The 55503-nt window shown below is 61.7% G+C and carries 55 protein-coding genes (1 of these 55 cut by a window edge); 31 read left to right on the forward strand and 24 right to left on the reverse strand.

The annotated features are described in order from the left end of the window. Nucleotides 1-105 precede the first annotated feature (105 nt). The 4 genes from AB4048_RS06970 to AB4048_RS06985 all read left to right on the forward strand — a co-directional run bounded on the left by AB4048_RS06970 (nt 106) and on the right by AB4048_RS06985 (nt 4465). Nucleotides 106-693 carry a PE-PGRS family protein gene (locus tag AB4048_RS06970; RefSeq protein ID WP_442201198.1) on the forward strand — a complete coding sequence of 196 codons (588 nt, stop codon included), beginning with the start codon at nt 106-108 and terminating at the stop codon, nt 691-693. Between the two features lie 113 nt (nt 694-806). Beyond that, on the forward strand, nt 807-2522 hold the full coding sequence (locus AB4048_RS06975) for a type I secretion system permease/ATPase (RefSeq protein WP_442201199.1): 1716 nt from the start codon (nt 807-809) through the stop codon (nt 2520-2522). 15 nt (nt 2523-2537) lie between these two features. Beyond that, nucleotides 2538-3971: an HlyD family type I secretion periplasmic adaptor subunit gene (locus AB4048_RS06980; protein WP_442201200.1), complete on the forward strand. Its 1434-nt coding sequence runs from the start codon at nt 2538-2540 to the stop codon at nt 3969-3971. Between the two features lie 212 nt (nt 3972-4183). Next, a complete protein-coding gene (locus AB4048_RS06985) occupies nt 4184-4465 on the forward strand; it encodes a transposase (RefSeq protein WP_442201201.1) in 282 nt (93 codons plus the stop codon). Nucleotide 4466: 1 nt separating this feature from the next. Here the strand turns inward: AB4048_RS06985 and AB4048_RS06990 are convergent, their stop codons facing one another. Next, nucleotides 4467-5186 (reverse strand): response regulator transcription factor, encoded by a 720-nt coding sequence (locus AB4048_RS06990; protein ID WP_442201292.1) that lies wholly within the window; start codon nt 5184-5186, stop codon nt 4467-4469. A 532-nt stretch (nt 5187-5718) separates the two neighbouring features. On the opposite strand from AB4048_RS06990, the gene AB4048_RS06995 reads away from it, so the two are divergent. The 5 genes from AB4048_RS06995 to AB4048_RS07015 all read left to right on the forward strand — a co-directional run bounded on the left by AB4048_RS06995 (nt 5719) and on the right by AB4048_RS07015 (nt 11829). Further along, a complete protein-coding gene (locus AB4048_RS06995) occupies nt 5719-6567 on the forward strand; it encodes an outer membrane protein (protein WP_442201202.1) in 849 nt (282 codons plus the stop codon). A gap of 254 nt (nt 6568-6821) precedes the next feature. Beyond that, entirely contained in the window at nt 6822-7646 is an 825-nt protein-coding gene (locus AB4048_RS07000) for an outer membrane protein (RefSeq protein WP_442201203.1), read from the forward strand. Nucleotides 7647-7798: 152 nt separating this feature from the next. Then, nucleotides 7799-8977, forward strand: coding sequence for a phosphoserine transaminase (locus AB4048_RS07005; RefSeq protein ID WP_442201204.1), 1179 nt, complete (start codon nt 7799-7801; stop codon nt 8975-8977). 86 nt (nt 8978-9063) lie between these two features. Beyond that, entirely contained in the window at nt 9064-10659 is a 1596-nt protein-coding gene (gene serA, locus AB4048_RS07010; RefSeq protein ID WP_442201205.1) for a phosphoglycerate dehydrogenase, read from the forward strand. A 177-nt stretch (nt 10660-10836) separates the two neighbouring features. Beyond that, the gene (locus AB4048_RS07015) at nt 10837-11829 is read left to right on the forward strand and encodes an IS481 family transposase (protein ID WP_442201206.1); all 993 of its coding nucleotides are present in this window, start codon (nt 10837-10839) and stop codon (nt 11827-11829) included. Between the two features lie 78 nt (nt 11830-11907). Here AB4048_RS07015 and prfB read toward each other — a convergent pair. From prfB to AB4048_RS07030, 3 genes are all read right to left on the reverse strand, one after another. Beyond that, a protein-coding gene (prfB, locus tag AB4048_RS07020; protein ID WP_442201207.1) for a peptide chain release factor 2 occupies nt 11908-13039 on the reverse strand; the annotation gives its coding sequence in 2 pieces (ribosomal slippage) (nt 11908-12969 and nt 12971-13039; 1131 coding nt in all). A 105-nt stretch (nt 13040-13144) separates the two neighbouring features. Next, nucleotides 13145-15601 carry a penicillin-binding protein 1A gene (locus AB4048_RS07025; protein ID WP_442201208.1) on the reverse strand — a complete coding sequence of 819 codons (2457 nt, stop codon included), beginning with the start codon at nt 15599-15601 and terminating at the stop codon, nt 13145-13147. Between the two features lie 244 nt (nt 15602-15845). Then, the gene (locus tag AB4048_RS07030; protein WP_442201209.1) at nt 15846-17096 is read right to left on the reverse strand and encodes an N-acetylmuramoyl-L-alanine amidase; all 1251 of its coding nucleotides are present in this window, start codon (nt 17094-17096) and stop codon (nt 15846-15848) included. 622 nt (nt 17097-17718) lie between these two features. On the opposite strand from AB4048_RS07030, the gene AB4048_RS07035 reads away from it, so the two are divergent. Further along, nucleotides 17719-20550 (forward strand): Rne/Rng family ribonuclease, encoded by a 2832-nt coding sequence (locus AB4048_RS07035; protein ID WP_442201210.1) that lies wholly within the window; start codon nt 17719-17721, stop codon nt 20548-20550. Between the two features lie 66 nt (nt 20551-20616). On the opposite strand, the gene AB4048_RS07040 is transcribed toward AB4048_RS07035, so the two are convergent. After that, nucleotides 20617-21174, reverse strand: a complete 558-nt coding sequence (locus tag AB4048_RS07040) for a dihydrofolate reductase family protein (RefSeq protein ID WP_442201211.1) — start codon at nt 21172-21174, stop codon at nt 20617-20619. A 307-nt stretch (nt 21175-21481) separates the two neighbouring features. Between AB4048_RS07040 and AB4048_RS07045 the strand changes: the two genes are divergently transcribed. Then, on the forward strand, nt 21482-22999 hold the full coding sequence (locus tag AB4048_RS07045) for a DUF2778 domain-containing protein (protein WP_442201212.1): 1518 nt from the start codon (nt 21482-21484) through the stop codon (nt 22997-22999). Nucleotides 23000-23233: 234 nt separating this feature from the next. On the opposite strand, the gene AB4048_RS07050 is transcribed toward AB4048_RS07045, so the two are convergent. Then, entirely contained in the window at nt 23234-24391 is a 1158-nt protein-coding gene (locus AB4048_RS07050; RefSeq protein WP_442201293.1) for a pyridoxal phosphate-dependent aminotransferase, read from the reverse strand. Between the two features lie 222 nt (nt 24392-24613). Here AB4048_RS07050 and AB4048_RS07055 point away from each other — a divergent pair, with 222 nt between their 5' ends. The 5 genes from AB4048_RS07055 to aat all read left to right on the forward strand — a co-directional run bounded on the left by AB4048_RS07055 (nt 24614) and on the right by aat (nt 28425). Further along, the gene (locus AB4048_RS07055; protein WP_442201213.1) at nt 24614-25381 is read left to right on the forward strand and encodes a DsbA family protein; all 768 of its coding nucleotides are present in this window, start codon (nt 24614-24616) and stop codon (nt 25379-25381) included. Between the two features lie 138 nt (nt 25382-25519). Beyond that, nucleotides 25520-25960 carry a type II 3-dehydroquinate dehydratase gene (gene aroQ, locus AB4048_RS07060; RefSeq protein WP_442201214.1) on the forward strand — a complete coding sequence of 147 codons (441 nt, stop codon included), beginning with the start codon at nt 25520-25522 and terminating at the stop codon, nt 25958-25960. Between the two features lie 25 nt (nt 25961-25985). Further along, nucleotides 25986-26450, forward strand: coding sequence for an acetyl-CoA carboxylase biotin carboxyl carrier protein (accB, locus tag AB4048_RS07065; protein ID WP_442201215.1), 465 nt, complete (start codon nt 25986-25988; stop codon nt 26448-26450). Between the two features lie 11 nt (nt 26451-26461). Next, a complete protein-coding gene (accC, locus tag AB4048_RS07070; RefSeq protein WP_442201216.1) occupies nt 26462-27802 on the forward strand; it encodes an acetyl-CoA carboxylase biotin carboxylase subunit in 1341 nt (446 codons plus the stop codon). An 8-nt stretch (nt 27803-27810) separates the two neighbouring features. Beyond that, on the forward strand, nt 27811-28425 hold the full coding sequence (aat, locus tag AB4048_RS07075) for a leucyl/phenylalanyl-tRNA--protein transferase (protein ID WP_442201217.1): 615 nt from the start codon (nt 27811-27813) through the stop codon (nt 28423-28425). 21 nt (nt 28426-28446) lie between these two features. Here the strand turns inward: aat and AB4048_RS07080 are convergent, their stop codons facing one another. From AB4048_RS07080 to AB4048_RS07105, 6 genes are all read right to left on the reverse strand, one after another. Further along, nucleotides 28447-28884, reverse strand: a complete 438-nt coding sequence (locus AB4048_RS07080; RefSeq protein WP_442201218.1) for a DUF2155 domain-containing protein — start codon at nt 28882-28884, stop codon at nt 28447-28449. 106 nt (nt 28885-28990) lie between these two features. After that, nucleotides 28991-29389, reverse strand: a complete 399-nt coding sequence (locus AB4048_RS07085; RefSeq protein ID WP_442201219.1) for an NADH:ubiquinone oxidoreductase subunit NDUFA12 — start codon at nt 29387-29389, stop codon at nt 28991-28993. 105 nt (nt 29390-29494) lie between these two features. Further along, nucleotides 29495-29962: a GNAT family N-acetyltransferase gene (locus tag AB4048_RS07090; RefSeq protein ID WP_442201220.1), complete on the reverse strand. Its 468-nt coding sequence runs from the start codon at nt 29960-29962 to the stop codon at nt 29495-29497. 12 nt (nt 29963-29974) lie between these two features. Continuing rightward, nucleotides 29975-30484, reverse strand: a complete 510-nt coding sequence (locus AB4048_RS07095) for a GNAT family N-acetyltransferase (protein ID WP_442201221.1) — start codon at nt 30482-30484, stop codon at nt 29975-29977. A 5-nt stretch (nt 30485-30489) separates the two neighbouring features. Next, the gene (gene gatB / locus AB4048_RS07100; RefSeq protein WP_442201222.1) at nt 30490-31995 is read right to left on the reverse strand and encodes an Asp-tRNA(Asn)/Glu-tRNA(Gln) amidotransferase subunit GatB; all 1506 of its coding nucleotides are present in this window, start codon (nt 31993-31995) and stop codon (nt 30490-30492) included. A 122-nt stretch (nt 31996-32117) separates the two neighbouring features. Further along, complete coding sequence (locus AB4048_RS07105; protein WP_442201223.1) at nt 32118-32522, reverse strand: hypothetical protein; 405 nt, start codon at nt 32520-32522, stop codon at nt 32118-32120. A 175-nt stretch (nt 32523-32697) separates the two neighbouring features. Here AB4048_RS07105 and AB4048_RS07110 point away from each other — a divergent pair, with 175 nt between their 5' ends. After that, nucleotides 32698-33150 carry a DUF1810 domain-containing protein gene (locus AB4048_RS07110; protein ID WP_442201224.1) on the forward strand — a complete coding sequence of 151 codons (453 nt, stop codon included), beginning with the start codon at nt 32698-32700 and terminating at the stop codon, nt 33148-33150. On the opposite strand, the gene AB4048_RS07115 is transcribed toward AB4048_RS07110, so the two are convergent. After that, complete coding sequence (locus tag AB4048_RS07115) at nt 33147-33656, reverse strand: GNAT family N-acetyltransferase (RefSeq protein ID WP_442201225.1); 510 nt, start codon at nt 33654-33656, stop codon at nt 33147-33149. The genes AB4048_RS07110 and AB4048_RS07115 overlap by 4 nt on opposite strands. Nucleotides 33657-33802: 146 nt before the next feature. On the opposite strand from AB4048_RS07115, the gene AB4048_RS07120 reads away from it, so the two are divergent. Further along, on the forward strand, nt 33803-33988 hold the full coding sequence (locus tag AB4048_RS07120; protein ID WP_442201226.1) for a hypothetical protein: 186 nt from the start codon (nt 33803-33805) through the stop codon (nt 33986-33988). 65 nt (nt 33989-34053) lie between these two features. Here AB4048_RS07120 and AB4048_RS07125 read toward each other — a convergent pair whose 3' ends face one another. The 4 genes from AB4048_RS07125 to AB4048_RS07140 form a co-directional block, all read right to left on the reverse strand. Next, a complete protein-coding gene (locus tag AB4048_RS07125; RefSeq protein WP_442201227.1) occupies nt 34054-34329 on the reverse strand; it encodes a hypothetical protein in 276 nt (91 codons plus the stop codon). 126 nt (nt 34330-34455) lie between these two features. Then, nucleotides 34456-35937, reverse strand: a complete 1482-nt coding sequence (gatA, locus tag AB4048_RS07130) for an Asp-tRNA(Asn)/Glu-tRNA(Gln) amidotransferase subunit GatA (protein WP_442201228.1) — start codon at nt 35935-35937, stop codon at nt 34456-34458. 56 nt (nt 35938-35993) lie between these two features. Continuing rightward, nucleotides 35994-36281, reverse strand: a complete 288-nt coding sequence (gene gatC / locus AB4048_RS07135; protein WP_442201229.1) for an Asp-tRNA(Asn)/Glu-tRNA(Gln) amidotransferase subunit GatC — start codon at nt 36279-36281, stop codon at nt 35994-35996. Between the two features lie 99 nt (nt 36282-36380). Then, a complete protein-coding gene (locus tag AB4048_RS07140; protein WP_442201230.1) occupies nt 36381-37085 on the reverse strand; it encodes a metal-dependent hydrolase in 705 nt (234 codons plus the stop codon). 113 nt (nt 37086-37198) lie between these two features. Between AB4048_RS07140 and ruvX the strand changes: the two genes are divergently transcribed. Then, nucleotides 37199-37693, forward strand: coding sequence for a Holliday junction resolvase RuvX (ruvX, locus tag AB4048_RS07145; protein ID WP_442201231.1), 495 nt, complete (start codon nt 37199-37201; stop codon nt 37691-37693). Here ruvX and AB4048_RS07150 read toward each other — a convergent pair. The 3 genes from AB4048_RS07150 to AB4048_RS07160 form a co-directional block, all read right to left on the reverse strand. Next, entirely contained in the window at nt 37630-37962 is a 333-nt protein-coding gene (locus tag AB4048_RS07150) for a DUF6105 family protein (RefSeq protein WP_442201232.1), read from the reverse strand. The two genes, ruvX and AB4048_RS07150, sit on opposite strands and share 64 nt — an antisense overlap. Then, on the reverse strand, nt 37959-38123 hold the full coding sequence (locus tag AB4048_RS07155) for a hypothetical protein (protein WP_442201233.1): 165 nt from the start codon (nt 38121-38123) through the stop codon (nt 37959-37961). Before AB4048_RS07155 ends, AB4048_RS07150 begins: the two co-directional genes overlap by 4 nt. A gap of 116 nt (nt 38124-38239) precedes the next feature. Further along, nucleotides 38240-38899 carry a TetR/AcrR family transcriptional regulator gene (locus AB4048_RS07160; protein ID WP_442201234.1) on the reverse strand — a complete coding sequence of 220 codons (660 nt, stop codon included), beginning with the start codon at nt 38897-38899 and terminating at the stop codon, nt 38240-38242. A 150-nt stretch (nt 38900-39049) separates the two neighbouring features. Between AB4048_RS07160 and AB4048_RS07165 the strand changes: the two genes are divergently transcribed. Both AB4048_RS07165 and vapC read left to right on the forward strand, forming a co-directional pair. Then, nucleotides 39050-39262: a type II toxin-antitoxin system VapB family antitoxin gene (locus AB4048_RS07165; protein ID WP_442201235.1), complete on the forward strand. Its 213-nt coding sequence runs from the start codon at nt 39050-39052 to the stop codon at nt 39260-39262. Further along, the gene (gene vapC / locus AB4048_RS07170) at nt 39259-39648 is read left to right on the forward strand and encodes a type II toxin-antitoxin system VapC family toxin (RefSeq protein WP_442201236.1); all 390 of its coding nucleotides are present in this window, start codon (nt 39259-39261) and stop codon (nt 39646-39648) included. Before AB4048_RS07165 ends, vapC begins: the two co-directional genes overlap by 4 nt. A 23-nt stretch (nt 39649-39671) precedes the next feature. Here the strand turns inward: vapC and AB4048_RS07175 are convergent, their stop codons facing one another. Together AB4048_RS07175 and AB4048_RS07180 are read right to left on the reverse strand one after the other, a co-directional pair. Then, entirely contained in the window at nt 39672-40289 is a 618-nt protein-coding gene (locus AB4048_RS07175; RefSeq protein WP_442201237.1) for a GNAT family N-acetyltransferase, read from the reverse strand. Between the two features lie 61 nt (nt 40290-40350). Continuing rightward, nucleotides 40351-42009, reverse strand: coding sequence for an acyl-CoA dehydrogenase family protein (locus AB4048_RS07180; protein ID WP_442201238.1), 1659 nt, complete (start codon nt 42007-42009; stop codon nt 40351-40353). A 182-nt stretch (nt 42010-42191) separates the two neighbouring features. Here AB4048_RS07180 and AB4048_RS07185 point away from each other — a divergent pair, with 182 nt between their 5' ends. From AB4048_RS07185 to dprA, 4 genes are read left to right on the forward strand one after another with little or no spacing between them, the layout of a single operon-like run. Then, a complete protein-coding gene (locus AB4048_RS07185; protein WP_442201239.1) occupies nt 42192-43148 on the forward strand; it encodes an aspartate carbamoyltransferase catalytic subunit in 957 nt (318 codons plus the stop codon). After that, on the forward strand, nt 43145-44437 hold the full coding sequence (locus AB4048_RS07190) for a dihydroorotase (protein WP_442201240.1): 1293 nt from the start codon (nt 43145-43147) through the stop codon (nt 44435-44437). Before AB4048_RS07185 ends, AB4048_RS07190 begins: the two co-directional genes overlap by 4 nt. Before the next feature lie 25 nt (nt 44438-44462). Continuing rightward, nucleotides 44463-45083 carry a glycerol-3-phosphate 1-O-acyltransferase PlsY gene (gene plsY / locus AB4048_RS07195; protein WP_442201241.1) on the forward strand — a complete coding sequence of 207 codons (621 nt, stop codon included), beginning with the start codon at nt 44463-44465 and terminating at the stop codon, nt 45081-45083. Continuing rightward, nucleotides 45083-46231, forward strand: a complete 1149-nt coding sequence (gene dprA / locus AB4048_RS07200) for a DNA-processing protein DprA (RefSeq protein WP_442201242.1) — start codon at nt 45083-45085, stop codon at nt 46229-46231. The genes plsY and dprA overlap by 1 nt, the downstream gene beginning before the upstream one ends. On the opposite strand, the gene AB4048_RS07205 is transcribed toward dprA, so the two are convergent. Continuing rightward, nucleotides 46208-46420 carry a hypothetical protein gene (locus AB4048_RS07205; protein WP_442201243.1) on the reverse strand — a complete coding sequence of 71 codons (213 nt, stop codon included), beginning with the start codon at nt 46418-46420 and terminating at the stop codon, nt 46208-46210. The two genes, dprA and AB4048_RS07205, sit on opposite strands and share 24 nt — an antisense overlap. Nucleotides 46421-46664: 244 nt before the next feature. Here AB4048_RS07205 and topA point away from each other — a divergent pair, with 244 nt between their 5' ends. From topA to rpmG, 6 genes are all read left to right on the forward strand, one after another. Beyond that, nucleotides 46665-49325: a type I DNA topoisomerase gene (gene topA, locus AB4048_RS07210; protein WP_442201294.1), complete on the forward strand. Its 2661-nt coding sequence runs from the start codon at nt 46665-46667 to the stop codon at nt 49323-49325. Further along, on the forward strand, nt 49322-51697 hold the full coding sequence (rnr, locus tag AB4048_RS07215) for a ribonuclease R (RefSeq protein ID WP_442201244.1): 2376 nt from the start codon (nt 49322-49324) through the stop codon (nt 51695-51697). Before topA ends, rnr begins: the two co-directional genes overlap by 4 nt. 32 nt (nt 51698-51729) lie before the next feature. Then, complete coding sequence (locus AB4048_RS07220; RefSeq protein ID WP_442201245.1) at nt 51730-52182, forward strand: DUF983 domain-containing protein; 453 nt, start codon at nt 51730-51732, stop codon at nt 52180-52182. Further along, nucleotides 52179-52847: an NUDIX hydrolase gene (locus tag AB4048_RS07225; protein ID WP_442201246.1), complete on the forward strand. Its 669-nt coding sequence runs from the start codon at nt 52179-52181 to the stop codon at nt 52845-52847. Before AB4048_RS07220 ends, AB4048_RS07225 begins: the two co-directional genes overlap by 4 nt. A 10-nt stretch (nt 52848-52857) precedes the next feature. Continuing rightward, nucleotides 52858-54042 carry an MFS transporter gene (locus tag AB4048_RS07230; RefSeq protein WP_442201247.1) on the forward strand — a complete coding sequence of 395 codons (1185 nt, stop codon included), beginning with the start codon at nt 52858-52860 and terminating at the stop codon, nt 54040-54042. 93 nt (nt 54043-54135) lie between these two features. Continuing rightward, nucleotides 54136-54303 (forward strand): 50S ribosomal protein L33, encoded by a 168-nt coding sequence (gene rpmG, locus AB4048_RS07235; RefSeq protein ID WP_003547442.1) that lies wholly within the window; start codon nt 54136-54138, stop codon nt 54301-54303. Between the two features lie 784 nt (nt 54304-55087). On the opposite strand, the gene AB4048_RS07240 is transcribed toward rpmG, so the two are convergent. Further along, nucleotides 55088-55503 carry the 3' portion of a PleD family two-component system response regulator gene (locus tag AB4048_RS07240; protein WP_442201248.1) on the reverse strand. It continues 949 nt past the right edge of the window, so 416 of the gene's 1365 nt are visible here — the last part of the coding sequence; its start codon lies beyond the right edge, outside the window; the stop codon is at nt 55088-55090.

Raw genomic sequence — 55503 nt, forward strand, 5'->3', positions numbered from 1 at the left:
GGGTGCAATCGCGCGCAGTGTTTCAGGGTAGTTATCTTGCCTGGCGATGGATGCTGGGTGCCGGCCGTGAAGGAACACGGACGAAATGTAAGAGGAGCTGACATTATGCCTATCCCGCAAGCATCTGACCTAATCAATCTCGACCATGTCAACGGTGGCGACGCCAGTGCCGGTAACGGCGGCAACGGCTACAACCACGGGGATATTAGCTACAATCCGGTTGTTACGGCCGCCAATGCGCAGTCGGTCAGCGGTGCTGAAACCCATCTGCACAATGGTGACCACGTCTGGCAAGGCGCCGACTGGGATGCAGGCGGTGGCGGCAACGGCGGCTTCGCTCAGGCGAAGGAAGGCTTCCTGGCCTACATCTCCAACACTGGTTCGGGCGGCCCCGGCGGCGCGGCGACCTCCAATGGTAGCCAGAACAACGCAAGCGGCGGCGACACCGCCAACGTGCACGCCGATACGACCGGCTACCAGGTCAATGATGTATTGGCCAACCAGAGTGGCACGATCCTCGCTGGCATGGGCGGCAATGGCGGCAACGGCAACTACGCAGTCGGTGGTGCCGTTACTCCCACCACGATCCACATACCAACCGACACTCATAACGATCTGACGTCGGTAACGAACACGCTCTCGAATTTCGACCTCGACCACGGTCATATCGATCTCAGCCATATCGGATCTTGATATCGAAGACGCACGGATCTGGGCCAAAGGGATCGCCATTTTGGCGATCCTTCAGTTTCGGGCGGGTGCATCGAGCCTATCAGTCAGTATCGAATGAGCCGTGAGACCTGATAATGACGACCACTTTGACGCACGCTCAACGCTCCCCGACGCATCTGGTGGTGGCCCTTCGGGCCTGCGCCGGGGCATTCGGCTTGGTCTTTCTCTATAGCTGCGGCTACAACCTTTTCCTTCTCGCTCCCTCCATTTATCTTCTGCAGATCTACGACCGTGTGCTGTCGAGCCGGAGCGCCGACACGCTGCTGATGCTGACGCTGGTCATCGCAGTCGCGGTGGTTGTAGGATCTCTCCTCGACATCGTCAGGCGAGCCGCGCTTTCTCGTATTGGCAGCTGGCTGGACCATCGCCTGCGGCCGTGCGTTCTCACCGCCTCGTTCGAGTATGCGGCGCGCGCCGACCCGGTTGCGGCGAGCGAATGCTACAGGGACCTGGCGACCTTGCGCCAGTTTCTCGATTCCCCTGCAAGCGCACTGATCTTCGACATTCCCTGGGCGCCACTATTCCTGCTCCTGCTGTTCATGGTGCATCCACTGCTGGGCGCGGTCGGCGTCTTGAGCGCCTTGGCGCTGCTGCTGCTTGCGCTTGCAACCGAGATTGCGACCCGCAGGCCGCTTGCGACGGCGAACGCCGCCCTATCCCGCAGTTACTTCCGTTTCGGAACGGCGCTGAAATACCTTTCGGTCATCCGCGCCATGGGCATGCAGGACGGCGCAGCACAGGTCGTTTATCGCGACGCCGAGGTGGCGCGCAAGGCGCAGGACAGCGCCATGCATCGCACCGAGATCATTCTCGGCTTTTCTAAGTCCATCCGGACGCTGACGCAGATCCTCGTCATGGGCGCCGCCACCTGGCTGGTGCTGGAATATGGCAGCAGCCCCGGCATCATCTTCGTTGCAAGCCTGCTGCTTGGCCGCGGCCTCGCGCCGGTCGAAGGCGCCATCGGCGCGTGGCGGGCATTCGCCTACGCTCGCAAGGCTTTCCATCGGCTGAACGGCATGCTGGCTGCCGTCGCATCGGATGCGGATGATCGGATGGTGCCGGTTCCGGAACCGAGCGGCATCGTGCTCGACAATATCGGCTACACGCTGCCCTTCGCCGCCCGCCCCATATTGAGAGGCGTGAGCATGCGGCTACTGCCGGGCGACTGCGTCGCCGTCATCGGGCCCTCGGGGGCCGGAAAGTCGACGCTCGGGCGGATCATGGCTGGGGTATTGGAGGCGTCGAATGGCTGCGCGCTTCTCGGAGGGGTCGATATATCGGCGCTGCGTCTTTGCGGCGGGGCGCGCCATGTCGGCTATCTGCCGCAGGATATCGAACTCTTCGGCGGCGCGATCAAGGACGTCATCGGGCGCTTGGACGGCGAAGATCCGGGCAAGGCAATCGAAGCGGCGAAGCTCGTCGGGCTGCACGACGCGATCATGCGGCTGCCGCAAGGCTACGAGACCGACATAGGCGAGGGCGGCGCATTGCTATTGCGCGCGCAGCGCCAGCAGTTGGGACTTGCAAGAGCCGCCTATGGAAGTCCTGCACTCGTCGTGCTCGACGACCCGAATTCGAGCCTGGACTACGAGGGCGAACGCATGCTCTTCCAAGCGATCGAGCGGATGCGGGCGCGTGGGATGATCGTCGTCATCATTACACATCGTATGGGCATCCTCCCCGTCACCAACAAGATCGCCATCCTTCGCAATGGCACGGTCGAAGCATTCGGGGAAAGCGAGCAAATCTACGACAACTTTCTTCGTCCGCCGCAGCGAAGCGTGAGCTGAGAGGATGGAGATCCAATGACCCTCGTGAACCTCGAAACAGCTACCGCCCGTTTGCAGAGCGTATCGGCTCCGCCGCCCGTTGCTGCCGGAATGGTCAGGAAGCTCCTATCCATTTCGCCGATCGGCCTGCCCGACCAGCGAGGTGTCGCGCCGGCCTCGCCGATGCCGCGGCTGCGCGGGGTTGTCTGGTTCGGCAATCTCTTGATCTGCGTCTTCGTTTTCGGCTTTGGATCCTGGTCGCTGTTGGCGCCGCTGAAAAGCGCTGCGATCGCCTCAGGCATCGTGGAGCCCGAAACAAGTCGCAAGACGATCCAGCATCTGGAAGGCGGGATCGTCAGCCAGATCCTCGTCAAGAACGGCGATGCCGTGACCTCGGGTCAGGTACTCATCAAGCTCGACGATACGAAACCGCGCTCGGAGCGCGACAGCATTCAAGGCCAGCTCTGGGATGCCGAGAGCAGCCGCGCGCGAATGTTAGCCGAACAGGACGGGCGCGATCAGATCGCCTTCCCGGCGGATCTTCAGAGTGCCGCGGAGCATGATACCTCGGTGCGGGGTATTATGATCGGGCAACAGAAGATCTTTGAGACGCGCCGCCAGGTCATGCAGGCCGAAATCGCGATCACCCACGAGAAGATGGGGCAGATCCAGAAGGAGATCATCGGTCTGTCCGCGCAGAAGGCGGCGGTTGTGGCGAGGCTGGAAATCTCCAGGCAGGAACTGGAGAACGCCATGAGCCTCGTCGCCAAGGGCGCGGAACGAAAGAGCAGACAATACAATCTCGGACGCGAGAAGGCGGAACTCGACGGGCAATTCGGCGAGCTCGAGGCGCAGATATCACGCGCTTCCCAGGAGATAGCCGAGTCCCAGGCCTATCTGGTCAAGCTTGAAAGCGATCGCATGAACGAAGTCGCGCAAGGACTGCGCGAGACGGAAAACCAGATCCTGCAATTGAGCGAGCGACTGCGCGCGCTTACCGACCAGGTTGTCAGAACCTCGATCCGGGCGCCCGAAGACGGCACGATCATCGACCTGCGCATCCATACCGCCGGCGGTATCGTCGGCGCGGGCGAACCGCTCGTTGATCTGGTGCCGCGCCGCGATCGGCTCATCGTGTCCGCGCATGTACGGCCGGAGGATATCAATCTCGTGCATTCCGGCCTCAATGCGCAGGTCCATCTCATTCCCTATAACCAGCGCCGGGTGCCGCTGCTGATGGGCATCGTGGAATATGTTTCAGCGGATCGTCTCGTCGATAAACAGACCGGGCAGCCTTATTATGCGGCGACCATCCGCGTTATCGATGAGCGCCTACCAAAATTGAAAAATGTCGAATTGGTTCCGGGCATGCCAGCCCAGACATTGATCGAAACAGGCAAGAGCAGTGTAGCGTTTTACGCGATCAGACCTCTTCTCGACAGTTTCAACCGGGCGTTCCGTGAGGACTAAGCGCATACCCCTTAAATCGGAATCGATTTAACAAACGGATTGTGCGCAAATTCATAGTGTTACTGCGACTCTTTGCGCGTCCATGTGGGTGCGGCGCAGTACAGCAGGTCGGGGCCCGCTGCTCGGAACGCGCGATAAAAAAAGGTCTTTGCGCGCGCATTCCTTCGCAACAAATCGGATCGCCGGCTTGCTTCCGTCGAAGGAACGCAGTGATGGGCAAAAGAAAATTCAACGACGAAGAAATCGTGGATATCCTGAAGGAACACCAGGGCGGCGTGACCGTGGCGGATGTCTGTCACAGGCACGGCATTAGCGAACCGACATTTTACCGCTGGCAATCTCTGCAGTTCAAGAACGTTGGCTTCGACTCCAGGCGTCTGAAGGCGCTGGAGCAGGAGAATCAGAAACTCAAGAAGCTTCTGGCCGAAGCCATGCTGACAGCCGCCACCCTCAGCGAAATGCTGGAGAAGACGACATCAAGGGGCAGCGCATAGCCTATTCGGCGGCTATGTCATGGCCGTTGGACAACTGATGACCAAGCCGGGCGACCACTTCGGTGCGATTCTGCACCTGCAATTTGCGCATGATGTGCTGCAAATGCATTTTCACCGTATGACCGGATAGATTGAGCTTGCCGGCAATCACCTTGTTGGAGCAACCGCTCTGCAACTGCGCCAGCACGTCGGCTTCGCGCGGCGTGAAGTCGGCGATCGACAGATACTGCATGCGGGCGCTGGTGATCGGCCGCTCCTCGTCGGCGGGCTTTGGCGGCTCGCGCGAAACCTCGATGAGCTCTCCGAACGGATGCGGGCAAAATACCCCTCCGGCAAGAACCAGGCGCAGCCCGGCAATCGCGATCTCGATCGGCAGCGTCGTCGTGAAGAAGCCCTTCACGCCCATCCGCAGCGCCTGCGAGGCCATGGGAATATCGTCGGTATTCGACAAAAGCGCGATCGGCGCATTCGGGAAAAGTTGCGCGATCCGCGTCAGGTCCTCGTGGACGCTCGGGCATCCGACGCTCTTGCACGCCAAATCCAGCGCAATCAGGCGCACGTCCTGCAGCTGAGCTCCTTCGAGACTCTCGGTGCAGGCCATGTCGACGATATTCCAGCCCGTCAGTTCGTTTTCGAGAAATCTTACGATGGCTGTGCGTGCAAGCGTATGATGTTCGATGACGACCACAGTTGGCGCGGTGCGTGCACCACGACGCTTCATTCCTGTATCGGTAGACACGTGTCGCCCCCAGGATTTTTGCAACCCAATCGCGCGGCAGTTTATTACCGGGCTTGCTTCATGTCATGATAATTTAGGGATTAATCCCTATCCAAACTCCCATGCAATGACGCAGATATATTAAATGTGCGTATTAGGGTTCGCCTGAGAAGGTTGGCTTTTTTGCATGAATCACAAGGTTTTGGCCCACCGACCTCGCTCATCGCCGATGTGAGACTATCGCATCGGCGATGTGCGAGGATGAGAAAGCCTGCGATATTGCATGGGACTCTTAACGTTTTTCTCGCGCCGTTCATGGGGTTGCGAGCCGTGGGGGAGGTGCGGCTTTTTGATCCTATAGCGTACAAGACCCGCATAGCCTGTCTTTAGGTCAAGTTAACGTTACCGAGCGGTAGAAAAACGTTATAAACAATTGTACTTAATTACGTTTTAACCACTACCATTCATTAATCCAAGGCATCTTCGGAGGTCGGGCCGCGACGCGGCCGGCGATAGCGATATTGGAGTTTGGATTATGATGAGAAGTGCATTCGGCGCCATCGCCGCTATCCTCGCGACGACGTCGATAGTATTTGCCCAGCCGTACCAGCCCGCCCCACCGCAGCCCGTGGCGCCGCCGGCGGAAGTCGTCGTCAGCCAGTCGAGCGGATGGTATCTTCGCGGCGATGTCGGCTATGCCTTTACGAACCTTCGCGGCGCCAGCTATTTCCAGGGCTCGAATTCCGACTACGTCGATTTTCAGAAGTCCGCGCTGGACGACAATTTCACGCTCGGCGGCGGCGTCGGTTACCAGATCAACAACTATCTGCGCACCGACCTGACGCTCGACTACCTGTTCAAGTCGAACTTCAACGGCTCGACGAGCGGCATGTGCGGATCGTGCGGCCCGGGCTTTACCTCCGTCCCGGCGTTCTCGCGAGACACGGCTTCGCTGACGGCCTTCAGTCTGCTTGCCAACGCCTATGTTGATCTTGGCACCTTCGGCGCCTTCACGCCCTATGTCGGCGCCGGTATCGGCGGCACCCACGTCAAGTGGAAGGATCTGCACGACACGAACTGCTCGGTCGCCGATCCCTCGTCCTGCGATCCGGAAGACGTTCACCGCGGTCGTGGCAGCTGGCGCTTCACCTATGCCCTGATGGCCGGTACCTCGATCGATCTCACCTGCAACCTCAAGGCCGATGTCGGCTATCGTTACCGCCATATCGAGGGCGGCGACATGTTCGAATATGCACTCGCAGGCGGCCCGGGCTACGACAAGGGCATCAACATTCACGAAGCACGCCTCGGCGCCCGTTACGTGTTCGGAGGCTGCCAGTCCGCGGCCTACATGCCGCCGGCGGATATTCCGGTCTACAAGTAAGCCACATCAGACCCAGTTCAGACCTCCAGCAAAGCCGCCCGCACCCTGCCGGGCGGCTTTGTCTTTTCTTCTCGCGTCTCGAAGAAGGGTACTTTCCTTAAAGCTTCATTAACCATGACCTCCCTATGGTTAACGAAACGAAAATGGCCGCAGGTGAACGTCGGCGCGGGTCGAAAGGTGAGACCGGTGTCGAACGATGTATCACGGCCAGGCGGAAATTCGGGCCTTGACGCCCGGAGACGGGAAGGCAGGCGATGATCCGTTCTACGGCTTTGGCGGCAGGAGCAGCGATGGCGGCCATGCTGGCTGGTGCTGCGTGGGCGGCCGACAGCTTGCCGCCCGAAGTGACGTTGAAAGAGGTCAGCGTCAAGGAAGCGCGCGGCTGGTACGTGCGCGGCGACGTCGGTTATGCGGTTCACACTGGCGACAGCGGCGCGACCGTTCGCACCTACGATGCTTCGACGGGCGGCTATACGCAGGACGGTTTCGATCAGACTCGGTTCGACGACAAATTCTCCGGCGATTTCGGCATCGGCTATCAGTTCACAGACCTTGTGCGCGCCGACCTGACCGGCGAGCTGTTTCGCGGCGATTTCGACGGCAGCTTTGCAAGTGCCGGCCCCTGCGCCGGCGGTGCCGTGGGTACCGGCTGCAGCTCCAGGGGATCGGCATCGTTCACTGGCGCAAGCCTGATGCTGAACGGCTATGTCGATCTCGGAACGTTTGCGGGCTTCACGCCCTATGTCGGCGCCGGCTTCGGCGCCACGCGAGTGCACTGGGACGATTTCACCGCGGTCTCCAGTTGCGTTGCCGGTGCCGCGAGCTGTGCGGACGCTTCGTCTTCATCGGGGCGCTACGGTGGCGTGAACGACTGGCGGGCGACCTATGCGCTGATGGCCGGCGTTGCCTACGATGTCGCGCCGAACGTCAAGCTTGATGTCGGCTACCGCTATAGCCACGTCGCCGGCGGCGGCATGTTCAATTTCTCCGACGCCGAGGGGACGGTGGGCGCCAGCGGTCGCAGTGGTTCGCTCGACCGCCACGAGATCCGCGTGGGCCTGCGCGTTCTGACCTGGTAGAGAGCCCGCAAGCCTGCGACTTGGCGTCGCGGCTGCGCCAATAATTTATCCTTCTGCGACCTCGCCAACTTGACTTCGATCCGCTCGCCCTATAACCACGGCGGCGGGACACTCCTCCCCAACGAGGAGCTATCTATCTGGAAGGATAGCACATGGCGAAGACCGCAAAGCCGGACGTACGTCCGCAAAATACCCATTTCTCTTCTGGCCCCTGCTCGAAGCGCCCCGGTTGGACGCTCGATGCTCTTTCCGACGCGGCTCTTGGCCGTTCGCACCGCGCGAAGATCGGCAAGACGAAGCTGAAGCAGGCCATCGACCTTACCCGCGAAATTCTGGAAGTGCCGGCGGATTACCGCATCGGCATCGTTCCGGCCTCCGATACCGGCGCCGTCGAAATGGCGCTCTGGTCGCTGCTCGGCGAACGCGGCGTCGATTTGCTCGCCTGGGAAAGCTTCGGTGCTGGCTGGGTCACCGACGTCGTCAAGCAGCTGAAGCTCAAGGACGCCCGCAAGCTCGAAGCCGACTACGGCGAACTGCCCGACCTTTCCGCCGTCGATTTCGACCGCGACGTGGTCTTCACCTGGAACGGCACCACCTCCGGCGTCCGAGTTCCGAACGCGGATTTCATCCCTGCCGACCGCAAGGGTCTAACGATCTGCGACGCCACCTCGGCCGCTTTCGCGCAGAACCTGGATTTCGCCAAGCTCGATGTCGTTACCTTCTCCTGGCAGAAGGTTCTCGGCGGCGAGGGCGCGCATGGCGTCATCATCCTCAGCCCCCGCGCTGTTGAACGCCTCTTGACCTACACGCCGGCCTGGCCGCTGCCGAAGATCTTCCGCCTGACGTCCGGCGGCAAGCTCTCCGAGGGCATTTTCGCGGGCGAAACGATCAACACGCCCTCCATGCTTTGCGTTGAAGATTACCTCGATGCGCTGCTTTGGGCGAAGGAGGTCGGCGGCCTCAAGGGCCTGATGGGCCGCGCCGATGCGAACGCGAAGGTCATCGCCGATTTCGTCGCCGCCAATGGCTGGATCGCCAATCTGGCCGTGAAGCCGGAAACCGCCTCCAACACCTCGGTCTGCCTGAAGATCGTCGACAAGGACGTACTGGCGCTCGACGCTGACGGCCAGGCCAACTTCGCCAAGGGCGTCGTCGGCCTGCTCGAAAAGGAAGGCGTCGCCTACGACATCGGGCACTACCGCGACGCGCCGTCCGGCCTGCGCATATGGGCCGGCGCGACGATCGAAACCGCCGACATGGTCAAGCTCATGCCCTGGCTGTCCTGGGCCTTCGAGACCCAGAAGGCAACGCTCTCCCAGGCCGCGGCCTGACGTCACCGCATCCGGCTCCGCTTTCGAAGCGGAGCCTTCGCATCCCTGATTTCATCCATCGCTGAACTCTTTGAAGGAAGCCCCCAATGGCACCTCGCGTTCTCGTATCCGACGAACTGTCGGAAACCGCCGTCCAGATCTTCCGCGATCGCGGCGTCGAAGTCGATTTCCAGCCGCAGCTCGGCAAGGACAAGGACAAGCTAGCCGAAATCATCGGCAACTATGACGGTCTCGCCATCCGCTCCGCCACCAAGGCAACGGAAAAGCTGATTGCCGCTGCCACCAACCTCAAGGTCATCGGCCGCGCCGGCATCGGTGTCGACAATGTCGACATCCCCGCTGCGTCGCGCCGCGGCATCATCGTCATGAACACGCCCTTCGGCAACTCGATCACGACGGCCGAACACGCCATCGCGCTGATGTTCGCGGTCGCCCGCCAGCTTCCTCAGGCCGATGCCTCCACGCAGGCCGGCAAGTGGGAGAAGTCGAAGTTCATGGGTGTCGAAATCACCGGCAAGACGCTCGGCGTCATCGGCGCCGGCAATATCGGCTCCATCGTCTGCTCGCGCGCGATCGGCCTGAAGATGCACGTGCTTGCCTATGACCCGTTCCTCTCGAAGGAGCGCGCCGAGGAAATGGGCGTCACCAAGGTCGAGCTCGACGAGTTGCTCGCCAAGGCCGACTTCATTACCCTGCACGTGCCGATGACGGACAAGACCCGTGGCATTCTCAACAAGGAAGCGCTGGCGAAGACCAAGCCCGGCGTGCGCATCATCAACTGCGCCCGTGGTGGTCTCGTCGATGAGGCAGCGCTTGCCGAAGCGATCAAGTCCGGCCACGTCGCCGGTGCCGCATTCGACGTCTTCGAGGTGGAGCCAGCCAAGGAAAGCCCGCTCTTCGGCCTGCCGAACGTCGTGTGCACGCCGCATCTCGGCGCCTCCACGACGGAGGCTCAGGAGAACGTCGCTCTCCAGGTGGCCGAACAGATGTCGGACTACCTGATGAAGGGAGCCGTTTCCAACGCCATCAACATGCCGTCGATCACCGCGGAAGAAGCGCCGATCCTGAAGCCGTTCATTCGCCTTGCCGATGTTCTCGGCGCCTTCGTCGGCCAGGTGACCGAAGAGCCGATCAAGGAAATCGAGATCCTCTTTGACGGCATCACCGCCGGCATGAACACCAAGGCGCTGACGAGCGCACTGCTGGCCGGTCTCATCCGCAGCCAGGTTTCCGACGTCAACATGGTTTCGGCGCCGATCATGATCAAGGAAAAGGGGATCATCCTCTCCGAGGTCAAGCGCGACAAGTCGGGGGTCTTCGACGGCTATATCAAGCTGACGGTGACGACGGGTTCGATGACGCGATCGGTCGCGGGTACCGTCTTCTCCGACGGCAAGCCGCGTTTCATCCAGATCAAGGGCATCAACCTCGACGCCGACGTCGGGAGCCACATGATCTACCTCACCAATACGGACGTGCCGGGCATGATCGGCTTCATCGGGACGACGCTCGGTGCGGCCAACGTCAACATCGCGAACTTCCAGCTCGGCCGTGACAAGCAAGGTGGCGATGCGATCGCTCTTCTTTACGTCGACGGACCGGTCGGCGACGACGTTCTTGCCAAGCTGACGGCTCACCCGGCGATTCGTCAGGCAAAGCCGATGGTGTTCAATATCGACTGATCGTCATCGATCTCGTTGGAAGACCAAAGCCGGCGCGGTATGACCGCGCCGGTTTTCATTTGCTATCGGTTTGTTTGCGCAACTACGGACGGAACCGCGTCACACTTTTCCTTGCGCTAGRTGTTTGATCCCAGATTTTGATGGTGCAATTATCTCACAAGGCTGGAGAGATTCGCTATGGGACAAATTCTACACGGGAGCGCCACGACGACAGAGGCGATCCGTCGAGCAATACAAAATAGTCAAGCGAGCCTGAGGGTTCTTGCGAAGCGGTATGGGATCAACCAGAAGACCGTCGCCAAATGGAGGAAGCGGACTTCGACGACCGATTTGGCGACCGGTCCGAAAGAACCGAGGTCGACGGTTCTGTCGATCGAGGAGGAAGCGGTGATCGTTGCCTTCCGGCGCTATACCTTGTTGCCTCTCGACGATTGCCTCTATGCGCTGCAGCCAACCATTCCGCACCTGACGCGATCGTCACTGCATCGGTGCCTCCAGCGCCATGGCATTTCCAAGCTTGCCGATGTCGAAGGCGACAAGCCCGCTCGCCAGAAGTTCAAAGCCTATCCGCTCGGCTACTTCCATATCGATATTGCCGAAGTGCGCACCGAACAGGGCAAGCTGTACATGTTCGTCGCCATCGACCGCACATCGAAGTTTGCCTTCGTCGAACTGCACGAGAAGGCGCCGACGGCCGTTTCCAGAGAGTTTCTCCTACGCCTGATCGCCGCTGTCCCATACAAGATCCATACCGTTCTTACCGACAATGGCATCCAGTTCACCACCCCGGGGGCTGGTGGTTCGGCCGTTCCGCTCATCAAGGAAGCGATCGCAAACGGCGAAAAATTCTGGGCACATGCCTTCGAATATACTTGCGCCAAGACCGATATCGAACACCGAACGACCAAGCCGAAACATCCGTGGACCAATGGCCAGGTCGAACGAATGAACCGCACCATCAAGGATGCGACAGTCAAACGCTATTATTATGAGAGCCATGATCAGCTTCGCCAGCACCTTGCTGACTTCATCACCGCCTACAACTTCGGTCGTCGCCTCAAGACCCTCAAAGGTCTCACACCTTACGAATACATCTGCAAATGCTGGACAAAAGAGCCAGAACGATTCAAGTTCGATCCAACCCATCGAATGCCGGGACTAAACATCTAGGACGCCATTCGCCCACCCCGAAACGCAAAACCGCCCGCAACGGGACGCTGCGAGCGGAAAACGTCAAAGGCGCACGCCTCAGTCGACGTCGTCGACGACCGCGTCGGCGGCACCGCTGATGCGGTGGGCAAGGGCGGCTTCCATGAACTCGTTGAGTTCGCCGTCCAGCACGTCGCCTGGAGCCGTGCTCGCAACGCCGGTGCGCAGGTCTTTGACCAGCTGGTAGGGCTGGAGGACGTAGGAGCGGATCTGGTGTCCCCAGCCAATATCGGTTTTCGATGCCGCTTCCGCGTTGGCAGCCTCTTCCCGCTTCATCAACTCGGCTTCGTACATGCGGGAGCGCAGCATGTCCCAAGCCTTGGCGCGGTTCTTGTGCTGCGAGCGCTCCTGCTGGCATTGCACGACAATGCCGGTCGGAATGTGCGTGATGCGCACGGCCGAGTCAGTGGTGTTGACGTGCTGGCCGCCCGCGCCGGACGAGCGATAGGTATCGATGCGGCAATCGCTTTCGTTGATCTCGATCTGGATCGAATCGTCGACCACGGGATAGACCCAGATCGAGGAGAACGAGGTGTGACGCCGCGCATTGCTGTCATAGGGCGATATGCGAACCAGGCGATGTACGCCCGATTCGGTCTTCAGCCAGCCATAGGCGTTGTGGCCCTTGACGAGCAGCGTTGCCGACTTGATGCCGGCCTCTTCGCCGTCGTGAACTTCGAGCAGTTCGACCTTGAAGCGTTGGCGTTCGGCCCAGCGGGTATACATGCGCAAAAGCATGTTGGCCCAATCCTGGCTTTCCGTGCCGCCCGCGCCTGAATGCACTTCGAGATAGCTATCGTTGCTGTCGGCCTCACCCGAAAGCATCGCCTCGACCTGCCGACGGGCGGCTTCGGCCTTCAGCGCCTTCAGCGCCTCTTCGGCTTCCTTGACGATCTCGGCGTCGCCCTCTTCCTCGCCCATCTCGATGAGTTCGATGTTGTCGGTGAGCTGCCGTTCCAGCGCGCGAACGCCGTTGATGCCGTCATCCAGCTGCTGGCGCTCGCGCATCAGCTTCTGCGCTTCGGTAGCATCGTTCCAGAGGGTTGGATCCTCTGCCTTGTTGTTCAACCAGTCCAGTCGTCTTACCGCCTGATCCCAGTCAAAGATGCCTCCTCAGCAGGCTTATGGCCTGCTTGGTTTCGTCGACTACGTTCTCGATTTCCGCTCGCATTTGCTTGCTTCTTTATCCCGATGCTTTGATGAAGAAAGATTGCCCGTGACATAGATAGGCGGGCAACGGATGTAAAGCCGCCGCCTGCCTGAAAAGATCGCTGGATCAGAAGAGGCCGCCTGCGCCGGACTGCACTGCCTGGTTGGCCTGCGGCGAGGTGCGCAAGATTTCCTCAGGCGCTACCTGAACCTCAGAGCCACCGATGACCGAGAAGGTCTCGGCAGGGCCAGTGCCGGGCTTGAACGCTTCCATGATCGCGTCCGGATCGCCTTCCACCGCGCCCATGCCGGTGCGGCGGTTGACGGAGATCATGTTCATGCCGGGCGGCACGACGAACTTCTCCGCCGCCTCGCCCTTGGTCGCGGCCTGCATGAAGTCGTTGAAGATCGGCGCTGCGATCGCGCCGCCGGTCGAGCCGCGGCCGAGCGTGGCGGGCGAATCGAAACCAATGTAGAGGCCGGCGACGAGGCTCGGCGTATAGCCTACGAACCAGGCATCCTTTTCGTCGTTGGTCGTGCCGGTCTTACCGGCAACATCGCTTTCGAGCTTGATCTTGCCGGCGGCGGTGCCGCGGATGATCACGCCCTGCATCATCGACGTCACCTGGTAGGCGGTCATCGGATCGAGAACCTGTTCGCGGTTGTCGAGCACGTTGGGTTCGTCCTGGTTCTCCCAGTCGGTGGCATTGCAGGTCTCGCAGACCCGCTCCTCATGCTTGAAGATCGTCTTGCCGTAGCGGTCCTGGATGCGGTCGACCAGGGTCGGCTTGATCTGCTTGCCGCCGTTGGCGATGACGGAATAGGCCGACACCATTCGCAGCACGGTCGTCTCGCCAGCACCGAGCGACATCGCCAGTACCGGCATCATCTTGTCGTAGATACCGAAATGCTCGGCATATTCGGCGACGAGGTTCATGCCCATGTCGTTTGCAAGCCGCACCGTCATGAGATTGCGCGAGTGCTCGATGGCAAAGCGCAGCGTATGGGCGCCACCGCCCTCGCCTTCGTAGTTTTCCGGGCGCCAGATCTGGCCGTTGCCCATCGGCAGCTCGATCGGATCGTCGAGAATGACCGAGGCCGGTGTATAGCCGTTGTCCATCGCCGCGGCGTAGACGAAAGGCTTGAAGGAGGAGCCGGGCTGGCGCATCGCCTGGGTGGCGCGATTGAATTCGGATTGGGCGTAGGAGAAGCCGCCAACCATCGCCAGCACGCGGCCGGTGTTCGGATCCATGGCCACCAGGCCGCCCTGCACCTTCGGCGGCTGGCGCAGGCGGAACTTGCCGCCGTCGCCGAGCTTTTCGACATAGATCACGTCGCCTTGCGACAGCACGCCCGCTGGCGACTTGGCCGTCTTGCGGCTACCATCGGCCCAACGGTAGGCCCAGCGCATGTCCTCGGCGGCGATGGTGCCGCGGTCACGCTCAGTCGCCACCTTGCCGCCGCCATCCACGTCCGGCTGCAGGCCGATGTCGACGTTGTTGTCGGAAACCGCGAGCACGACGGCCAGCTGCCATTCGGGTACGTCGCTGAGCGACGGAACCTTCGCGAGTTCCGTGCCCCAATCCTGGGCGGTAGCGATCTGCTTGACGGGGCCATGGAAGCCGCGGCGCTCGTCGTAGGTGACGAGACCGTTCTGCAGCGCGCGGCGCGCCTCGACCTGAAGCTGCGGATCGAGCGAGGTGCGAACCGACAGGCCGCCTTCATAAAGCGTCTTGTCGCCGTACTTATCGATGATCTGGCGGCGTACTTCTTCGGAGAAAAATTCCGAGGCGAAAACGGCCGAGCCGTTTCTGCGGCCAGTTACGCCGAGCGGCTGGCGCTTGGCTTCATCGCCGTCGGCCTGCGACACGTAGCCGTTTTCGACCATGCGGTCGATCACCCAGTTGCGGCGAGCGATGGCGGCCTCGGCGTGACGGAAGGGATTGTAGTTGGAGGGTCCCTTGGGAAGCGAGGCGAGATAGGCCGATTCCGCAATCGTAAGATCAGTGACCGACTTGTCGAAGTAAGTGAGCGCCGCGCCCGCGATACCGTAGGCGTTCAGTCCGAAATAGATCTCGTTGAGATAAAGCTCGAGGATCTTGTCCTTGCTGTAAGTCTGCTCGATGCGGAACGAAAGGATCGCTTCCTTGAGCTTGCGGTCGATCGTCTGGTCGGACGACAGCAGGAAATTCTTGGCGACCTGCTGGGTGATCGTCGAGGCGCCGACGGGCCGGCGGCCGGAACCGAAATTCTGCAGATTGACGAGAATGGCGCGCATCATGCCGCCGGGATCGACGCCGGGGTGATTATAGAAATTCTTGTCTTCCGCCGAAAGGAACGCCGCCTTGAGGCGATCGGGAATGGCCTGGATCGGCAGGAACAGGCGCCGCTCGCGCGCATATTCCGCCATCAGCGCACCGTTGCCGGCATGGACGCGCGTGGTCACCGGCGGTGCATAGTTCGCAAGCACTTCGTAGTCGGGAAGGTCCTTGCTGACGATCGTCAGATAGACGGCAGCGACCCCGGCGGCGCCAAGGAACAGGACGCAGCTGAGCGCAAAGAAATATCCAATCAGTCTGACCATATGACGCTTACCGCTATGCCTCTTGTTCCATGCACTGGGACCCCTGGGCGTTTTGCACGCTCCGGAGCGCTTTGCAAGACGGCGGCGAAAATCAACACCCCTCACCAACCTCCCGGTACCATACCCTGCTGTAACGGCGGGATTGTGAGCAAAATAGGGCTTCGACGCCGTAAAAGACAGCGTTGGCGCCCCACCAAGGCACCGTTGTCACCTGGAAGACACGCAATGCCCCGCCATGGGAAGTCTAGCCTCCATTGGCGACGGTGGAAATACGATATTGTCTTACCGCCTCCGTCAGCCGGTCGACCATCTTCTCGCGCCATTTTTCATCCAGCAGCAGCTTTTCGTCTTCCTTGTTCGACAGGAAACCGAGTTCCAGCAGGATCGAGGGAACGTCCGGCGCACGCAGCACCTGGAAACCGGCATGGCGATGCGGATTGTTGATCATCGAGATCTGCCCGTTGAACGAGTTCAGCACATCCTGTGCCAACGATATCGAAAAGGCCTGGGTCTCGCGCCGCGTGAGGTCCATCAGGATGTCGGTCACCGCCGCTGGCGCAGCCTGTGTTTCGGCACCGGCGATCTTGTCGGAGTTGTTTTCCCGGTCGGCAAGATCGGCGGCAAGTTTGTCGGAGGCGCGGTCCGAGATCGTGTAGACGGTGGAGCCGCGGATATCCTTCTGCTTCAACGTGTCCGCATGCAGCGAGATGAACAGCGAGGCCTGATTCTGCCGGGCGACCGTCACGCGTTGCGACAGCGACAGGTACTCATCCTTGTCGCGGGTGAGAAACGCCTTGATGCCGGGTTCGCGATTGAGGCGATCGGCCAAGGCCTTGGCGAAGGCAAGCGTAATGTCCTTTTCCGGCGTCGAGCCATCGCTGGCGACCGCACCGGTATCGATGCCGCCGTGGCCGGCGTCGACGGCGATCAGGAAGTTCGAATTCTTTTCCAAGGGCACGACCGGACCGACATTGTTGTCCGTATCCTCGGCTGTCCAACGCTGCTGCTTGACGAGTTCGGCATATTCGCTCGCGGGCGCCATTTCGGCGTCCAGCACCAGCCGCTGGCCCTTGCCGCCCTCATCCGGCTGTACTTCGGCGAGGACGAGTTTCACCGGCTTGGTCGCCGTGAGCACGATACGGGCGCTGTCTTCGTCCATGGTGCCATAGCGGATATCGCTGAAGAGCCCGCGCGCCTCCAGATCCTTCGCGGGAAAGCCGAAGGCCGTCGCCGGCAGATCGACAACAACCCGCGTCGGATTGGCAAGATAATGGACCGAAAACTGTGGTGTGCGGTCGAGGTCGATCACGATCCGGGTGCGCGCGTCGTCACCGGCGATCCGCGCCCCGAAGGCAAGAATGGCGTCGCCCGCAGCCGCGCTGCCCACAAAGGTTGGCGCAGTGAACGCGACCAGTGCGACCGCGAACGCCGCCCCCGCCTTGCTGAGCCGCCTGGCCGCAACTTCTCCAACCGCATCCCGTATTTCCCAAAACAATTTCCTATGTCCCTAAAATAGAGAATATTATAGATAGCACCCCAGTTGAGGCTGCTCCGCCTCTCCGCCGCCGCGAGCCCGCTCAAGGCACAAATGCTTGCCCTCAGCGGTTCAACCGACGAATCCATCAATATTATGGCACACTTGGCTTTGCGCTTGCTATTGTGACTGATAAAACATACAACGCATATTAGGGTAGAAGTGTTGACGGGATAGAGTCGCCGCAAAGGCAGCCACCCATCGAAATTGGCGCCATAACCGGCCTGTCGTCCGCCGTCCGCGCACATCTATCTCGATACTGGATCCTGAATTTCCTGCCGTCGTGCCGGAACTTCATCGGTGGATACACCACCAAACGCTCTTCAGAGAGCACATTCATCGGGCCCCTCGTGGGCCTACGGCATTGTTGATATCGCTTGGTTACGGATGTTGTTGCCGCGGCCCTTGTCTGAAGTGAACAGACCCCGGGATGATCAATTCCCGGCTGAAGTCTGGTCGCGACCCGCTCACCGAAACCACTTGCGATTTCCATTATCCGGCGCGGCAGCAACGGGCTGCTTCCGGACCGTCTTAGGACGGTTCGGCCTGGCCCAATGCGGCGGCGCCGAGGAGCACAGCTTTCATGGCAGACAAAATGCTTATCGATGCGTCTCACGAAGAAGAGACGCGCGTCGTTGTCGTACGCGGTAATCGCATAGAGGAATTTGACTTCGAGTCGCAGCACAAGAAGCAAATCCGCGGCAACATCTATCTGGCAAAGGTAACGAGGGTCGAACCCTCGCTGCAGGCCGCCTTTGTCGATTACGGCGGCAACCGGCACGGCTTCCTGGCCTTCGCCGAAATCCATCCCGACTACTATCAGATCCCGCTTGCCGATCGCCAGGCGCTGCTCCGGGCCGAGGCCGAGGAACACCGTCGAGAAGACGAAGGCGACCATGCGGACACCGCACCCGATCTCTCCCAGCAGGATCAGCCCGATATCGGCATCGCTTCGCCCGCCGCAGTGGCTGAACAGGCCGAGGCGATAGCTGCGGGCACCGAAACGGCTGTCGAAGCCGCGCCTGCCAAGAAGGCGAAGCCCCGCCGCAGCCGCAAGAAGGTCGTGGAAGCGGCACCCGCCGACGCGGCCGAAGCTGCTGACGTTCGCGCTGCCGTCGATGCGCCTTCCGCCGAGGAAGAGGACGGCCCCGCCGGCGAAATGGCGGCAATGGTCGAAACCGACTCGATTTCGGAAGACGCGCGACGCGGCCACGACGATGACGACGACGATCACGACGGTGAAGAGGAAGTCATCGAATCGGTCGGCGCCGAAGACGCGATGGAAGAAGTTCCGGACCGCGTTCAGCGCAAGCCGCGCAAGCAGTACCGCATCCAGGAAGTCATCAAGCGGCGCCAGATCCTGCTCGTGCAGGTCGCCAAGGAAGAACGCGGCAACAAGGGTGCCGCGCTGACCACCTATCTGTCGCTTGCCGGCCGCTACTCGGTGCTGATGCCGAACACGGCACGCGGCGGCGGCATTTCGCGCAAGATCACCAGCCCGCAGGACCGCAAGCGGCTGAAGGAAATCGCCCGCATGTTGGAAGTGCCGCAGGGCATGGGCGTCATCCTGCGCACCGCCGGTGCGAACCGCACCAAGGTCGAGGTCAAGCGCGACTTCGAATATCTGATGCGCCTTTGGGAGAACGTCCGCACCCTGACGCTGAGCTCGACGGCCCCTACCCTCGTCTATGAGGAAGGCTCGCTCATCAAGCGCTCGATCCGCGACCTCTACAACAAGGACATCAACGAGATCATCGTTGCCGGTGAGGAAGGCTATCGTGAAGCGAAAGACTTCATGAAAATGCTGATGCCGAGCCACGCCAAGGTGGTTCAGCCATACCGTGACATCCATCCGATCTTCGCGCGTTCCGGCATCGAGGCGCAGCTCGACCGCATGCTGCAGCCGCAGGTGACGCTGAAGTCCGGCGGCTACCTGATCATGAACCAGACCGAAGCGCTGGTTTCGATCGACGTCAACTCCGGCCGCTCGACGCGGGAGCACTCGATCGAGGATACCGCGCTGCAGACGAACCTCGAGGCGGCGGAAGAAATTGCCCGCCAGCTGCGTCTGCGCGACCTTGCCGGCCTGATCGTCATCGACTTCATCGACATGGAAGAGAAGCGCAACAACCGCTCCGTCGAGAAGAAGCTGAAGGATTGCCTGAAGAACGACCGTGCCCGCATCCAGGTCGGCCGCATCTCGCATTTCGGCCTTCTCGAAATGTCGCGCCAGCGCATTCGCGCCTCGGTTCTCGAATCCACGACGCAGGTCTGCTCGCATTGCGGCGGCACCGGCCATGTCCGGTCGCAGTCGTCGGTCGCACTGCATGTTCTGCGCGGCATCGAGGAGTACCTCCTCAAGAACACGACGCATGACATCACCGTGCGCACCACGCCGGATATCGCGCTCTATCTGCTCAACCACAAGCGTCAGTCCATCATCGACTACGAGAGCCGCTTCGGCGTTGCGATCGTCATCGACGCCGACGGCGCGGTCGGCGCGCAGCATTTCGCGATCGATCGTGGCGAGCCGGTCGAGAACCCGGTCAAGATCGAGACGCTGTTCAACTTTGCAGCCATCCCCGACGACGAGGACGACGATATCGTCATCGAGGCGGACGAGGATGAGGACGAGATCGAAGAAAAGCCGGCAGCGGCCGAGACAGCCGCGTCGCGCGCCGAAAGCGAAGGCAACCGCAAGCGCAAGCGTCGGCGTCGGCGTCGTGGCCGGAACGGCAATGGCGAAGCGCAGGCGGCAGGCAGCACTGACGCGAACGACGAGCAAGGCGACGATGAGGGCGACGAAGACGAGGACGGAGCCGAGGAGGCACCCGTCGCCGCCACTGGCGACGACGACGATGCGCAGCGTCGCAAACGTCGGCGCCGTGGCAAGCGCGGTGGCCGCCGCAATCGTGAAGAGGGTGGCGAGCTGACCGCAGCCGACGACGCTTCGACCGCCGAAGAAGGCGGTGACGAGGGAGGCGAAGAGCCGGCAGCGGAACAAGCGCCGGCAAGCGTCGGCGAGATGGCCGATGCCCTGGCCGAGGCTGCCGTCGAAGGCCAGCCGGCGATGGCGGCGGTCGAGACCGCGCCAGCCGTGACCGAAGAGGTGAAGCCAGCCAAGAGCCGTAGCCGACGCAAGCCGAAGGCAGAAGCCTCGCCCGTCGAGCCTCCTGTGGTCGAGGCCGCGCCTGCAGCCGATGAGGAGGCGGAGGTGATCGCCGCGATCGCTACCGATCTCAACACGCCCGAGCCAGCCGCCGAAGCGGAGGCAGCAAAGCCGGTGCGTGCAAATCGGGAATCGAACGTCGTGTCTTCCGAGCCGGTCGTAAAGTCCGTCCGCGTCACGGAAGCGGCTGAAAGCGAAGGCAAGCCCAAGAAGGCTGGCTGGTGGCAGCGCCGCGGCTTCTTCTGAGAAGCACTCTCCAAAATCTAAGAATATCCATCCGGCCGCAGCGATGCGGCCGGATCTTTTTTTGCTTCATGCCGGTGCGTAGCAAAGCAGTGTGTTGCCGTTGGCGAAGGTCCGGCTGCGGGTCAGCTTCAGCGCAAGCCGGTTGTCGATACCGTCAAACATGGTGCGCCCGGAACCGAGTGCGACGGGGACCACCACAAACTGGAATTCATCGACAAGCCCCGCCTCCGCCAGCTGCCGCGCAATGCTGCCGCTTCCGAGAACGACGAGATCCGGCCCCGCGCCGGCTTTCAGGCGGCGCACTTCTTCCGTGGGCGCATTCTTTGCAAGCCGTGTGTTGTTCCACGACACTTCTTGCAGTGTTCTTGAAAAGACGACTTTCGGCAGGCCGTTCATGCCTTCGGCCACTTCCGGAAAACTTTGCTTTGCGAATGGGGTAGGCCAAAAGCTTGCCATCATCTCGTAGGTGATGCGGCCCATCAACAGCTCCCCTCCGGAGCTCGCATTGCCTGCAACGAAAGCGTTGAACTCTGGATCCTCATTGTGCGACCAGCTCATGTCGCCACTGGAGCCGGTGAAATAGCCGTCGATGGAAATACTGAGGAAGACGGAAACCTTGCGCATGATCTTGCTCCTCCGTTCGTAAGACACGCCTGAAACACGGGCATGCGACTAAAGACGAAGCACAGATCACAATTCCGACAACAAAAGTGAAGTATTTTTGCCGCAATCGAATGCGACGGGGACATCTCGGTTTTTCAAATTGAAATCCGTGTAAAGGAATTGGTTACCATACTTAGGCATCCTTCCTGTTAGTCGGCAGCGACGCCGTGCGCGCGAAAGCGCGAGCGAGATGTTCGGCACCGACCCTAGTGAAAAAGCGCGTCTGTTAGAGCCGCCGGCTGCCTGAGCCGTTTGGAACAAGAGTATAGTGGCGTTTGTATCAGAACCATTTGGCGACGTTGGAACTTTAGCCGGATCCCTCAGCGCGTTCGTCTCGCGTATCCGGCCACACGGCAAGCTATTTACCACCGCCGCCGTCATGGGTGGCGGTACGGTTGCATTCGCCTGGGCGGTCGCAACGTTGATTACGACGCAGACGATTGTCATGTCGGTGACGCCGGGCAGCCTCTCCGTCCGCACGCTCCTGCCGAGAGCATCGTCCCTGATCGCCTCGCGCGACCATTTAGGACGCGCTGTCAGTGTCGCCAACCCCTCGCTGCTGGCGAAGTCCGCGCGACAAACGCCGGTCATGGCAAACGCCGCCCCGGTGCAGGCGCACACGACCGCCAAGAGTGCACGCCTTACTCTGCGCGCCGATCTTGCCGGAGACCTTGCCGCGCGCATCGCCGGCGATGTCTCTCCACCCGCCTCTTACCGCATGCTCGCCTCGACCACTGCCACGAGCCTTGAGCACCCGGTAAGTGCGCCTGCGGCACCGTCCGTGGCGCCTGCCGCCAGCCTCGCGGCAATCGCAAACCTGCATGAGAAACTGATCGATGCGCCGGTGGAGCAACCGCTGAGCCTTGCCCTGGCGAACGCTGCCCCACAAGTCACGGACGCCTTCGTTCCCCCCGTGCAGAGCCTCCAGCACCCGATCAGCGTGCCAGCCGATCAGCCGTCCAACTTTGCCGAAACCGAGATACCCTCGACTTCCACCGATGGGCCCGTCGCCCTGCCGTCGGATTCCCTCGTCGCAGTCCAGGAAGAAGCAACCGCGCTCAGCCTGTCGGGCGGAGCGTTGCCGATCGAGCGCATTCCGCTGCCGGAGGAATCGCCGTTGACGAGGTCGTCCGACCTCGCGCTCAACGAAGCGGATGCGATGCCGGATGACACCCCCTCGGAAGGCATTCCCCTGCCGGTCATGCGGCCGCGTGGTTCGACTGAAACCGCGGACCTCGCTCCCGCGAAACAGCCTGATGACGTCACGCCGCCAGCACCCGCTGCTGCCGCCCGCCCCTCTGCCACCCAGGACGATCGCCCGCGCGGCGGCTTCCTTGCACGCCTTTTCGGCGGCAACGGCGGCGGCTCGTCACCCGCGGGTCGCGGCACCGCCGTCTACGACATCGCGGCCGCCACCGTCTACCTGCCGACGGGCGAGCGGCTCGAGGCTCATTCCGGCCTTGGCCACATGCGCGACAATCCGCGGTTCGTGCATGCGAAGAATACTGGTCCGACGCCGCCGAGCACCTACCGGCTCAGCGTGCGCGAAAGCCTCTTCCATGGCGTCGAAGCGCTGCGGCTGACGCCTGTCTCGGGCGGCAATCCCTATGGCCGCGTCGGCCTGCTTGCCCACACCTACATGCTCGGGCCGGGCGGCAACTCGAACGGTTGCATCGTCTTCAAGGACTACCGCCGCTTCCTGCGCGCCTATAAGAACGGCGATATCAAGAATCTCATCGTCGTCGCCCGGACGCCTGCCGGATCGATCAACGTCGCGTCGCGCTGATTACAGCGCAACGCGTCGTTCAGGGGTTTTGCGCGCAATACCCCGTCCGGAAACAACGGTCTGGCCCGTTTCGATCACCGACTTCAGATTGAGAGCATTGGCGTCCAGCGGTTCGACACCGATGAAGGGGGGTAAATCCTCTTGGACGTCGACACGCCCTCCGCTCCTTCACGAAATGATTCAACTCCTTGCGAAACCGATTCCGCAAAGACGGTCAGGCCATTGAAACCAGACCTATTTAAGCCAATCGGCTATGCGCGCGATAGCTTCCTCGATCTCGGCATTTGAACCGGCGTAGGAAAGGCGCATCGCGCGATGCCCCTCCGCGGGGTCGAAGTCGAGACCGGGGGTTCCCGCAACATTGATCTCCGCAAGCATCTTCCTCGCGAACGCCATGCTGTCGTTGGTAAAACGGCTGACGTCGACATAGGCATAGAAGGCGCCGTCCATCGGCGAGGCGATGGCAAAGCCGATTTCCGGCAAGCGCTTCAGCAGGAAATCCCGGTTGCGGGCATAGCTTTCGCGGTAGACGTCCAGCTGCGCGCCGGCGCCGAGTGCTGCGGTCGCGGCGATCTGCGACAATTCGGGAGCGGAGATATAGAGGCTTTGCGCCACCCGCTCGATCGGCCGCACGAGCCGCTCCGGGAGCACCATCCAGCCAATGCGCCAGCCGGTCATGCAGTAGTATTTCGAGAACGAGTTGATGACGACGGCCTCGTCGGTGATTTCAAGCGCGCTCGTCTCTTCGCCGACGAAGGTCAGCCCGTGATAGATCTCGTCGGAGATGAAGGCGATCGATTGCGCGGCGCAGTAGTCGGCGAGTGCCTTCAGAGCCGCCCTACCCGTCACCGTGCCGGTTGGATTGGCAGGGCTTGCTAGAAGCACGCCCTTCAGCCGCTTGCCGCTACGCGCTTGCGCCGCCTCCAGGCTTTCCGGGGTCAGCGTGAAGTGCGTTTCGGCGGTCACGGGCACTTCGACGACATCAAGACCGAGCGCGCCGAGGATATTGCGGTAGGCGGGATAGCCCGGCCGCGCGATTGCAACGCTGTCGCCGGGATCGAAGAGCGAGAGGAAGGCCAGGTTGAAGCCCGCGGAAGAACCCGTGGTCACCGCGATCCGCGCGGGGTCGATGCTGAGACCGTGGCGTGCGCGGTAGTGACCGGCGAGCGCCTGGCGCAGCGCCAGCGTGCCGAGCGCGTCGGTGTAGCCGATACGCCCGTGACCGAGTGCTGCGCGTGCGGCTTCGAGCGCGGCGTTCGGCGCGGGATGCGACGGCTGGCCGACGGCCATCGATATCACCGGATGGCCGGCCTGGCGTCGGCGTGTCGCCTCCGCCAGCACATCCATGGCATGAAAGGGTTCGACGTCGCTGCGCTTGGATGGGGAAAACAAGGTCATTCTCTCTTTGGATCGGTGTCGGTCAGACAATTGCCGCAATACTCGCGTGTTCACAATCCCGCGAATTGCGGCATCGTCGTGAAAATTCTCGTTTGAGGATCGGCGAAGGGGCCGTAAGTTGGCGCTCGGCGCAAAAGGGGCAGGAAAATCTCTTGACCCGGCGACGGCAATCCTGCACGGGCGCAGCTACCACCGATTAGATGACGAGGATTACCGATGCCGCTCTCTTCCAAAACACTGCTGACCGCCTCCGCCGTCGCGATCGCCGCGTCGCTCGCTCTCTTCCAGCCGGCAGCAGCCCTCGACGAGCAGCAGAAGAAGGAATTCGGCGACTTCATCAAGGAATACCTGGTGTCGCATCCGGAGCTGATGCTGGACGTCCAGGCCGCGCTCGAGAAGAAGCAGGAAGAGGCGCGTCTCCAGCAGACCAACAAGGCCGTTGCCAACAACAAGGACGCGATCTTCAATTCCGAGGACGACATCGCGATCGGTAACCCGAAGGGTGACGTCACGGTCGTCGAGTTCTTTGACTACAACTGCGGCTATTGCCGGCATGCGCTGAGCGACATGGAAGACCTTCTGAAGAAGGATAAGAACATCCGCTTCGTGCTGAAGGAATTCCCGATCCTCGGACCGGAATCCGTCGCCGCCTCCAAGGTTTCCGATGCCTTCCGCAAGCTCGCGCCTGAAAAGTACGGCGATTTCCACCGCGCGCTGCTTGGCAGCGAAGGCCGGGCGACCGAAGCAACCGCGATTGAAGCCGCGAAGTCCTTCGGCATAAAGGAACCGGCCCTGCGTCTGGAGATGGCGAAGAGCCCGGATGACGCTTCCGTCAAGGCAACCTACCAGCTCGCCACCGATCTCGGCCTGACGGGCACGCCCGCCTACGTCATAGGCAACGAAGCGATTTCAGGCGCGATCGGCATCGACGCTCTGAAAGAGAAAATCGGCAATGTCCGCAACTGCGGCAAGACATCCTGCTGAGCTACTCGCGTAATTGCACATCAAATCGCCGAAATCGAAGTGCTCTAACGTTGTGGACAAGCGCAACCTATCTCTCAAGGGCTTTTCTCAAGGTTCCTCAGAGTCTATAGGTTGCGCTGCACTTTGACGGAATCTTCGATGAAACCCACGATATTCGTCCTCAACGGACCGAACCTCAATGCGCTCGGCAAACGCGAGCCCGGCATCTACGGCGGCAAGACGCTGAAGGATGTCGAGGCCGACTGCCGTGCGGCAGGAGAAGCGCTCGGCTTTGCCGTCGATTTCCGCCAGAGCAATCATGAAGGCACGCTCGTTGACTGGCTTCACGAGGCAGGCGACGGCGCCGCCGTCGGCGTGGCGATCAATCCTGGCGCCTATGGTCATACGTCGATTGCCATGCACGACGCCATTCGCGCCATTTCCATCCCCGTGGTCGAGGTTCACATCTCCAACATCCACGCTCGGGAGGAATTCCGTCACAAGTCGATGATCGCGCCGGCTGCCAAGGGCATGATCTGCGGCTTCGGCCTCCACAGCTACATCCTGGCGCTGCACGCGCTGAAAAATATCACCCAATAACAAGAAATAGACAAGGCTCACCTCCATGGCTGAAAAGAAATCGGGTATCGACCAGACGCTGATCCGCGACCTCGCCAACATTCTCAACGACACGGATCTGACCGAGATCGAAGTCGAAAACGATGATCTGCGCATCCGCGTCTCCCGCGCCGGCACGCCCCAGTATGTGCAGGCACCGGTCGCCGCTCCGGCATTCGCAACTGCCGCGCCCGTCGCCGCCGCCGCGGCAGCCCCTCTCGTCGCCGCCCGCAACCCGGACAACGTCGTCACCGCGCCGATGGTCGGCACCGTCTATATGTCGGCAGCGCCAGGCGCGAGCGCGTTCATCGAAGTCGGCTCGACAGTCAAGGAGGGCCAGACGCTGCTCATCATCGAGGCGATGAAGACGATGAACCAGATTCCGGCGCCGCGCTCGGGTAAGGTCACTGAAATTCTCGTTCAGGACGCCCGTCCGGTTGAATACGGCGAAGCCCTGGTCGTCATCGAATAAGGCCCGGATCCATGATCTCCAAAATCCTCATAGCCAACCGCGGAGAGATCGCCCTTCGCGTGCTGCGCGCCTGCAAGGAACTCGGTATTCCGTGCGTGGCAGTGCACTCGACGGCTGACGCCGACGCCATGCACGTCCGCCTTGCCGACGAAAGCGTCTGCATCGGCCCGCCGCCGTCGCGCGAAAGTTATCTCAACATCCACCAGATCGTCGCCGCCTGCGAAATCACCGGCGCCGATGCCGTGCATCCGGGCTATGGCTTCCTGTCGGAAAACGCGAAGTTCGCCGACATCCTCGAGGCGCATGGCATCACCTTCATCGGCCCGACGGCCGAACATATCCGCCTCATGGGCGACAAGATCACCGCCAAGACGACGGCACAGGCGCTCGGCATTCCCGTCGTTCCGGGCTCCGACGGCGAGGTGAAGACCGAGACCGACGCGCTGAAGACCGCGGCCGAGATCGGTTATCCCGTGCTGATCAAGGCGACCGCCGGCGGCGGCGGCCGTGGCATGAAGGTCGCCCGCTCCCCCGATGACCTGGTGGAAGCCTGGTCGACGGCGCGCACCGAGGCGGCTGCCGCCTTCGGTAACGAAGCCGTCTATATGGAAAAGTACCTCGGCAAGCCTCGCCATATCGAAATCCAGGTCTTTGGTGACGGCGAAGGCAACGCCATTCACCTCGGCGAGCGCGACTGCTCGCTGCAGCGGCGCCACCAGAAGGTCTGGGAAGAGGCGAATTCGCCGGCTCTCAATGTCGAGCAGCGTATGAAGATCGGCCAGGTTTGCGCCGACGCGATGAAGAAGCTGAAGTATCGCGGCGCCGGTACGATCGAGTTCCTCTACGAGAACGGCGAGTTCTATTTCATCGAAATGAACACCCGTTTGCAGGTCGAGCATCCGATCACCGAGGCCATCACCGGCATCGACCTGGTGCACGAGCAGATCCGCGTCGCCTCCGGCGGCGGTCTCTCCGTCACCCAGGACGAGATCGTCTTCAACGGCCACGCGATCGAATGCCGCATCAATGCCGAGGATGCGCGCACCTTCGTCCCCTCGCCCGGCACGATCACTCATTTCCATGCGCCCGGCGGTCTCGGCGTTCGCATCGATTCCGGCGCTTATCAGGGCTACAAGATCCCACCCTACTATGACAGCCTGATCGGCAAGCTGATCGTCCATGGCCGCACCCGTGTCGAATGCATGATGCGCCTCAGACGCGCCCTTGATGAGTTCGTCGTAGACGGCATCAAGACGACCTTGCCGCTGTTCCAGGAGCTGGTTTCGAACCAGGATATCGCCAACGGCGACTACGATATCCACTGGCTGGAAAAGCATCTGGCGAAAGGCTGAGTTCTGAAATGGTAGCGCCGCGCGGTGGGCTGACCGGAATAACCCCCGAGATCCTGCTGCGCGCCTATTCCGTCGGCCTCTTTCCCATGGCCGAAAATGCCGGCGACCCGGAAATCTTCTGGGTCGAACCGGAGCTTCGCGGTGTCTTGCCGCTCGCCACCTTCCACGTCTCGCGAAGCCTCGCCAAGACGATCCGCAAGAATCCCTTCGACATCCGCTTCAATTCCGACTTCGACGCGGTCATCTCCTGCTGCGCCGAGCACACGCAGGATCGTCCCAGCACCTGGATCAACCAGACGATCCGGACGCTCTATTCCTCGCTGCACAGCCTCGGTCATGCGCATTCGGTGGAAGCATGGGAAGACGGCGTGCTGGTCGGCGGTCTCTACGGGGTTTCGCTCGGCTCGGCCTTCTTCGGGGAAAGCATGTTTTCCCGGCGCACGGACGCTTCGAAGATCTGCCTCGTCCATTTGGTGGAGCGGCTCAAGCAGCGCGGCTTCACCTTGCTCGACACACAGTTCACCACCGAGCACCTGAAGACGTTCGGGGCCATCGACGTTCCGAAGGGCGCTTACGGGCGCATGCTCGCCAAAGCGATGGCGTCGAACAACCTCGAATTCTGAACTCGAAATGGGGGCATGCCCTTATTGGGCGGTGGCCTTGTCCGGCGGCGGGATATCGGACTTCTGCTTGCACTCTTTCAGCCAGACGTCGTAGATCGGGTGCTCCACGGCGTTGAGGCCAGGGCTGTCGGCGAACATCCAGCCCGTGAAGATGCGGCGGATGCGCCTATCGAGCGTGATCTCGTCCACCTCGACGAAACCGTCGACCTTCTGCTGCTCGGTATCGTCGCGTGAATAGCAGGTTTTCGGCGTCACCTGCAGCGCGCCGAACTGCACGGTCTCGTTCATGTAAACGTCGAAAGTCGTGATGCGGCCGGTGATCTTGTCCAGCCCTGAGAAGACGGCCACCGGATTTTCGATGCGGGCGGCCTCGGCAGTCGGCGCGAAGGCCAGAAGGCAGATGGCAATCATTGCTGCGGGCGTTGCACGCAAAGAAGCGCTCCGCGTGAAAAACGTCATATCCGCCAGTCTCCAGCAGTTGCTATTCGAAAGCCCGGCATGATGACCGGGCTTTTGCGTGGCTAAGCGCCAATTGTGGCCAAAGGACGGGCTGACCCGAGCCCGATCAATTCCCCGGCGTCCAGGCGTCGTAGTCGCCGGTTACGCGCGGGCGTTCGCCGGCAACCGAGAGCGAGCCTGGAGGACGATAGGCCTGCGGCGAGCCGGTCGGGTTGGCGCGATGGCCGATCTGCCAGTCCTTCGCGACGTAGTTGTCCTTGCTCGGAGGAACGTCGGTCCGGTGATGCATCCAGCCGTGCCAGCCCGGAGGAATGGCGGAAGCTTCCGCATAGCCCTTATAGATCACCCAGCGCTTGGGAAGACCGTAGGAGGACAGCGGCCCCTCGTAATAGACGTTCCCGAGTTCGTCCTCGCCGACGGGCTTGCCGAACCGGCGAAGCGCAAGGCTAGTGCCCATCGTCGTGCCATTCCACCAGGTGAAGAGTTGCAGGAGGAGATTCTTCATGTCTTTTCCTTGGAACTTGCCGAAGCGCGAGCGAGACCAGAATTCGATAGTCCGCTTATGCCGCCAGAGCGCGGGATTGTCCAGCGATTACCGCTGAAAAGGCCCTCATTTCAAAGCCATCTTGAAGCCGATGTGGCTCGCCTTGAAGCCCTGCCGCTCATAGAAGCGATGGGCATCCTTGCGGGCTGCGTTTGACGTCAATTGCACGAGCCGCATGCAGCGCCGCCTGGCCTCGGCGACACAAAATTCGATCATCGCCGCCCCGATCCCCTGCCCGCGCAGATCGGCCTGCGTCTGCACCGCCTCGATGATCATGGCCGACGATCCGCGGCCGGTGAGTGACGTCGTATTCATCGTCTGAAACGTGCCGACAACCTCGCCGGCGAACTCGGCGACATAGAGCGTCTGGTCTGTAGATGCTTTGATGGCGGCGAATGCGCGGGCGTACTCGCCAAAGGCCTCGGGGTCGGTCGTGTCGCCGTGACCGCCGACGGCGTCGGCGGCGAAAAGAGCGATCAGGGCGGGTAAGTCAGCCTCGCAGGCTTCGCGGATCAAGAGAGCCTTGTCTTCCATGGCCTCGGTCCATCACATGCGATGCGATGCAAGTGGCTTTTCCAAAATGAAGGCAGGGAGCCCGCTCTGGCCGGCGCCAGCATGCTCGTTGCGCCCAACCTCATGGAAACCGTGCGCCTCATAGAAAGTAACGGCCGAGACGTTTCCTATCTCCACTTCGAGGCGCATGACCTCGGCCGAGGGGAAACAGGTTTCCAGTTCGGCAAAGAGGTCGCGACCGATGCCTTGCCGCTGCAGGTCCGGACGGACGTAAAGCAGCTGCAGCAGCACCGTCTTTGCCATTGTGTCTGACATGATGGCATAGCCGACGCCGCCGATCTCGCGGCCATTGTCGGCAACGAGAAACTCCGAATCCGGCTTGCCTAGGCGTGCCTTCAGGGCAATTGGCGTCAGCAGCGTCGCCACCCTATCGTTGACCCTGGCAACGCCCGCCAGCTCGTCATAGGTGGCGTGCCATGCCTCGACCAGAAGATCACGAACCTTCCTCAGGTCCTGCTCGCCCGCGGTGCGCACGAAATACATCGCGCCTATTCCTCCTCGATGCCGAGCTTGGCCTTCACCAGCGCCTGCACGGCCTGCGGGTTGGCTTTGCCGCCGGTCGACTTCATCACCTGACCGACGAACCAGCCGGCAAGCGTCGGCTTTGCCTTGACCTTGGCAACCTGGTCCGGATTGGCGGCGATGATGTCGTCCACCGCCTTTTCGATGGCGCCGGTGTCGGTCACCTGCTTCATTCCGCGGCTCTCGACGATTTCGGCGGGATCGCCGCCTTCGTTGAGCACGATCTCGAACAGGTCCTTGGCGATCTTGCCGGAAATGGTCTCGGCCTTGATGAGGTCGATGATGGCGCCGAGCTGGGCGGGCGAAACTGTCGTCTCTTCAATGCTTTTGCCGGTTCTGTTCAAAGCGCCGAGCAGGTCGTTGATGACCCAGTTGGCGGCAGTCTTGCCGTCGCGGCCGGCGGCCAGGGTTTCGAAGTAGTCGGCGATCGCCTTTTCCGAAACGAGCACGGAAGCGTCATAGACGGAAAGGCCGAGTTCGCGAACGAAACGCTCCTTCTTGTCATCAGGCAGTTCCGGCAGATGCACGCGCAGTCCCTCGACGAAGGCATCGTCGAACTCGAGCGGCAAGAGGTCCGGATCAGGGAAATAGCGATAGTCGTGTGCATCTTCCTTGGAGCGCATCGAGCGCGTCTCGCCCTTGTTCGGGTCGAAGAGGCGGGTCTCCTGGTCGATCGCGCCGCCGTCTTCCAGAATGGCGATCTGGCGGCGGGCCTCGTATTCGATCGCCTGGCCGATGAAGCGGATGGAGTTGACGTTCTTGATTTCGCAGCGCGTGCCGAATTCGCCGCCCGGGCGGCGAACGGAAACGTTGACGTCGGCGCGCATCGAGCCCTCGTCCATGTTGCCGTCGCAGGTGCCGAGATAGCGCACGATCGAACGCAGCTTCGTCATATAGGCCTTGGCCTCGTCGGACGAGCGCATGTCCGGCTTGGAAACGATCTCCATCAGCGCCACGCCAGACCGGTTCAGATCCACATAGGACATGGTGGCATGCTGGTCGTGCATCGACTTGCCGGCATCCTGTTCCAGATGCAGGCGTTCGATGCCGATCCCGATATCCTCGAATTGCCCCTGGCGGTCTGGACCGAGCGAGATGACGATCTGGCCCTCGCCGACGATCGGATCCTTGTACTGCGAGATCTGATAGCCCTGCGGCAGATCCGGATAGAAATAGTTCTTACGGTCGAAAACCGAGCGCTTGTTGATCTGCGCCTTCAAACCAAGTCCGGTGCGCACCGCCTGCCTGACGCACTCCTCGTTGATCACAGGCAGCATGCCAGGCATCGCCGCGTCGACAAGCGACACGTTGGAGTTCTGCGGCTTGCCGAACTCCGTCGAGGCACCGGAAAACAGCTTTGCGTGCGACTGAACCTGGGCATGGACTTCCAGGCCGATAATCACTTCCCAGTCGCCGGTGGCACCGGGAATAAAGCGCTTCGGATCTGGCGTGCGAACGTCGACGATAGTCATGAAATGCTCATCTCTCAAAAGCTCGAATGTTGGCCCTCTCGGTAGAACAATTCATGAGACTTGTCACCTTTAAGGTGACAACTTATCGCAAGGTTGGCGCCGCCAGATCCGCCTTCAGGCGCTTAGCGCGACGCAGCCTTCGGTGACGCCGCCGTTGATTCCTCTCCGGAAAAAATGATGGCAGCGAACATCAGCACGCCGATGAAGACGACGATCGAGGAGATGCCGACGACCGGCCCCATCGCCATATTGCCCTCGAGCAACAGGTAGAGCGACGGCACCAGCACGATGAGGCCGGCGGTATAGACATAGTATTGCAGCATCGCCAGACGCTTCTCGGCCTTCCTCGGATTGAAGGCGTGATAACAGCCGAAAAGCGCCATCGTCACCCAGCCGAGCAAGTTGTTGTGGGCGTGGGCGCCGAGCGCCGTATGATCATCAGAGATGGCCATCTGCAATCCCATGCCGATCCCGATGATCAAGAATATGATTGCAGTCTTGAAGTACAATTGTGCAATGCGCGGCATGAGAATCTCCCCTCGTTTGTGATGCTGCATTGGTATCACGGCGGAAATTCTTTGGAATATAGTCACGCCTAGCTATTTTGGATGAGCCCAAACCTTCGTGCAGGTGCCCGGATAATGACTTGAACGAAAGGCGACGTGGCCCAGATCCTTCACCAAGGTTAAAAGGAAACGCCCGATGCCGGGAGAGCATGACGACTACGACCTCGAACGCTTCGTCGAAGCACAGAACGGCGGCGTCTTCGATCGTGCGCTTGCTGAACTCAAGGCGGGGCGCAAGACATCGCACTGGATGTGGTTCGTCTTTCCGCAACCGGCAGGCCTTGGGTCGTCGGTGATGTCGCAACGCTACGCGATCCAGTCCACCCAGGAAGCCGCGGCCTATCTGGCTCACCCGCTTCTCGGATCGCGTCTGCGCCGTTGCGCCGAGGCGATGCTCGCGGTGCCCGGGAAATCCGCGCACGACATCCTCGGCTATCCCGACGACCTCAAATTCCGTTCGTCGATGACCCTTTTTGCGGCCGTAAGCGAACCGGCGTCGGTCTTCCACCAGGCGATCGACCGCTATTTCGACGGCATTCCCGACAGGAAGACGGTAGCGCTGATCGAAGCGCATGGCCGATATCGCTAGACGGACGGACCGTAAGCGCCGTCCTTGCCCTCGCCCAGTGGTTTCGACAGACCGACCGTTGGAACATCACGATCAAGTTGCGGCGAGTAGGCAACCGACAGCCAATGAATGGCGTAACCCTTCGCCTTGAAGAAACCGATCGCTTCCGTATTGCCCGAATGGCTCTGCAGCGCCGCTGTATCGAAGCCCTGCGCGACGATGTCCTTCTCTATCCGTTCGAGCAGGGCGGCACCGAGGCCGGTGCGCCGATAGCAAGGATCGATCCAGAAGTCAGAGATGTTTTCGTCAAGGGCCTCCCGCGCCGCCCATCCCGCGACGACCCCGTTCTTCTCGACCACGCTGATCGTCAGCCATGACTGCCGGATGAACTGAGAGAAGGCACTTTCGGCGCTATCGACCCGTGCGGCGGTTTCGCCGATCGTGGCGATCGCGCTTTGCCAGGCGCGCAGCCCGACGGTTGTCAAAACATCCACTTCGCCTTCATGCGCATTGCGAATATGAATCATCGCGCCTCCGCATCTTCAGCACAATAAAGCATCGATATCGCCGCCTTTCCAGCGGCTTCAGGCGATCAACACATGCCATAGGCGTCAAGCATTGCCGCATCGCGAACGGGATTGGACTCGGACAGCTTTCGCGCTATTTTAAATGCATGAGCAAAATACGGGAAAAAATCAGCTTCAAGGAACTTACTGAGTCCCAGGCGACTGCAGTGACTGAGGAGCACTATGAATCCTGGAAGAAAGACAAGATCCGGAAAGCGCTTCAGCAAACCGAAGACCGCTCGGCGATGATTTCGGCAAAGAAGGTGTGGGCGCGGTTCGGTTTTGAACGTTAGTTTCACACCGCAGGCTCTCGCGGATCTTGAGGCGATTGATTTTCACATCGCTGGAAGACCTTCGCTCAAGCAAGCGTCGAAAGCTCTGGCCTCATCGCAGTCCACTCCGCCGCAATCGCGACCCTCGCAATGGGTTTGCCGGCACGGCGATACCAGTAGGCGGCGTTGCCGTCGTCGCCTTCGACGCGGTGGCAGAGGGCGTGGCCCCAGTCGAACGGCGGCTCGCCCTCATGGTTCTGGCAGATGTCGTGCACGGCCTTCCACTCCGCGCCCATGGCGAAGTCCGCGGCTGCGAGGCGGTCGAGCGCCTCGATCATACGTTCGAGATCCGATTTGGACATCAGCTCGCCTCCCGATCTGCTGCGCGCAACCGCACCAAGGCTGCGGTTCACGCGATGTCTATGCCATAAAACGACTTCGCCGACCACGATGGTCGGCGACGGTCAATTTTCAGATTGCAAGTCCGGTTACCACCACTTCGCCGGGGTAAAACGTCCGGCGGCCCGTTCGATGACGTAGGCCGTCTTGAACAGGGTTTCCTCCTCGAAGGGCTTGCCGATCAATTGCAGGCCGAGCGGCAGACCCTTGTGGTCAAGGCCCGCGGGGACGGCGATCCCCGGCAGGCCGGCCATGTTCACCGTCACGGTGAAGATGTCGTTCAGGTACATCTTCACCGGATCGGACGCCAGATCCTCGTCGGCGACGCCGAAGGCGGAGGACGGGGTGGCGGGCGTCAGGATGGCGTCGACGCCGGCGGCGAAGACGATCTCGAAGTCGCGCTTGATCAGCGTACGGACCTGCTGGGCGCGCAGGTAATAGGCGTCGTAGTAGCCGGCAGACAGCACATAGGTGCCGATCATTATGCGACGCTTGACCTCCTGGCCGAAACCGGCGGCACGGGTCTTCTCGTACATGTCGACGATATCCTTGCCGTCGACGCGCAGGCCGTAGCGCACGCCGTCGTAGCGGGCAAGGTTCGAGGAGGCCTCGGCCGGCGCGACGATATAGTAGGCAGGCAGCGCATATGTCGTGTGCGGCAGCGAGATGTCGACGATTTCGGCGCCGGCGTCCTTCAGCCAGGCGATGCCCTTCTGCCAAAGCGTTTCGATCTCTTCCGGCATGCCGTCGACGCGATATTCCTTGGGAATGCCGATCTTCATGCCCTTCAGCGATTGGCCGAGGGCAGCCTCGTAATCCGGCACCGGCAGGTCAACGGACGTGGTGTCCTTGGGATCGACGCTTGCCATCGACTTCAGGAGAATGGCCGCATCGCGAACGTCGCGCGCGATGGGTCCCGCCTGGTCGAGCGAGGAAGCGAAGGCAACCGTGCCCCAGCGCGAGCAGCGTCCGTAGGTCGGCTTGATGCCGACTGTGCCGGTGAAGGCGGCGGGCTGGCGGATCGAGCCGCCGGTGTCGGTCGCGGTGGCGCCTGCGCAAAGATGCGCGGCCACGGCAGCGGCGGAGCCGCCCGACGAACCGCCGGGTACGAGCTGCTGGTTGGAGCCCGCGGCCCGCCACGGGTTGATGACCGCACCGTAGTGGGAGGTCTCGTTCGACGAGCCCATGGCGAACTCGTCCATGTTGAGCTTGCCGAGCATCACGGCGCCGTCGTCCCAGAGATTCTGGGTCACGGTCGATTCGTAGTGCGGCTTGAAGCCGTCGAGGATATGGCTCGCGGCTTGGGTGTGAATGCCTTCGGTGGCAAACAGGTCCTTGATGCCGAGCGGAATGCCTTCCAGCGCGCCGGCCTTGCCACCGGCGATGCGGGCATCGGATGCCTCGGCCATCAGCAGCGCCTTTTCCGGCGTGACCTTGATGTAGGCATTGAACTTGTCGTTCGCCGCCTCGATCGCCTGGATATAGGCCTCGGTCAGTTCGGTGGCTTTGATTTCCTTGGTGCGAAGCTTTTTGCGGGCTTCGGCAATGGTCAGGCTGGTGAGTTCGCTCATCGTGTTTCGCTTCGGATCTTGAAATGGCAACGGAGTCGGAATGGCGTCAGGCGCCCTTATTCGACAACTTTCGGCACCAGGAAAAAATTCTGATCGGTGATCGGGGCGTTGGCGACGATATCGGCGGCCTTGTTGCCATCCGTGACGTCATCGGGGCGCTTCTTCATCGCCATCGGCGTCACCGAGGTCATCGGCTCGACACCGCTTACGTCGACTTCGGAGAGCTGCTCGATAAAGCCGAGGATGCCGTTGAGCTCGCCCACCATCCGACCGGCTTCGTCGTCATTGAGGGCGATACGGGCAAGGCGCGCGACGCGCTTCACGGTGGCAAGGTCGACGGACATGGCACTCTCCAATGGGCTTGCCCGCGCGCAGCGCTGCGCGCGGGCTGATGTTGCTACCCGCTATAAAGGCCATATCCGCCGTGCGCAACGGGTGATGCGTCAGAACGACAGGGTCTCGCCCGGCCTCGGCACCGACACCCTCGTCTTCGCGCCTTCCATGCCGGCCAGGAATTTTTCCGGCGTCTGGTCGATGATCGGGAAGGTGCCATAGTGGCAGGGAATTGCGGTCTTGAAGCTGAAGAAGCGCTGGCAGGCGAGCGCCGCAACCGCCCCGCCCATCGTGAAGCGATCACCGATCGGAACGAGGCCGATGTCCGGCTGATGTAGTTCGTTGATCAACGCCATGTCGGAGAAGATATCCGTATCGCCCATGTGGAAGAGCGTCGGCTCGTCGTCGAAATGCAGCATCAGGCCATTGGCGCTGCCGAGCGCGTGCGAGACGCCGTCTTCTGTCACCTGGGCGGAGGAATGCAGCGCATTGGTGAAGGTGGCCGAGAAGCCGCCGAGCCCGACGGTTCCGCCGGTATTGCCGAGTTCCAGCTTTTCAACGCCCTTGGTGCCAAGCCAGGAGCCGAGATCGGCGTTGGCAAGCACGACCGCCCCTGTCTCCTTGGCAAGCGCCACCGTATCGCCGACATGGTCGCCGTGGCCGTGGGTCAACAGGATGTGCGTGATGTCAGCGCTGGCATCCTTGGCGCTCAGCCCGGCAAAGGAGGCGTTGTGTGTCAGGAACGGATCGATCAGGATCCGCGCATTGGCCGCTTCGATGCGAAAGGCTGCATGGCCAAGCCAGGTGATCTTCATGGTGTTCGCCTCCGATAGGTGATGTGAAGATGGCGGTGAATTGCTATGGACATATCTCAAGCAGCGGCAAAGAGAAGCCGTTTTTCATCAATTTCGTATGACGAGAATTGCCGATGTCAACGCTTACCATCGAAGAACTCTCCGCAGCGCTTCAGCCGGGCGAGGCAATTGCCGGGCTCGACCTCGGCACGAAGACGATCGGGATGGCCATGTCGGACCTTGGACGCCGCTTCGCCACGCCGCGTCCGGTGATCCGCCGGGTCAAGTTCACGCAGGATGCCGAGACCTTGCTCGCCTTTGCGCAGAAGGAAAAGGTGGCGGCCTTCGTCATCGGGCTTCCCATCAATATGGATGGCTCGGAAGGGCCGCGCGTGCAGGCGACGCGCGCCTTCGTGCGCAACATGGGGCAGAAGACCGCCCTGCCTTTCGTCTACTGGGATGAGAGGCTATCGACGGTCGCGGCCGAACGGGCGCTCATCGAAATGGACGTTTCGCGAGCCAAGCGTGCCGAACGGATCGATTCGGCCGCAGCGAGCTTCATCCTTCAGGGCGCACTCGACAGGCTGTCCTTGCTGGCAAGGCGGGATGCTTCCGATTTCGAGGACTGACGCGCCTGCCACCAGGCTCTGATCGCTATCCGCCGGCGAAAGCCGACGACAGCAAAGAGCACAAGGCTGTCCAGCACGATCGCGCGAGCGACAAGCGGTGGGATGTCTTGCGGCGGAATGCCAAGAATGCCGCCATAGATCTTAAACACCAGGTCGTGGACCTCGCGTGTGTACATGAAGATGCCGAAGCTCATGTCGTAGTAGGAAAGCCAGTACCAGCTCGCCAGAAAGGCGATCGGCCCCGCCCAGAAGATCAACAGCCACTTCATGCGGCACCCTCCTCGAACCGACGCGGCGATGTTCCGCTGGAAAGCACCAGCCAGTTCGACAGCGCCATGGCGCTCAGAACGACCGCCGGCACGGCGATGTCGAGCGCCAGCACGGCAAAGAAGGCCGTCGCCGCAACCAGTAACGCGAGTTTGACGAGCATGATCAAGCGGCCAACGATTGGTTAACAAAGGATTAACGAGACAGTGCCGCGTGAGGCGCGGCCGCGCAACGCAAACCACTCATTAAGGTTAACGGCCGCGGGCTTTGTGCACAGGCTCAGCCGTAGACGCCGCGCACGATGCGCTTCAACGCAGCTGCCGCCTTGTCCCAATCCTTCTGCGTTTTCAATGCAAAGCCGCCGCTCTGACCGCTGGTCGCGGCAGAGAGGACGAAATGCTGGATCGCGGCGAGCACGAGCGCGTTGACGGCCGCCGGGTCGACGCCCTTGGGCGGCGTCAGCGAGCCGCGCATCCGGTCGATCCAGACGGAAAGCGCCTTGGAGCGCGCCTCCGAAAGGCGCCTCACCTGTTCGCTGTTTTCGGAGATTTCCCAGGCAACGATGCGGCGCATCAGCGGATCGGACCTGAGCGCATCAAGAAAGAGTAGCGTCAGCCGCTCCATCAGGTCGCCATAGGTCAAGAAGAACATGCCGCCGGTGTCTTCCGGAATGCGATCCTTGACCCAGCTGCCGAGATCCGTTCCGATCGCCTCCACCAGCCCGTCAAGCCCGCCGTAGTAGCGATAGATCAGTTGCTTGTCGCAGCGCGCGCGACGCGCGACCGCATTGATGCCGAAGCCCTGGAAGCCCGCTTCTGCCAGCAGCGCCTTTGCGGCATCGAGAATGTTTCGCTCGGTCGCCGCGCGGTCGCGCACGCGCTTTTCCGGCTCGACGCGAACTTCGTCCGGTCTTTCGAGAACGGCGCTTGCAGCAGTCATATCTTTCAACCCCAGCCTGTCACTGCGCGGTGAGTAACAGCGCGCGCGGGCTCGGGCAACGAAAGCGGGAAGCCGCAGGCGGTAAAGTCTGTGGATATACCGAGGGCAATGTGTATACTTCTTCAGTCTCATACACATTGGAGATAGTGGATGCGTACCAATATAGAAATCGATGACTCCCTTATCGCTGAGGCGATGGCGGTGACGGGGTTGCCGACCAAGAAGGCGACTGTCGAAGAAGCCTTGAGAAATCTCGTGCGCCTGAACCGCCAAAGGAAAGCGATCGCGAGCATCGCCGGCCTTGGCTGGGAAGGCGATCTCGATGAGATGCGCGAAGGCCGGACGGGCGACCGACAGCCGTGATCGTCGTCGACACCTCGGTCTGGATCGACCACCTGCGGGGAAATGACAGCTCCGCCGTGCGTCGATTGAAGAGCATCGAGGACACGCAGGATATCCTCGTCGGCGACCTGATCCTCCTCGAGGTGCTACAGGGCGCGCGCAGCGAGCATCACGCCGCGCTAATCGCGGAAAGCCTCCGCCAATTCGAGATACGATCGATGCTCGATGACAGGCTCGCCGTTAAAGCGGCGCACAACTCTCGACGATTGCGAGAGCATGGCATCACTGTTCGCAAGACGATCGATATGATCATCGGCACTTTCTGCATCGAAAACGGCCACCTGCTTCTTCACGATGATCGGGACTTCGAACCGATGGCCGAGCATCTCGGGCTGCGGATTGCGTGACGTCAAAAATCACGGGATGCGCCTCACAGGCGCTGGCCGAACCAGACGGTCGCATCGGCTGGATCGGCAAAAGGTGGTCCGAGACGCGTGAGCCCCCTCGCCGCCCAGAACCGCAACGCTCCGCCGTTCAGCGGGTCGGCTCCCAGATGCACGCCGCGCACGCCGGCTAGCCGCGCCTTCTTTCGCCACGCGTCTAGCAGCGTGGCTCCAACACCCCTTCCCTGCAGGCGCGGCAGGAGGTTCATGTGGATGTGCGCCGGAAAGGCGGCGACGATAGCATCTGGTGTCCGAGGCGGATGATGGATCATAAACTGCAGCCGCTCATCGGCACTCCAGCCCGATTGATCACCTGAAGGATCCGGATGAATACGCCGCAACTCTGGCCACCACTCGCGTTCGAGCCGCTCCTCGAAGCTGCGCGTGTCAAATGCGCCGACGATGTAGCCGGCGACACCCGCCTCGTCCTCCACCACGAGGCAGGCCTCCGGATCGAAGCGGACATAGGGTGCCGAATAGATATCACTGATGAGGCTGCCATCGCGATAGAGCGGCGAAGTATCGCGCCCGGCATCGCCCGTCGCCAGAGTAACGGCCCGGATCTGGTCGATATCGCCAGCGGCTATCGCACGGACATGAACCACGACACTCTCAACAATTGCCCTAGCTTAACTTGTCGACAGACTGCCGACGCAGCGCTTTCTGCTATGCAGCCGGCGGATATAGGAGATCGACGATGTAGCTCGCGTCGAAGCGTGAATCGAGCATACCGTAGGTCGCGCGCCAGCCGCCTGCGAGCCGAGTTTCGATGAAAGCGTCGGCGATCTTGCCGGCACCGAGCCGGTAGAGCTCGGCAGCACCCGCGGCAAGTGCCATCTGCTCGATGAGCAATCGCGCCGCGCCCTCGTCCTGCTGGCAAAGCGCCATGGCCGCGCGCAGGACGTCGATGGTCTTCTTTCCGGCCGGCCCGAGATCGCGGGCAAGCCCGGCGAAAACGGTCTCGAACAAATCCGGGCCGCGATTGAGCACGCGCAGAACGTCAAGCGCCATGACGTTGCCCGAGCCTTCCCAGATTGCGTTGACCGGGGCTTCCCGGTAGTGCCGGGCGATCGGCCGCTCCTCGATATAGCCGCTGCCGCCGATGCACTCCATCGCCTCGTAGATCAGCGCGGGCGCGATCTTGCAGCACCAGTATTTGGCAACCGGCGTCATCACGCGGGCATAGGCCGCGTCGTCGGCGCTATCGCGCGCCTTGTCGAAGGCCTCAGAGAGGCGGAAGGCGAGCGCGGTCGCCGCCGCGACGTCGAGAGCCATGTCGGCGAGCACGCGCGTCATGATCGGCTGCGACACCAGCGGTTTGCCGAAGACGTTTCTGCCACGCGCATGGTGCACCGCCTCGGCGAGCGAGGCGCGCATGATGCCGGCCGACGCCAGCGCGCAATCGAGCCGGGTGAGCGTCACCATATCCAGGATAGTGCGGATGCCGCCGTCCGCAGGGCCGAGCAGGAAACCGAACGTATCGGAGAACTCCACCTCCGAAGAAGCATTCGAGCGGTTGCCGATCTTGTCCTTCAGCCGCTGAAACCTCAGCCCGTTGGCGGAACCGTCCTCAAGGAGCCGCGGCACGAGGAAGCAGCCCATCCCCTCCTTCGTCTGCGCCAGCATGATGAAGGCGTCGCTCATCGGCGCCGACATGAACCACTTGTGCCCGGAAAGGCGGTAGATGCCCTCGCTGACCTTCTCGGCCGCCGTCGTATTGGCGCGAACGTCCGTTCCGCCCTGTTTTTCGGTCATCCCCATGCCGATGGTGACTGCCGTCTTCTGCATCGCCGGTTTGTTGGACGAATCGTATTTTCGCGAAAGAATCTTCGGCGCCCAATCCTTCTGCACCGCAGGCGAAGCCATCAGCGCGGCGACCGAAGCGCTCGTCATCGTCAGCGGGCAGAGATGGCCGCTTTCGAGCTGCGCCGTCAGATAGAAGCGCGCCGCGCGCACCTTGTGCGACTGGCCCTTGGCTTCCGGATCGGCCTGCGGATCCCAGATGGACGAGTGCAGGCCGGCCGCCATCGAGCGGCGCATCAGGGCGTGCCAGGCGGGATGGAACTCGACGACATCCAGGCGCTCGCCGCGCGGCCCGTGGGTGCGCAGCTGAGGCACGCCTTGGTTCGCCATGCGCGCCAACTCCTGCGCTTCGTGGGACGTCACATAGCGGCCCATCTGTTCAAGGTCGTCGCGCACGGCGCGCGGCAGGCCGGAGGTCAGGTCGACGATCAGCGGATCCGAACGATAGGCGTTGACGCCGGTCCACAGACTGGGCTGGTTGAGGTCGGCAAATTTGTCGTCGGTCCGCGGCGCTTGGGTCATGAATCGCTTCTAGAGCAAGAGGATGCCAAAAGGAAACGGGAAGTTTTGTCTTCGCCTGCCGGCTACAACAGGGATTTGAAGCGAATTGCACGGGAAACACACCCCGCCTCGCCGAGCGCCCGCTTGCGGCGACCGCGGCCACTCTTTATAGAGCGCCTGACGACACCCCGGAGGGCAGGTTTATGGTCTTTTTCCCCCACCGCCACCTCATCGGCATCAAGGGCCTGACGGAACAGGATATCACCTATCTTCTCGACAGGGCCGACGAGGCCGTGAAGATCAGCCGCCAGCGCGAGAAGAAGACCTCGACGCTTAGGGGACTGACGCAGATCAACCTCTTCTTCGAAGCTTCGACCCGCACGCAATCCTCGTTCGAACTGGCCGGCAAACGGCTCGGCGCCGACGTGATGAACATGTCGGTCGGCAATTCCTCGGTGAAGAAAGGCGAAACGCTGATCGATACGGCGATGACGCTGAACGCGATGCGCCCGGACGTGCTGGTCATCCGGCATTCGAGCGCGGGCGCTGCCGCCCTCCTGGCGCAAAAGGTTTCCTGCTCGGTGGTCAATGCCGGCGACGGTCAGCATGAGCATCCGACGCAGGCGCTGCTCGACGCGCTCACCATCCGCCGCGCCAGGGGCAAGCTTTCGCGCATCATCGTGGCGATCTGCGGCGACGTGCTGCATTCGCGCGTGGCGCGCTCAAACATTCTGCTGCTCAACGCCATGGGTGCACGGGTGCGGGTCGTGGCTCCCGCCACGCTGCTCCCCGCCGGCATCACCGAGATGGGCGTCGAGGTCTTCCACTCGATGAAGGAAGGGCTGAAGGACGCTGATGTCGTGATGATGCTGCGGCTGCAGCGCGAGCGCATGTCCGGCGCCTTCGTACCTTCGGTGCGTGAATACTATCATTTCTACGGGCTGGACGCCGAGACCTTGAAGGCTGCAAAGGAGGATGCGCTGGTCATGCATCCGGGGCCGATGAACCGCGGGGTCGAGATTTCCTCTGAAGTCGCGGACGGCCCGCAGAGCGTGATCGCCGAGCAGGTGGAGATGGGCGTCGCGGTGCGCATGGCGGTCATGGAAACGCTCCTCGTCTCACAGAATCAGGGTCCACGCAGCGAGGGAGCCGACGCATGAGCAATTCGATCGTCCTCACCAATGTGCGCATCGTCGATCCGTCGCGCAATCTGGACGAAATCGGCGCCATCGCGGTGGAAAACGGCATCGTCGTCGCCGCCGGTAAAGACGCCGCCGGCCTCCACGCGCCCAAGGGCGCCGTCGTTCGCGACTGTAGCGGCCTGGTCGCCATCCCTGGGCTAGTGGACGCGCGCGTTCACATCGGGGAACCGGGCGCCGAACACCGCGAGACGATCGCATCCGCCAGCCGAGCGGCGGCTGCGGGCGGCGTGACGTCGATCATCATGATGCCCGACACCGATCCTGTCATCGACGACATCGCGCTGGTCGAGTTCGTCAAGAAGACCGCGCACGACAAGGCGCGCGTCAACGTTTATCCGGCCGCAGCGATCACCAAGGGGCTCGCCGGCGAGGAAATGACCGAGATCGGCCTCTTGAGCCAAGCAGGCGCCGTCGTCTTTACGGACGGCCGCCACAGCGTCCATGATACCCAAGTGCTGCGGCGCGTCATGACCTATGCCCGCGAATTCGACGCCGTCATTTCCTGCGAAACGCGCGACAAATATCTCGGCGCCAACGGCGTCATGCACGAAGGGCTGCTGGCGAGCTGGCTCGGCCTTTCCGGCATCCCGAAGGAAACCGAGATCCTGCCGCTGGAGCGAGACTTGCGTATCGCCGGATTGACGCGCAGCAAATACCATGCGGCGATGATTTCCGTGCCCGAATCTGCCGAAGCGATCCGGCTTGCGCGCAGCCGCGGCGCAAAAGTCACCTGCGGCATCTCCATCAACAACCTGACGCTCAACGAAAACGACATCGGCGAATACAGGACGTTCTTCAAGCTCTATCCGCCGCTGCGCTCGGAGGACGACCGCGTTGCCATGGTCGAGGCACTCGCTGACGGGACGATCGACATTATCGTTTCCTCGCACGATCCGCAGGATGTCGACACGAAACGCCTGCCGTTTGCGGAGGCCGCCGATGGCGCAGTCGGCCTGGAAACGCTGCTTGCGGCAGCCTTGCGGCTCCATCACAGCGGACAGGTCAGCCTCATGCGGCTGATTGACGCCCTGTCGACCCGCCCGGCTCAGATCTTCGGGCTCGACGCCGGTACGCTGAAGCCAGGCGCGAAGGCCGATATCACACTGATCAATCTCGACGAACCTTGGCTCCTTTCGAGAGACATGCTCCTGTCGCGCTCGAAGAATACGCCATTCGAAGACGCCCGTTTCACCGGCCGCGCCGTCGCCACCTTCGTGGGCGGCGATCTGGTCTCTGCGATTGACTGAATAGCCGAGGCCAAAGGGAGGGCCGATGATATCCGATCTCAACACATGGCAGCTGACGCTGCCGACCGCACTTTCGGCCGTTGTCATCGGCTATTTCCTAGGTTCCATCCCGTTCGGCCTGATCCTGACCCGCATGGCGGGCCTCGGCGACGTCCGCAAGATTGGCTCCGGCAACATCGGCGCGACCAACGTGCTGCGCACCGGCAACAAGAAGCTCGCGGCCGCCACCCTCCTCCTCGACGCCTTCAAGGGCACGCTGGCCGTTCTGGTCGCGTGGAAGCTCTTCGGCGACGAGGCCGGCGTGCTTGCCGGGTTTTTCGCCTTCATCGGCCATCTCTTCCCGGTCTGGATCGGCTTCAAGGGCGGCAAGGGCGTGGCAACCTATATGGGCATCCTGCTCGGTCTCGCGCCGTTGATGGTCGCGCTCTTCGCGCTGATATGGCTCGCCATCGCTTTCGTCACCCGTTACTCGTCCCTTTCCGCATTGGTTGCAACACTTGTCATTCCGGTTGCATTGTGGATACTAGGCTCCGAAAAGATTGCCGCCGCGATGGCGCTCATGACTGTCATCACTTGGTGGAAGCATAAGGCCAATATCGCGCGGCTCGCCGCCGGCACGGAAAGCAAGATCGGAGCCAAGGGATAATGCAAGCCGCGGGCGCAGGACGAACAGGGATTGCGCTCACCGAAAAACAGAGGATCGCCTGGCTGAGGCTGATCCGCTCCGACAATGTCGGCCCTGCCACCTTTCGCGACCTTATCAATCATTTCGGCTCGGCCGAAGCAGCGCTGGCCGCGCTGCCGGAACTGTCGCAGCGCGGCGGCGCGACGCGCGCAATCCGTGTCGCAAGCGTTGACGACGCCCAGCGCGAACTGGAAGCGGCAGACCGGTTCGGCGCCCGATTCGTCGGAATCGGCGAGCCCGACTACCCCCCAGCGCTCCGCCAGATCGACGGCGCCCCACCGCTGCTCGCCGTAAAAGGCAACCTTTCGGCCGCCGCGCGGCCGGCGGTCGGCATCGTCGGTTCGCGTAACGCCTCGATCAGCGGCGCCAAGTTCGCGGCAATGATCGCGCGCGACTGCGGGCGGGCCGGCTACACGGTGATCTCGGGGCTTGCCCGCGGCATCGACGCGGCCGCCCACCGCGCGAGCCTCGACACCGGCACGATCGCCGCCATGGCCGGGGGCCTCGACCAACCCTACCCGCCGGAAAACGTCGGCTTGCTGCAGGATATCTGGAACGGCGACGGCATCGCCATCAGCGAAATGCCCTTCGGCTGGGAGCCGCGTGCCCGCGACTTTCCGCGCCGCAACCGGCTCATCGCCGGTGTGGCGTTGGGGCTGGTGGTGGTGGAGGCGGCGACGCGTTCCGGCTCACTGATCACGGCGCGGCTCGCCGGCGAGTTCGGCCGGCTCGTCTTCGCCGTCCCCGGCTCTCCGCTCGACCCGCGTTGCCATGGCACAAACGGTCTCCTGAAGGAGGGAGCCATGATCGTAACGGCGAGCGACGACATTCTCGAGGCGCTTGCGCCGCTCTCCAAGATCGACCTGTTCAGCCCGCCCGTGGCTGAGGAGCCATTGGCTGAAAACGACAAGCCGCTGATGCTTCCACCCGACGAAACGGAGCGGACGCGGATCACGGATGCTTTGGGAATCACGCCCGTCGAAATCGACGACATCATCAGGCACACCGGCCTGCCCGCCTCGTCCGTCTATCTGGTTCTTCTCGAACTCGACATCGCCGGACGACTGCACCGTCATGCCGGTGGGCTAGTGTCGCTGGCTTTGGACTGAGGCACTCTGCAACAGTCCGACCTGCAGGTCCCCGGCTTCCACATAGGCCATCTCGATCAGATAGCACAGCATGTCGGCGTGCTCCTCTTCGGCGATTTGGCGCAACTGACCCAGCATATCCCTGATATAGGTAATGCTCCTTATTGCCGTTGAACTTTTGCCATCGATTTTTGCAAACTTGGGGGCCATGCGACATCCTGATCGAATCGGCGAATTAGGGCGTCGGATTATGTGCTTCGCCTACACGCACCTGACGATAGCCAAAATATCTAAAATTGCAATACGTTCTAAATCTTCTATAGGTTGTATTGCGTTGCAAAGGCAAAAATGAGGGCTGCCTCTTGACCACGGCGAATTCCCTGTCCATGTCGAGGGGCCGAAAAAGAAAATCCGCCTTTTGCCGGGGCGCGACCTCGTACTTAGAGAATTGATGATGAATGTTGTTGTGGTGGAATCGCCTGCCAAGGCCAAGACGATCAACAAGTATCTGGGACCCGGATACAAGGTTTTTGCGTCCTTTGGCCACGTGCGCGATCTGCCTGCCAAGGACGGCTCCGTCCTTCCCGACCAGGACTTCGAAATGCTCTGGGAAGTCGATAGCGCGTCCTCCAAGCGGATGAAGGATATAGCCGACGCGGTGAAATCCGCCGACGGTCTGATCCTCGCGACCGACCCGGATCGCGAAGGTGAAGCAATCTCCTGGCATGTGCTCGATCTTCTCAACAAGAAGCGGGTGATCAACGGCAAGCCGGTCAAGCGTGTGGTCTTCAACGCGATTACAAAGAAGGCGGTGCTCGACGCCATGGCCGAGCCGCGCGACATCGACGTGCCGCTCGTAGACGCCTACCTGGCGCGGCGGGCGCTCGACTATCTCGTCGGCTTCAACCTTTCTCCCGTTCTCTGGCGCAAGCTGCCGGGTGCCCGTTCGGCCGGCCGCGTGCAGTCCGTCGCCCTGAGACTCGTCTGTGACCGCGAATCGGAAATCGAGCGTTTCGTCTCGGAAGAATACTGGAATATCTCCGCCCTCCTTAAGACGCCGCGCGGCGACGAGTTCGAGGCCCGGCTGGTTGCGGCAAACGGCAAGAAGCTGCAGGCACGCTCCGTCACAAACGGCGAGGATGCCGGCCGGCTGAAGACGCTGCTCGAGCGTGCAAGCTACGTGGTCGAATCGGTCGAGGCAAAGCCCGTCAAGCGCAATCCCGGCCCGCCCTTTACGACGTCGACCCTGCAGCAGGCGGCCTCCTCGAAGCTCGGCTTCTCCGCCTCGCGCACGATGCAAGTCGCCCAGCGCCTCTATGAAGGCGTCGATATCGGCGGCGAGACCGTCGGCCTGATCACCTATATGCGTACCGACGGCGTGCAGATGGCGCCTGAAGCGATCGATGCCGCCCGCCTCGCTATCGGCGACCAGTTCGGCGCGCGCTACCTGCCGGAAAAGCCGCGGTTCTACTCCACCAAGGCGAAGAACGCCCAGGAAGCGCACGAAGCGATCCGCCCGACCGACTTCAACCGTTCACCAGATCGCGTCCGCAAATTCCTGGACGGCGACCAGCTGCGGCTCTACGACCTCGTCTGGAAGCGCGGCATCGCCAGCCAGATGGCGTCGGCCGAAATCGAGCGGACGACGGCCGAAATACTCGCCGACAACAACGGTGAAAAGGCCGGGCTGCGTGCCGTCGGCTCGGTCATCCGCTTTGACGGCTTCATCGCCGCCTATACCGACCAGAAGGAAGACGGCGAGCCGAGCGACGAGGGCGACGAAGACGGTCGCCTGCCCGAGATCAACGCGCGCGAAAACCTCGCCAAGCAGAAGATCAACGCCTCCCAGCACTTCACCGAACCGCCGCCGCGTTATTCGGAAGCCACGCTCATCAAGAAGATGGAAGAGCTCGGCATCGGCCGCCCGTCGACCTATGCCGCGACGCTGACAACCTTGCGCGACCGCGACTATGTGACGATCGACAAGCGCAAGCTCGTGCCGCAGGCGAAAGGCCGGCTGGTCACTGCTTTCCTCGAGAGCTTTTTCACCCGCTACGTCGAATACGACTTCACCGCGGACCTCGAGGAAAAGCTCGACCGCATTTCAGCCGGTGAACTGAACTGGAAGGACGTTCTCAGAGAATTCTGGACCGCCTTCTTTGCCCAGATCGAGGATACCAAGGAGCTACGTGTCACCAACGTGCTCGACGCGCTCAACGAGACGCTGGCGCCGCTGGTGTTCCCGAAGCGGGAGGACGGTAGCGATCCGCGCATCTGCCAGGTCTGCGGAACAGGCAATCTTTCCTTGAAGCTCGGCAAATACGGCGCCTTCGTCGGCTGCTCGAACTACCCCGAGTGCAACTACACCCGCCAGCTCTCCTCCGAGGGTGGGGCGGAAGCGGAAGCAGGGGGGCTCAACGAGCCGAAGAGCCTTGGCACGGATCCCGTGACCGGCGAGCCTCTGACGCTGCGCAGCGGCCGCTTCGGACCTTATATCCAGCGCGGTGACGGCAAGGATGCCAAGCGCGCCTCGCTGCCCAAGGGCTGGAAGCCCGAAGACATCGATTACGAGAAGGCAATGGCGCTGATTTCGCTGCCGCGCGACATCGGCAAGCATCCGGAAAGCGGCAAGATGATCTCCTCCGGCATCGGGCGCTACGGTCCGTTCCTCCTGCATGACGGCGCTTACGCCAATCTCGAAAGCGTCGAGGACGTCTTCACGGTCGGCCTCAACCGCGCCGTCACCGTTCTTGCCGAAAAACAGGCCAAGGGTCCGGGCGGCCGCACAGGCGGGACGGCGGCAGCGCTCAAGGACCTGGGAGAACATCCCAATGGCGGCAAGATCACCGTGCGGGATGGCAAGTACGGTCCTTATGTCAACTGGGCAAAGGTGAACGCAACGCTACCCAAGGGCAACGATCCGCAGGCGATCACGCTCGAAGAAGCGCTTGTGCTGATCGCTGCCAAGAGCGGCAAATCCGGCACGAAGACCGTCAAGGCCAAGACGGCCGGCGCGAAGACGACGAAGACCGCCGCGAAACCAAAGACCGCAAAGGCGAAAACATCCGCCTCCAAGACATCGACCGCCAAGACGTCGAAGAAGAGCGAAGAGTGACGAGAGAACCGCGCGGCAGACATTCATCGCCAGAGCACCGCTCCGGCAAGGGACCCCGCGCGGGCAAGGACGTCTCCGGCGTCGAGCCTCTGAACATCGTGCACGGCGTTCTGCCACCCCGCGACGTCATCCTGCGCTTCATCGCCGACCACCCTCAACAGGCCTCCAAACGCGAGCTTGCGAAGGCCTTCGGGCTCAAGGGCGACGAACGTATCGCGCTGAAGCATCTGCTGCGCGACCTCGAGCAAGAGGGCATGCTGCAGAAGAGCCGCAAGTCCCTCATCCGCCCAGGCGCGCTGCCGCCGATTACCGTGCTGGACATCACAACACGCGACAAGGACGGCGAACTGATCGGCCGACCCGCGGAATGGCCCGAGGACGCCGGCGTCGCACCGGCGGTCGCCATTCGCCAGTCTTCCTCGCCGGCTGGCCGCAACGGCAAGGGCAAGGCGCCTGTCGCCGGCATGGGCGACCGGGTGCTGGCAAAGATATTCGCTGCCTCCGATCGCGGCGGTCCGGCCTATACGGCCCGTATCATCAAGGTCCTCGACAAACGCCGGGGCGCCACGCTCGGGGTGTTTCGCGAAACGCCAGGCGGTGGCGGTCGGCTGATGCCGATCGAAAAGCGCGGCGAGGAAATGGTCATCGACCCCCTCGACACGGGCGACGCCAAGGACGGCGACCTGATCGAAGTGGAAGTGGCTCGCCTCGGCCGCTTCGGCCTGCCGCGCGCCAAGGTACTGTCGGTCGTCGGTTCCGTGGGTTCGGAAAAAGCGATCTCGATGATCGCGATCTACGCACACGGCATCCCGCATGTCTTTTCGCCAGCCGTCATCGCCGAGGCGGATGCCGCCAGGGCGGCAACGATGTCGCATCGCGAGGACTGGCGCGACCTCCCGCTGGTCACGATCGACCCGGCTGACGCCAAGGATCATGACGACGCCGTTTACGGCGAAATCGACCCTTCGCCCGACAACGAGGGCGGCGTTATCGTCACCGTCGCGATCGCGGACGTGTCCTGGTATGTCCGTCCCGGTTCGGCGCTCGATAAAGAAGCGGTGAAGCGCGGCAACTCCGTCTATTTTCCGGATCGCGTCGTGCCGATGCTGCCGGAGCGGATATCGAACGATCTCTGCTCGCTGAAAGAAGGCGTCGACCGCCCTGCCCTTGCCGTCCGCATGATCTTTTCAAGGGAAGGCCGCAAGATCGGCCACACCTTCCACCGCATCATGATGAAGAGTGCGGCCAAGCTTTCCTACCAGCAGGCGCAGGCCGCGATCGACGGCAGCCCAGACGACAAGACAGGGCCGCTGCTCGAGCCGATCCTCAAGCCGCTCTGGCACGCCTATCATGTCATGAAGCGCGGCCGCGACCGCCGTCAGCCGCTCGAGCTCGACATGCCGGAGCGCAAGATCCTGGTCAAGGATGACGGCACCGTCGACCGCGTGTTCGTGCCCCCGCGCCTCGACGCCCACAAGCTGATCGAAGAGATGATGATCCAGGCGAACGTCGCCGCCGCGGAGACGCTGGAAAAGAAGCGCCAGGCGCTGATCTTTCGCGTGCATGACGGCCCAACGCTTGCCAAGCAGGAAATCCTGCGGGAATTCCTGGCGACGCTGGGTATCTCTCTCGCCAAGGGCGGCAACATGCGCGCCAATAATTTCAACGGCATCCTGGCGAAAGCCGAAGGCACCGCGCATCAGACGATGGTCAACGAAATGGTCCTGCGCTCGCAGAGCCAGGCGATCTACAGCCCTGAGAATATCGGGCATTTTGGCCTCAACCTGATGAAGTATGCACACTTCACCTCGCCGATCCGTCGTTATGCCGACCTGATCGTGCATCGGGCCCTGGTGGGCTCGCTCGGCTTTGGCGAAGGGGGAATCACACCCGACGAGGAAGCAACCCTCGACGATATCGCAGCCGAAATTTCCACCTTCGAGCGCCGCGCCATGGCTGCCGAGCGAGAAACCGTCGACCGGCTGATCGCGCATCATCTCAGCACCCGCGTCGGCGAGGAATTCGACGCGCGCGTCGGTGGCGTCACCAAGGCGGGACTGTTTGTCACCCTCCCGGACTATGGCGCCGACGGCTTCATACCTATATCTACGCTCGGAACCGACTACTTCATCTATGACGAGGCTCATCAGGCCCTGTCGGGTGAGAAGACCGGGCTCGGCTATCGCCTTGGCGACAACGTTAGGGTGCGGCTCGCCGAAGCAGTTCCGCTTGCAGGCGCGCTGCGCTTCGAGATGCTCAGCGACGGCCAGAAGATGCCGACGGCGACGCGCTCCTTTCACAAGGCGACGCGGCGCGACAACAACCCCGGACGCAAGAAGCCCGGAACAAGACCACCGCGGGGCCGACACTAGAGCTTGGCGACCGCGGGAAGCAGGATGCGGTGATGACAAGCAGCCATTCCGACCAAATCACTCGCTACGGCGAGCCCGAGGAGACCGAGCGTCCGCTCGGGCGCTCGGTCATGCGGGGCCTGCTCAACCGGTGTCCGAACTGCGGCAGCGGCAAGCTTTTCAGCAGCTTTCTGAAGCCGGTGGATCGTTGCGCGGCCTGCGGCGAGGAAATGTTTCATCACCGCTCCGACGACCTGCCGCCCTATCTCGTCATTCTCGTACTCGGCCATGTCATCGTCGGCGGCTACATGATCGCCGACGCCATCCATCACTTGCCGGTATGGGCACACCTGGCCATATGGGTGCCGATCACCATCGCGACCGCGCTGTTGGTGATCCAGCCGATCAAGGGCGGCGTCATCGGCTTCCAGTGGGCGCTGAGGATGCACGGTTTCGGCGGCCATGGCGACGAACTCGACGACTTCGACAAGAGCGATCCCGCGTGAACGATCGCGCCACGCCCCAATCAGTCGCCAGGGCCGACGTGCGGCCGAAAGACGCGGCGTCATTGATCCTGATCGACCGGTCGGACGGCAAGCCGCGGGTCTTGCTTGGCCGCCGCGCTTCCGCCCATGTCTTCATGCCGGATCTCTATGTCTTTCCCGGTGGCCGTCGCGATCCGCTGGATCACTCACGCCCATTTGCCAGCGACCTGAACCCGCAGGTTACGGAACGGCTCTTGGCGGGCAGCCGGCGGCCGATGACGTCGAAGAGTGCGCGAGCTCTGGCACTTGCCGCCGCCCGGGAGCTTGTCGAAGAGACCGGCCTGCACCTTTCCACCTCGGCGGCCTCCCCCGAACTTGCCACCCTCCGCTTCGTTGCGAGAGCCATCACCCCACCAGGACAACCCCGCCGATTCGACACGCGCTTCTTTCTGACCTTCACGGACGAAGTCGGCATCGATCCCACGGCAATCCGCGATTCGCGCGAACTGCTTGACCTCCAGTGGCTTGACATGAGCGACATTTCTTGTCTGAACATGCCGGACATCACGAGGATCATTCTGGGCGATGTGATCGATCTGATGAAAACCGACCCGTCACTTGGTTTTGGCAGAGACGTGCCTTTCTATCTCTTGCGTGGCGGACGTTTCGTTCGCCTCATGCTTTAAGGACCAATTCATGTCTGAACCGACGAACAGCAGGGCCGGTGCTGTCGAAGAAATTCATTGGCCTTCGCTCGTCGCTGCCATCTCGTCGATCTCTGCCGTGGGTATTGCGATCGGCCTCGGCCTGCCACTCCTAAGCATCATCCTGGAAAAGCGCGGCATTCCCTCCACGCTGATCGGGCTGAACACGGCCATGGCCGGCGTCGCCGCCATGATGGCCGCGCCTCTCACCACGAAGCTCGCCCACAAGTGGGGCGTGGCGCCGATCATGATCTGGGCGGTGTTCTTGTCGGCGCTGAGTTCTCTCGGCTTCTACTACGCCGAGAGCTTCTGGCTCTGGTTCCCGCTGCGTCTGGTTTTCCACGGCGCCACGACCACGCTGTTCATCCTGTCGGAATTCTGGATCAACGCGGCCTCGCCGCCCTCGAAACGCGGCTTCGTTCTCGGGATCTACGCCACGGTGCTGTCGCTGGGCTTCGCCGCTGGACCGTTGCTGTTCTCGCTGATCGGCAGCGAAGGGGTGCTGCCATTTGCGATCGGCGCCTGCGCAATTCTGATGGCCGCGCTACCGATTTTCATCGCCCGGAACGAGAGCCCGCTGATCGAGGAGAAGCCGGAGCTGCATTTCATGCGCTATGTCTTCCTCGTACCGACGGCGACGGCTGCCGTTTTCGTCTTCGGTGCGGTCGAGGCCGGCGGGCTTTCGCTCTTTCCGATCTACGCGACCCGCTCCGGCTTCAGCGAAACAGAGGCGGCACTCCTTCTGACCATGATGGGAGTCGGCAACGTCGTCTTCCAGATCCCCGTCGGGCTTCTGTCGGACCGCCTCTCCGACAAGCGGCCACTTCTCAGCCTGATGGCCTGCATGGGCCTTGTCGGCGCGTTGCTGTTGCCGTTCATCGTGACCAATTGGGTGGTGATGGCTGCCATCCTGCTCTTTTGGGGCGGCTGCGTTTCCGGCCTCTATACGGTCGGCCTCAGCCACCTCGGATCGCGTCTGACCGGACCGGATCTTGCAGCCGCGAACGCGGCCTTCGTCTTCTGTTACGCGGTCGGGACTGTCGCAGGGCCGCAGGCTATCGGCACGGCTATCGATGTCGCGGGCACCAGCGGTTTTGCCTGGTCCATCGCTGGTTTTTTCGGGCTTTATGTGATCCTTTCGGCGGGGCGGCTGCTTTTCATGGGAAATCGGGGTTGACTTTTCGGCCGCGATTTGTAGTTTCGCGCCAGAATTGACGAGGATCCCCAACGGGCTGTCCACGGCATCACTTTTACTAAAGGCAGGACGACTATGGCCAAGGCTACCACTATCAAGATCAAGCTGCTGTCGACAGCCGACACTGGTTTCTTCTACGTCACGACGAAGAACAGCCGTACGATGACGGACAAGATGACGAAGACCAAGTACGACCCGGTCGCGAAGAAGCACGTCGAGTTCAAGGAAACCAAGATCAAGTAATTCTTGATCGGTTTTTTTCAAAAGGGCGCGCCCGAAAGGGCTGCGCCTTTTTCGTTGTGGATGGGCGCCCTGACGTATGCATCAATGCTTTGCCTCCGCATCGAATCGGTATATTTTTAATCATTAAAATAATCTGACATATAAAAACGCCGCCCTCCCCCTGGAAGAGCGGCGTCGGTAATAAAGGGGGCCGGCCGGCATGCAAGCGGCACGAGGAACCGCTGTAAGTTTGCGTGCCAGCCGACCGACCCCACGACCCAGGAGATGCGGCGGACCTGAGCATCATGGGGTATAGCGACCCGCTAACGGGCGTTGTCCTTATATGATACTAAACTTGCGCAAAAGCGGAAGAAAATCAACTAATTCTTAAGGCTGCCCCACCGTCTGCGATTCTATGGTTAAAATTTCTGCGTTCATGTGTCGGCGATTTTTTGCCGAATTTCAATTTACAGTCGAATAATACCATAGGCAATTCGGCTGAACGAATGCAACCAGAGATCAACGCAATGTTTCCGCAGCGATAGCCGTGGGGGCGCCGTCCTTGTGCATGAAGAACATCTAATTTACCGAAAAATTATGAAGATGTGGCTATTTTCCATCGCAACGCTGTCTGGCTTGAAGAGATCCAGCGCATAAATTCTCCCCCATTCGCCCTCAGATTTTTAGGGTTCTGGGAAAGCTACCAGTTGATAATTAAACTTTTGCAACGGGAGCGCTGAGGCCGCATGCCGCACGCACCTAGCCTTTCGGGGTAGCCCGCTTCGAGAGCCTAGTCCAGCTGGCTTCAAGCCGCAGCGGCCACAACGCGATTGCGGCCGGAGTTTTTGGCTTCGTATAGCGCGCGATCCGCCTGACGGAGTAAGTGCTCCGGCGTCTCCACGGCAGCAGATAGCGACGATATCCCGAAGGAAGCCGTCACGCCAAGCTCGATCCCCTTTTCCTTAAGCAGGAACGGCATGGTTTCCACGGCCTCGCGAAGGCGCTCGGCGACATTTGCCGCGACATCGGATGACGTGTCGGGCATGATCACGACGAACTCTTCACCACCGTAGCGGCACGCAAGGTCGGCGCCGCGTGCCGTCGATCGGATGCGCGACGCGAACTGTTTCAAGACTTCGTCGCCGGCATCGTGGCCATAGGTGTCGTTTACCTGCTTGAAGCAGTCGATATCCGTGATCAGTATCGAGAGCGGCCGCTCGC

The organism is Rhizobium sp. RAF56 (assembly GCF_052113965.1).
Classification (GTDB): Bacteria; Pseudomonadota; Alphaproteobacteria; order Rhizobiales; family Rhizobiaceae; genus Rhizobium.

What these genes read in the sequence shown, in the direction of transcription:
- AB4048_RS06970 (WP_442201198.1), top strand. Translation starts at nt 106, where the DNA reads ATGCCTATCCCGCAAGCATCTGACCTAATCAATCTCGACCATGTCAAC.
- AB4048_RS06975 (WP_442201199.1), top strand. Translation starts at nt 807, where the DNA reads ATGACGACCACTTTGACGCACGCTCAACGCTCCCCGACGCATCTGGTG.
- AB4048_RS06980 (WP_442201200.1), top strand. Translation starts at nt 2,538, where the DNA reads ATGACCCTCGTGAACCTCGAAACAGCTACCGCCCGTTTGCAGAGCGTA.
- AB4048_RS06985 (WP_442201201.1), top strand. Translation starts at nt 4,184, where the DNA reads ATGGGCAAAAGAAAATTCAACGACGAAGAAATCGTGGATATCCTGAAG.
- AB4048_RS06990 (WP_442201292.1), bottom strand. Translation starts at nt 5,186, where the DNA reads ATGAAGCGTCGTGGTGCACGCACCGCGCCAACTGTGGTCGTCATCGAA.
- AB4048_RS06995 (WP_442201202.1), top strand. Translation starts at nt 5,719, where the DNA reads ATGATGAGAAGTGCATTCGGCGCCATCGCCGCTATCCTCGCGACGACG.
- AB4048_RS07000 (WP_442201203.1), top strand. Translation starts at nt 6,822, where the DNA reads ATGATCCGTTCTACGGCTTTGGCGGCAGGAGCAGCGATGGCGGCCATG.
- AB4048_RS07005 (WP_442201204.1), top strand. Translation starts at nt 7,799, where the DNA reads ATGGCGAAGACCGCAAAGCCGGACGTACGTCCGCAAAATACCCATTTC.
- serA (WP_442201205.1), top strand. Translation starts at nt 9,064, where the DNA reads ATGGCACCTCGCGTTCTCGTATCCGACGAACTGTCGGAAACCGCCGTC.
- AB4048_RS07015 (WP_442201206.1), top strand. Translation starts at nt 10,837, where the DNA reads ATGGGACAAATTCTACACGGGAGCGCCACGACGACAGAGGCGATCCGT.
- AB4048_RS07025 (WP_442201208.1), bottom strand. Translation starts at nt 15,601, where the DNA reads ATGGTCAGACTGATTGGATATTTCTTTGCGCTCAGCTGCGTCCTGTTC.
- AB4048_RS07035 (WP_442201210.1), top strand. Translation starts at nt 17,719, where the DNA reads ATGGCAGACAAAATGCTTATCGATGCGTCTCACGAAGAAGAGACGCGC.
- AB4048_RS07040 (WP_442201211.1), bottom strand. Translation starts at nt 21,174, where the DNA reads ATGCGCAAGGTTTCCGTCTTCCTCAGTATTTCCATCGACGGCTATTTC.
- AB4048_RS07055 (WP_442201213.1), top strand. Translation starts at nt 24,614, where the DNA reads ATGCCGCTCTCTTCCAAAACACTGCTGACCGCCTCCGCCGTCGCGATC.
- aroQ (WP_442201214.1), top strand. Translation starts at nt 25,520, where the DNA reads ATGAAACCCACGATATTCGTCCTCAACGGACCGAACCTCAATGCGCTC.
- accB (WP_442201215.1), top strand. Translation starts at nt 25,986, where the DNA reads ATGGCTGAAAAGAAATCGGGTATCGACCAGACGCTGATCCGCGACCTC.
- accC (WP_442201216.1), top strand. Translation starts at nt 26,462, where the DNA reads ATGATCTCCAAAATCCTCATAGCCAACCGCGGAGAGATCGCCCTTCGC.
- aat (WP_442201217.1), top strand. Translation starts at nt 27,811, where the DNA reads ATGGTAGCGCCGCGCGGTGGGCTGACCGGAATAACCCCCGAGATCCTG.
- AB4048_RS07080 (WP_442201218.1), bottom strand. Translation starts at nt 28,884, where the DNA reads ATGACGTTTTTCACGCGGAGCGCTTCTTTGCGTGCAACGCCCGCAGCA.
- AB4048_RS07085 (WP_442201219.1), bottom strand. Translation starts at nt 29,389, where the DNA reads ATGAAGAATCTCCTCCTGCAACTCTTCACCTGGTGGAATGGCACGACG.
- AB4048_RS07090 (WP_442201220.1), bottom strand. Translation starts at nt 29,962, where the DNA reads ATGGAAGACAAGGCTCTCTTGATCCGCGAAGCCTGCGAGGCTGACTTA.
- AB4048_RS07095 (WP_442201221.1), bottom strand. Translation starts at nt 30,484, where the DNA reads ATGTATTTCGTGCGCACCGCGGGCGAGCAGGACCTGAGGAAGGTTCGT.
- gatB (WP_442201222.1), bottom strand. Translation starts at nt 31,995, where the DNA reads ATGACTATCGTCGACGTTCGCACGCCAGATCCGAAGCGCTTTATTCCC.
- AB4048_RS07105 (WP_442201223.1), bottom strand. Translation starts at nt 32,522, where the DNA reads ATGCCGCGCATTGCACAATTGTACTTCAAGACTGCAATCATATTCTTG.
- AB4048_RS07110 (WP_442201224.1), top strand. Translation starts at nt 32,698, where the DNA reads ATGCCGGGAGAGCATGACGACTACGACCTCGAACGCTTCGTCGAAGCA.
- AB4048_RS07115 (WP_442201225.1), bottom strand. Translation starts at nt 33,656, where the DNA reads ATGATTCATATTCGCAATGCGCATGAAGGCGAAGTGGATGTTTTGACA.
- AB4048_RS07120 (WP_442201226.1), top strand. Translation starts at nt 33,803, where the DNA reads ATGAGCAAAATACGGGAAAAAATCAGCTTCAAGGAACTTACTGAGTCC.
- AB4048_RS07125 (WP_442201227.1), bottom strand. Translation starts at nt 34,329, where the DNA reads ATGTCCAAATCGGATCTCGAACGTATGATCGAGGCGCTCGACCGCCTC.
- gatA (WP_442201228.1), bottom strand. Translation starts at nt 35,937, where the DNA reads ATGAGCGAACTCACCAGCCTGACCATTGCCGAAGCCCGCAAAAAGCTT.
- gatC (WP_442201229.1), bottom strand. Translation starts at nt 36,281, where the DNA reads ATGTCCGTCGACCTTGCCACCGTGAAGCGCGTCGCGCGCCTTGCCCGT.
- AB4048_RS07140 (WP_442201230.1), bottom strand. Translation starts at nt 37,085, where the DNA reads ATGAAGATCACCTGGCTTGGCCATGCAGCCTTTCGCATCGAAGCGGCC.
- ruvX (WP_442201231.1), top strand. Translation starts at nt 37,199, where the DNA reads ATGTCAACGCTTACCATCGAAGAACTCTCCGCAGCGCTTCAGCCGGGC.
- AB4048_RS07150 (WP_442201232.1), bottom strand. Translation starts at nt 37,962, where the DNA reads ATGAAGTGGCTGTTGATCTTCTGGGCGGGGCCGATCGCCTTTCTGGCG.
- AB4048_RS07155 (WP_442201233.1), bottom strand. Translation starts at nt 38,123, where the DNA reads ATGCTCGTCAAACTCGCGTTACTGGTTGCGGCGACGGCCTTCTTTGCC.
- AB4048_RS07160 (WP_442201234.1), bottom strand. Translation starts at nt 38,899, where the DNA reads ATGACTGCTGCAAGCGCCGTTCTCGAAAGACCGGACGAAGTTCGCGTC.
- AB4048_RS07165 (WP_442201235.1), top strand. Translation starts at nt 39,050, where the DNA reads ATGCGTACCAATATAGAAATCGATGACTCCCTTATCGCTGAGGCGATG.
- AB4048_RS07180 (WP_442201238.1), bottom strand. Translation starts at nt 42,009, where the DNA reads ATGACCCAAGCGCCGCGGACCGACGACAAATTTGCCGACCTCAACCAG.
- AB4048_RS07185 (WP_442201239.1), top strand. Translation starts at nt 42,192, where the DNA reads ATGGTCTTTTTCCCCCACCGCCACCTCATCGGCATCAAGGGCCTGACG.
- AB4048_RS07190 (WP_442201240.1), top strand. Translation starts at nt 43,145, where the DNA reads ATGAGCAATTCGATCGTCCTCACCAATGTGCGCATCGTCGATCCGTCG.
- plsY (WP_442201241.1), top strand. Translation starts at nt 44,463, where the DNA reads ATGATATCCGATCTCAACACATGGCAGCTGACGCTGCCGACCGCACTT.
- dprA (WP_442201242.1), top strand. Translation starts at nt 45,083, where the DNA reads ATGCAAGCCGCGGGCGCAGGACGAACAGGGATTGCGCTCACCGAAAAA.
- AB4048_RS07205 (WP_442201243.1), bottom strand. Translation starts at nt 46,420, where the DNA reads ATGGCCCCCAAGTTTGCAAAAATCGATGGCAAAAGTTCAACGGCAATA.
- topA (WP_442201294.1), top strand. Translation starts at nt 46,665, where the DNA reads ATGAATGTTGTTGTGGTGGAATCGCCTGCCAAGGCCAAGACGATCAAC.
- AB4048_RS07220 (WP_442201245.1), top strand. Translation starts at nt 51,730, where the DNA reads ATGACAAGCAGCCATTCCGACCAAATCACTCGCTACGGCGAGCCCGAG.
- AB4048_RS07230 (WP_442201247.1), top strand. Translation starts at nt 52,858, where the DNA reads ATGTCTGAACCGACGAACAGCAGGGCCGGTGCTGTCGAAGAAATTCAT.
- rpmG (WP_003547442.1), top strand. Translation starts at nt 54,136, where the DNA reads ATGGCCAAGGCTACCACTATCAAGATCAAGCTGCTGTCGACAGCCGAC.